The organism is Microbacterium sp. LB12 (genome assembly GCF_037150835.1).
Classification (GTDB): domain Bacteria; phylum Actinomycetota; class Actinomycetes; order Actinomycetales; family Microbacteriaceae; genus Microbacterium.
This window is the reverse complement of the sequence record NZ_JBBCPF010000003.1, coordinates 111401-168232: the sequence shown is the minus strand read 5'-3', so window position 1 is coordinate 168232 and position 56832 is coordinate 111401. Positions and strand designations below refer to the sequence as shown.

Annotated in this window: 49 protein-coding genes, 2 tRNA genes and 1 pseudogene (2 of these 52 only partly in view); 35 read left to right on the top strand and 17 right to left on the bottom strand. The window is 69.1% G+C overall.

The window, feature by feature from the left end; all coding sequences use genetic code 11:
- From WFM69_RS07805 to WFM69_RS07790, 4 genes and pseudogenes are all read left to right on the top strand, one after another.
- On the top strand, nt 1-1657 hold the 3' portion of the coding sequence (locus tag WFM69_RS07805; protein WP_337003338.1) for an acetolactate synthase large subunit. Its footprint begins 146 nt before the window's first position; only the last 1657 of its 1803 coding nucleotides appear in the window; its start codon lies beyond the left edge, outside the window; the stop codon is at nt 1655-1657.
- Nucleotides 1658-1660: 3 nt separating this feature from the next.
- Complete coding sequence (gene ilvN / locus WFM69_RS07800; protein ID WP_017830816.1) at nt 1661-2170, top strand: acetolactate synthase small subunit; 510 nt, start codon at nt 1661-1663, stop codon at nt 2168-2170.
- Nucleotides 2171-2205: 35 nt separating this feature from the next.
- Nucleotides 2206-3276, top strand: a pseudogene (gene ilvC / locus WFM69_RS07795) (ketol-acid reductoisomerase); the annotation flags it as partial.
- A gap of 94 nt (nt 3277-3370) precedes the next feature.
- The gene (locus tag WFM69_RS07790; protein ID WP_442928368.1) at nt 3371-4645 is read left to right on the top strand and encodes an alpha-L-fucosidase; all 1275 of its coding nucleotides are present in this window, start codon (nt 3371-3373) and stop codon (nt 4643-4645) included.
- A gap of 19 nt (nt 4646-4664) precedes the next feature.
- Here the strand turns inward: WFM69_RS07790 and WFM69_RS07785 are convergent, their stop codons facing one another.
- Nucleotides 4665-5816, bottom strand: a complete 1152-nt coding sequence (locus WFM69_RS07785) for an ROK family transcriptional regulator (RefSeq protein ID WP_337003333.1) — start codon at nt 5814-5816, stop codon at nt 4665-4667.
- Nucleotides 5817-6021: 205 nt separating this feature from the next.
- On the opposite strand from WFM69_RS07785, the gene WFM69_RS07780 reads away from it, so the two are divergent.
- From WFM69_RS07780 to WFM69_RS07755, 6 genes are all read left to right on the top strand, one after another.
- Complete coding sequence (locus WFM69_RS07780) at nt 6022-7281, top strand: ABC transporter substrate-binding protein (RefSeq protein WP_337003332.1); 1260 nt, start codon at nt 6022-6024, stop codon at nt 7279-7281.
- A gap of 42 nt (nt 7282-7323) precedes the next feature.
- Entirely contained in the window at nt 7324-8229 is a 906-nt protein-coding gene (locus tag WFM69_RS07775; protein WP_337003330.1) for a carbohydrate ABC transporter permease, read from the top strand.
- Nucleotides 8219-9127 (top strand): carbohydrate ABC transporter permease, encoded by a 909-nt coding sequence (locus tag WFM69_RS07770; RefSeq protein WP_337003328.1) that lies wholly within the window; start codon nt 8219-8221, stop codon nt 9125-9127. The genes WFM69_RS07775 and WFM69_RS07770 overlap by 11 nt, the downstream gene beginning before the upstream one ends.
- A 29-nt stretch (nt 9128-9156) precedes the next feature.
- The gene (locus tag WFM69_RS07765) at nt 9157-10104 is read left to right on the top strand and encodes an ROK family protein (protein WP_337003326.1); all 948 of its coding nucleotides are present in this window, start codon (nt 9157-9159) and stop codon (nt 10102-10104) included.
- 61 nt (nt 10105-10165) lie between these two features.
- Complete coding sequence (locus WFM69_RS07760) at nt 10166-11710, top strand: M81 family metallopeptidase (protein ID WP_337003649.1); 1545 nt, start codon at nt 10166-10168, stop codon at nt 11708-11710.
- Complete coding sequence (locus tag WFM69_RS07755; protein ID WP_337003324.1) at nt 11707-13047, top strand: alpha-L-fucosidase; 1341 nt, start codon at nt 11707-11709, stop codon at nt 13045-13047. Before WFM69_RS07760 ends, WFM69_RS07755 begins: the two co-directional genes overlap by 4 nt.
- Nucleotides 13048-13118: 71 nt before the next feature.
- On the opposite strand, the gene WFM69_RS07750 is transcribed toward WFM69_RS07755, so the two are convergent.
- Nucleotides 13119-15953: an FAD-binding and (Fe-S)-binding domain-containing protein gene (locus WFM69_RS07750; RefSeq protein WP_337003322.1), complete on the bottom strand. Its 2835-nt coding sequence runs from the start codon at nt 15951-15953 to the stop codon at nt 13119-13121.
- Nucleotides 15954-16026: 73 nt separating this feature from the next.
- Between WFM69_RS07750 and WFM69_RS07745 the strand changes: the two genes are divergently transcribed.
- On the top strand, nt 16027-16689 hold the full coding sequence (locus tag WFM69_RS07745) for a GntR family transcriptional regulator (protein WP_337003320.1): 663 nt from the start codon (nt 16027-16029) through the stop codon (nt 16687-16689).
- A 13-nt stretch (nt 16690-16702) separates the two neighbouring features.
- Here WFM69_RS07745 and WFM69_RS07740 read toward each other — a convergent pair whose 3' ends face one another.
- Entirely contained in the window at nt 16703-17644 is a 942-nt protein-coding gene (locus WFM69_RS07740) for a hypothetical protein (RefSeq protein ID WP_337003318.1), read from the bottom strand.
- An 84-nt stretch (nt 17645-17728) separates the two neighbouring features.
- On the opposite strand from WFM69_RS07740, the gene WFM69_RS07735 reads away from it, so the two are divergent.
- The 3 genes from WFM69_RS07735 to serA all read left to right on the top strand — a co-directional run bounded on the left by WFM69_RS07735 (nt 17729) and on the right by serA (nt 20253).
- Complete coding sequence (locus WFM69_RS07735; RefSeq protein WP_337003316.1) at nt 17729-18193, top strand: hypothetical protein; 465 nt, start codon at nt 17729-17731, stop codon at nt 18191-18193.
- The gene (locus WFM69_RS07730; protein WP_337003314.1) at nt 18190-18525 is read left to right on the top strand and encodes a hypothetical protein; all 336 of its coding nucleotides are present in this window, start codon (nt 18190-18192) and stop codon (nt 18523-18525) included. The genes WFM69_RS07735 and WFM69_RS07730 overlap by 4 nt, the downstream gene beginning before the upstream one ends.
- 123 nt (nt 18526-18648) lie before the next feature.
- Nucleotides 18649-20253: a phosphoglycerate dehydrogenase gene (serA, locus tag WFM69_RS07725; RefSeq protein ID WP_337003312.1), complete on the top strand. Its 1605-nt coding sequence runs from the start codon at nt 18649-18651 to the stop codon at nt 20251-20253.
- Between the two features lie 63 nt (nt 20254-20316).
- On the opposite strand, the gene WFM69_RS07720 is transcribed toward serA, so the two are convergent.
- Nucleotides 20317-20859 carry a TetR/AcrR family transcriptional regulator gene (locus WFM69_RS07720; RefSeq protein ID WP_337003310.1) on the bottom strand — a complete coding sequence of 181 codons (543 nt, stop codon included), beginning with the start codon at nt 20857-20859 and terminating at the stop codon, nt 20317-20319.
- A 96-nt stretch (nt 20860-20955) separates the two neighbouring features.
- Here WFM69_RS07720 and WFM69_RS07715 point away from each other — a divergent pair, with 96 nt between their 5' ends.
- The 8 genes from WFM69_RS07715 to WFM69_RS07680 all read left to right on the top strand — a co-directional run bounded on the left by WFM69_RS07715 (nt 20956) and on the right by WFM69_RS07680 (nt 29410).
- Nucleotides 20956-22491: an MFS transporter gene (locus WFM69_RS07715; protein ID WP_337003308.1), complete on the top strand. Its 1536-nt coding sequence runs from the start codon at nt 20956-20958 to the stop codon at nt 22489-22491.
- 81 nt (nt 22492-22572) lie between these two features.
- On the top strand, nt 22573-23616 hold the full coding sequence (locus tag WFM69_RS07710) for a 3-isopropylmalate dehydrogenase (RefSeq protein WP_337003306.1): 1044 nt from the start codon (nt 22573-22575) through the stop codon (nt 23614-23616).
- A 60-nt stretch (nt 23617-23676) separates the two neighbouring features.
- Nucleotides 23677-24777: a branched-chain amino acid aminotransferase gene (locus WFM69_RS07705; RefSeq protein ID WP_337003304.1), complete on the top strand. Its 1101-nt coding sequence runs from the start codon at nt 23677-23679 to the stop codon at nt 24775-24777.
- 109 nt (nt 24778-24886) lie between these two features.
- Complete coding sequence (locus WFM69_RS07700) at nt 24887-25663, top strand: fumarylacetoacetate hydrolase family protein (protein WP_337003303.1); 777 nt, start codon at nt 24887-24889, stop codon at nt 25661-25663.
- On the top strand, nt 25660-26919 hold the full coding sequence (locus WFM69_RS07695) for an MFS transporter (RefSeq protein WP_337003301.1): 1260 nt from the start codon (nt 25660-25662) through the stop codon (nt 26917-26919). Before WFM69_RS07700 ends, WFM69_RS07695 begins: the two co-directional genes overlap by 4 nt.
- Entirely contained in the window at nt 26916-27680 is a 765-nt protein-coding gene (locus tag WFM69_RS07690) for a class I SAM-dependent methyltransferase (protein ID WP_337003299.1), read from the top strand. Before WFM69_RS07695 ends, WFM69_RS07690 begins: the two co-directional genes overlap by 4 nt.
- 53 nt (nt 27681-27733) lie before the next feature.
- Nucleotides 27734-29239 (top strand): glutamate--tRNA ligase, encoded by a 1506-nt coding sequence (gene gltX, locus WFM69_RS07685; RefSeq protein WP_337003297.1) that lies wholly within the window; start codon nt 27734-27736, stop codon nt 29237-29239.
- A gap of 99 nt (nt 29240-29338) precedes the next feature.
- Nucleotides 29339-29410 (top strand) — tRNA-Gln (locus WFM69_RS07680).
- A 69-nt stretch (nt 29411-29479) separates the two neighbouring features.
- Here the strand turns inward: WFM69_RS07680 and WFM69_RS07675 are convergent.
- The 3 genes from WFM69_RS07675 to pdhA are packed head-to-tail and all read right to left on the bottom strand — an operon-like array spanning nt 29480 to nt 32830.
- Complete coding sequence (locus WFM69_RS07675; protein WP_337003295.1) at nt 29480-30709, bottom strand: dihydrolipoamide acetyltransferase family protein; 1230 nt, start codon at nt 30707-30709, stop codon at nt 29480-29482.
- Nucleotides 30710-30725: 16 nt separating this feature from the next.
- Complete coding sequence (locus WFM69_RS07670; protein ID WP_337003293.1) at nt 30726-31718, bottom strand: alpha-ketoacid dehydrogenase subunit beta; 993 nt, start codon at nt 31716-31718, stop codon at nt 30726-30728.
- Entirely contained in the window at nt 31715-32830 is a 1116-nt protein-coding gene (gene pdhA / locus WFM69_RS07665; protein WP_337003291.1) for a pyruvate dehydrogenase (acetyl-transferring) E1 component subunit alpha, read from the bottom strand. Before pdhA ends, WFM69_RS07670 begins: the two co-directional genes overlap by 4 nt.
- Nucleotides 32831-32945: 115 nt before the next feature.
- On the opposite strand from pdhA, the gene WFM69_RS07660 reads away from it, so the two are divergent.
- Both WFM69_RS07660 and WFM69_RS07655 read left to right on the top strand, forming a co-directional pair.
- Nucleotides 32946-33557, top strand: coding sequence for a TetR/AcrR family transcriptional regulator (locus WFM69_RS07660; protein ID WP_337003289.1), 612 nt, complete (start codon nt 32946-32948; stop codon nt 33555-33557).
- A complete protein-coding gene (locus WFM69_RS07655) occupies nt 33554-34483 on the top strand; it encodes an NAD(P)-dependent oxidoreductase (protein ID WP_337003287.1) in 930 nt (309 codons plus the stop codon). The genes WFM69_RS07660 and WFM69_RS07655 overlap by 4 nt, the downstream gene beginning before the upstream one ends.
- Here WFM69_RS07655 and WFM69_RS07650 read toward each other — a convergent pair.
- Entirely contained in the window at nt 34434-35267 is an 834-nt protein-coding gene (locus WFM69_RS07650; protein ID WP_337003285.1) for a hypothetical protein, read from the bottom strand. The genes WFM69_RS07655 and WFM69_RS07650 overlap by 50 nt on opposite strands.
- 125 nt (nt 35268-35392) lie before the next feature.
- On the opposite strand from WFM69_RS07650, the gene WFM69_RS07645 reads away from it, so the two are divergent.
- Together WFM69_RS07645 and WFM69_RS07640 are read left to right on the top strand one after the other, a co-directional pair.
- Nucleotides 35393-35887 (top strand): hypothetical protein, encoded by a 495-nt coding sequence (locus WFM69_RS07645; protein WP_337003283.1) that lies wholly within the window; start codon nt 35393-35395, stop codon nt 35885-35887.
- 87 nt (nt 35888-35974) lie between these two features.
- Nucleotides 35975-36988 (top strand): DNA topoisomerase IB, encoded by a 1014-nt coding sequence (locus WFM69_RS07640; RefSeq protein ID WP_337003281.1) that lies wholly within the window; start codon nt 35975-35977, stop codon nt 36986-36988.
- Here WFM69_RS07640 and WFM69_RS07635 read toward each other — a convergent pair.
- Together WFM69_RS07635 and WFM69_RS07630 are read right to left on the bottom strand one after the other, a co-directional pair.
- Entirely contained in the window at nt 36954-37961 is a 1008-nt protein-coding gene (locus tag WFM69_RS07635) for a hypothetical protein (protein WP_337003279.1), read from the bottom strand. The two genes, WFM69_RS07640 and WFM69_RS07635, sit on opposite strands and share 35 nt — an antisense overlap.
- A 2-nt stretch (nt 37962-37963) precedes the next feature.
- The gene (locus WFM69_RS07630) at nt 37964-38461 is read right to left on the bottom strand and encodes a hypothetical protein (RefSeq protein WP_337003277.1); all 498 of its coding nucleotides are present in this window, start codon (nt 38459-38461) and stop codon (nt 37964-37966) included.
- A gap of 134 nt (nt 38462-38595) precedes the next feature.
- On the opposite strand from WFM69_RS07630, the gene WFM69_RS07625 reads away from it, so the two are divergent.
- Both WFM69_RS07625 and pepN read left to right on the top strand, forming a co-directional pair.
- Nucleotides 38596-41046 carry a hypothetical protein gene (locus tag WFM69_RS07625; protein ID WP_337003275.1) on the top strand — a complete coding sequence of 817 codons (2451 nt, stop codon included), beginning with the start codon at nt 38596-38598 and terminating at the stop codon, nt 41044-41046.
- 48 nt (nt 41047-41094) lie between these two features.
- Nucleotides 41095-43578, top strand: coding sequence for an aminopeptidase N (gene pepN / locus WFM69_RS07620; RefSeq protein ID WP_337003274.1), 2484 nt, complete (start codon nt 41095-41097; stop codon nt 43576-43578).
- Here pepN and WFM69_RS07615 read toward each other — a convergent pair.
- Nucleotides 43575-44105: a GNAT family N-acetyltransferase gene (locus WFM69_RS07615; RefSeq protein ID WP_337003273.1), complete on the bottom strand. Its 531-nt coding sequence runs from the start codon at nt 44103-44105 to the stop codon at nt 43575-43577. The two genes, pepN and WFM69_RS07615, sit on opposite strands and share 4 nt — an antisense overlap.
- The gene (locus WFM69_RS07610) at nt 44102-44740 is read right to left on the bottom strand and encodes an MBL fold metallo-hydrolase (RefSeq protein ID WP_337003272.1); all 639 of its coding nucleotides are present in this window, start codon (nt 44738-44740) and stop codon (nt 44102-44104) included. The genes WFM69_RS07615 and WFM69_RS07610 overlap by 4 nt, the downstream gene beginning before the upstream one ends.
- Before the next feature lie 151 nt (nt 44741-44891).
- On the opposite strand from WFM69_RS07610, the gene WFM69_RS07605 reads away from it, so the two are divergent.
- Nucleotides 44892-44964: transfer RNA gene (locus tag WFM69_RS07605), tRNA-Glu, on the top strand.
- 54 nt (nt 44965-45018) lie between these two features.
- On the opposite strand, the gene WFM69_RS07600 is transcribed toward WFM69_RS07605, so the two are convergent.
- The 3 genes from WFM69_RS07600 to WFM69_RS07590 all read right to left on the bottom strand — a co-directional run bounded on the left by WFM69_RS07600 (nt 45019) and on the right by WFM69_RS07590 (nt 48103).
- Nucleotides 45019-46332 carry an acyltransferase family protein gene (locus tag WFM69_RS07600; protein ID WP_337003271.1) on the bottom strand — a complete coding sequence of 438 codons (1314 nt, stop codon included), beginning with the start codon at nt 46330-46332 and terminating at the stop codon, nt 45019-45021.
- An 80-nt stretch (nt 46333-46412) separates the two neighbouring features.
- A complete protein-coding gene (locus tag WFM69_RS07595; protein WP_337003269.1) occupies nt 46413-47549 on the bottom strand; it encodes a DUF4349 domain-containing protein in 1137 nt (378 codons plus the stop codon).
- Complete coding sequence (locus WFM69_RS07590) at nt 47546-48103, bottom strand: RNA polymerase sigma factor (RefSeq protein ID WP_337003267.1); 558 nt, start codon at nt 48101-48103, stop codon at nt 47546-47548. Before WFM69_RS07590 ends, WFM69_RS07595 begins: the two co-directional genes overlap by 4 nt.
- Nucleotides 48104-48367: 264 nt before the next feature.
- On the opposite strand from WFM69_RS07590, the gene WFM69_RS07585 reads away from it, so the two are divergent.
- Nucleotides 48368-49372: a TerC/Alx family metal homeostasis membrane protein gene (locus WFM69_RS07585; protein WP_337003265.1), complete on the top strand. Its 1005-nt coding sequence runs from the start codon at nt 48368-48370 to the stop codon at nt 49370-49372.
- A 24-nt stretch (nt 49373-49396) separates the two neighbouring features.
- Here the strand turns inward: WFM69_RS07585 and WFM69_RS07580 are convergent, their stop codons facing one another.
- Both WFM69_RS07580 and WFM69_RS07575 read right to left on the bottom strand, forming a co-directional pair.
- Entirely contained in the window at nt 49397-50710 is a 1314-nt protein-coding gene (locus tag WFM69_RS07580) for an LLM class flavin-dependent oxidoreductase (protein ID WP_337003264.1), read from the bottom strand.
- Nucleotides 50707-52002 carry an O-acetylhomoserine aminocarboxypropyltransferase/cysteine synthase family protein gene (locus WFM69_RS07575; protein ID WP_337003263.1) on the bottom strand — a complete coding sequence of 432 codons (1296 nt, stop codon included), beginning with the start codon at nt 52000-52002 and terminating at the stop codon, nt 50707-50709. Before WFM69_RS07575 ends, WFM69_RS07580 begins: the two co-directional genes overlap by 4 nt.
- A gap of 191 nt (nt 52003-52193) precedes the next feature.
- On the opposite strand from WFM69_RS07575, the gene leuC reads away from it, so the two are divergent.
- The 5 genes from leuC to WFM69_RS07550 all read left to right on the top strand — a co-directional run.
- Entirely contained in the window at nt 52194-53639 is a 1446-nt protein-coding gene (leuC, locus tag WFM69_RS07570) for a 3-isopropylmalate dehydratase large subunit (RefSeq protein WP_337003261.1), read from the top strand.
- A 2-nt stretch (nt 53640-53641) separates the two neighbouring features.
- Entirely contained in the window at nt 53642-54238 is a 597-nt protein-coding gene (gene leuD, locus WFM69_RS07565) for a 3-isopropylmalate dehydratase small subunit (RefSeq protein WP_337003259.1), read from the top strand.
- 65 nt (nt 54239-54303) lie between these two features.
- Entirely contained in the window at nt 54304-55671 is a 1368-nt protein-coding gene (murA, locus tag WFM69_RS07560; protein WP_337003257.1) for a UDP-N-acetylglucosamine 1-carboxyvinyltransferase, read from the top strand.
- Nucleotides 55668-56432: a lysophospholipid acyltransferase family protein gene (locus WFM69_RS07555; RefSeq protein WP_337003255.1), complete on the top strand. Its 765-nt coding sequence runs from the start codon at nt 55668-55670 to the stop codon at nt 56430-56432. The genes murA and WFM69_RS07555 overlap by 4 nt, the downstream gene beginning before the upstream one ends.
- Nucleotides 56422-56832, top strand: partial view of an NAD(P)H-dependent glycerol-3-phosphate dehydrogenase gene (locus WFM69_RS07550; RefSeq protein ID WP_337003253.1) — the beginning only. 723 nt of this gene lie beyond the right edge of the window; only the first 411 of its 1134 coding nucleotides appear in the window; it begins with the start codon at nt 56422-56424; its stop codon lies off the right edge, out of view. The genes WFM69_RS07555 and WFM69_RS07550 overlap by 11 nt, the downstream gene beginning before the upstream one ends.

Sequence of the window (56832 nt, the reverse complement as noted above, 5' to 3'; positions counted from 1 at the left end):
CCCGGTCTACGACCCGCTGATGGACGCGTCCGAGCTGCGCCACATCCTCGTGCGTCACGAGCAGGGGGCAGGACACGCGGCCGAGGGGTACGCGTCGGCGTCCGGAAAGGTGGGCGTGTGCATCGCGACCTCCGGTCCCGGTGCGACCAACCTCGTCACAGCGATTGCCGACGCCTACATGGACTCCGTCCCGCTGCTGGCGATCACCGGTCAGGTGTTCTCGACGCTGATGGGAACGGATGCGTTCCAGGAGGCGGACATCGTGGGCATCACGATGCCGATCACCAAGCACTCGTTCCTCGTGAAGGATGCCGCCGACATCCCGGGCGCGATCGCCGCCGCCTACGAGATCGCGGGGACCGGCCGCCCCGGACCCGTGCTGGTGGACATCACGAAGGACGCGCAGCAGGCGACGGCACCCTTCGTGTGGCCGCCCAAGATCGATCTGCCCGGATACCGTCCGGTGACCAAGGCGCACGGCAAGCAGATCCAGGCTGCGGCGACGCTGCTGGCGGAGGCCAAGAAGCCCGTGCTGTACGTGGGCGGCGGAGTGATCCGCGGCAAGGCGTCGGCCGAGCTCCTGGAGCTCGCGGAGTCGACCGGTGCGCCGGTCGTCACCACGCTGATGGCGCGGGGCGCGTTCCCCGACTCGCACCCGCAGCACCTGGGTATGCCCGGCATGCACGGCACGGTTCCTGCTGTACTGGCGCTGCAGGAGGCCGACCTCCTGGTGTCGCTGGGCGCGCGGTTCGACGACCGGGTGACCGGCAAGGCGGCGCTGTTCGCCCCGAACGCGAAGGTCGTGCACGTCGACATCGACCCGGCCGAGATCTCGAAGATCCGCACGGCGGACGTGCCGATCGTCGGCGATGTGCGCGACGTGCTCACCGACCTCGACGCCGCCTTCCGCGGTGCGACGGCCGAGAGCAAGCCGGACATCGAGGAGTGGTGGTCGTACCTCGACGGGCTGCGCACCGAGTTCCCGCTCGGCTACGCACCGACGACCGATGGTCTTCTCGCCCCCCAGTACGTGATCCAGCGCATCGGTGAGCTCACCGGCCCCGAGGGCATCTTCGCCTCCGGCGTCGGCCAGCACCAGATGTGGGCCGCGCAGTTCATCAAGTACGAGCGCCCCAACGCCTGGCTGAACTCGGGCGGCGCGGGAACGATGGGCTATTCCGTGCCCGCGGCGATGGGCGCGAAGGTCGCCGAGCCCGAGCGTCCCGTGTGGGCGATCGACGGCGACGGCTGCTTCCAGATGACCAATCAGGAGCTCGCTACCTGCACCATCAACAACATCCCGATCAAGGTCGCGATCATCAACAACTCCTCGTTGGGCATGGTCCGCCAGTGGCAGACGCTGTTCTACGACGGACGCCACTCGAACACCGACCTCAACACCGGGCATGGCACGATCCGCATCCCCGACTTCGTGAAGCTCGCCGAGGCCTACGGCTGCCTCGCGATCCGCGTGGAGAAGGAGGACGAGGTGGATGCCGCCATCCAGCTCGCGCTCGAGACCAACGACCGCCCGGTGGTCATCGACTTCGTCGTGAGCGCCGACTCCATGGTGTGGCCGATGGTCCCGCAGGGAGTCAGCAACAGCTATGTCCAGTACGCGCGCGATCACGCGCCCGCGTTCGACGAGGAGGACTGATCCATGTCGACCCACGTGCTGAGCCTCCTGGTGGAGAACACCCCCGGCCTCCTCACCCGTGTCGCGGGCCTGTTCGCCCGTCGCGGCTTCAACATCGACTCCCTCGCCGTCGGCGTGACGGAGGTGCCGGGGATCTCCCGCATCACCGTCGTCGTCGATGTCGACGAGCTCCCGCTCGAGCAGGTCACGAAGCAGCTCAACAAGCTGATCAACGTGATCAAGATCGTCGAGCTCGACTTCGCCACGTCGGTGCAGCGCGAGCACATGCTCGTGAAGGTGCGCACCGACAATGCCACGCGCTCGAACGTGATCGAGGTGGTGAACCTCTTCCGCGCCTCCGTGGTCGACTACGCCTCCGATGCGCTCGTGATCGAGGTCACCGGCGACAAGGGCAAGGTCGACGCGATGCTGCGTGCGCTCGAACCGTTCGGCATCAAGGAGATCGCGCAGTCGGGTCTCCTCGCCATCGGGCGCGGCGGCAAGAGCATCACCGAGCGCGTCCTGCGCGGCTGACCAGCAACTGACCACTTCTCGCCGCTCGCCGAGCGCGCGAAACCAGACGAAACGCAAAGAACAAGGAGAAACACACCGTGAGCACCGAGATCTTCTACGACGCCGACGCAGACCTGTCCCTGATCCAGGGCAAGAAGGTCGCGATCGTCGGCTACGGCTCGCAGGGTCACGCCCACGCGCAGAACCTGCGCGATTCGGGCGTCGAGGTCGCGATCGCCCTCAAGGAGGGCTCCAAGTCGGCCGCCAAGGCCGAGGAGGCCGGCTTCCCGGTCAAGACCGTCGCCGAGGCCACCGAGTGGGCCGACGTCATCATGATCCTCGCGCCGGACCAGCACCAGCGCATCATCTACAGCGAGTCCATCGCGCCGAACCTGACGGCGGGCAAGACCCTCGCCTTCGCGCACGGCTTCAACATCCGCTTCGGCTACATCGACGCCCCCGAGGGCGTCGACGTCATCCTCGTCGCTCCGAAGGCTCCGGGCCACACGGTCCGTCGCGAGTTCGTCGCCGGCCGTGGTATCCCGGACATCATCGCCGTCGAGCGCGACGCCTCGGGACACGCCTGGGATCTCGCCCTCTCGTACGCGAAGGCCATCGGCGGCACGCGCGCCGGCGTCATCAAGACGACCTTCACAGAAGAGACCGAGACCGACCTGTTCGGCGAGCAGGCTGTCCTCTGCGGTGGCGTGAGCCACCTCGTGCAGGCCGGCTTCGAGACGCTCACCGAGGCGGGCTACCAGCCGCAGATCGCGTACTTCGAGGTGCTGCACGAGCTCAAGCTCATCGTCGACCTGATGTGGGAGGGCGGCATCGCCAAGCAGCGCTGGTCGATCTCCGACACCGCGGAGTTCGGTGACTACGTCTCGGGCCCGCGCGTCATCGACGAGCGCGTCAAGGAGAGCATGAAGGGCGTGCTCGCAGACATCCAGTCGGGTGCATTCGCCAAGCGCTTCATCGACGACCAGGACAACGGTGCGGAGGAATTCCTCGCGCTGCGCGCCAAGGAAGAGCAGCACCCGATCGAGGTGACCGGCAAGGAGCTGCGTTCGCTCTTCGCCTGGAAGCAGCAGGACGAGGACTACATCGACGGCAGCGCCGCGCGCTGATTCGACTGTCGAAAGAACGGGCGTCCCCTTGGGGGCGCCCGTTCTTCGTATCCGTCTCCAAAATCCGCAACAGACATCCGATGTCTATGCCAGGATGGGACGCATGCGACAGGAATGGTTTGATCACGCCCGCTTCGGCATGTTCGTCCACTTCGGCCTCTACAGCGGGGCCGCACGACACGAGTGGGTGCAGAACTACGAGCGCCTCACCGACGAGGACTACCGGCAGTACTTCGAGCACTTCGACCCCGACCTCTTCGACGCCACCGCCCTCGCGCGCACCGCGAAGGAGACCGGTATGGGCTACGTGGTGCTCACGACGAAGCACCACGACGGCTTCTGCCTGTGGGACTCCAAGCTCACCGACTTCACCTCGGTGGCGAACGTCGGGCGCGACCTCGTGCGCGAGTACGTCGAGGCGCTGCGGGCCGAGGGGATCAAGGTCGGCCTCTACCACTCGGTGATCGACTGGCATCACCCCGACTTCACGGTCGACTGGAATCACCCGCGTCGTGACGACGAGAACGCCCACGCGCTCAACGTCGGCCGTGACATGGCCGTGTATCGCGAGTACCTCCACGGGCAGGTGCGCGAGCTGCTCACCGAGTACGGCGAGATCGACTACCTCTTCTTCGACTTCACGTATCCCGAGGAGAAGGAGGGGTGGGCAGGCAAGGGACCGGACGACTGGGATGCGGAAGCGCTCCTGGCGCTGTGCCGCGAGCTGCAGCCGAACATGCTGGTGAACGACCGCCTCGGGATCCCGGCGGACTTCGTGACCCCGGAGCAGTATCAGCCCACCGCGCCGATCATGCGTGACGGCGTGCCGCTGACGTGGGAGGCCTGCCAGACGTTGAACGGCTCGTGGGGCTATCACCGCGACAACACCGACCAGAAGTCGGCCACTCTCCTCGTGCAGATGCTCGTCGACTCGGTGTCGATGGGCGGCAACATGCTGCTCAACATCGGCCCGGACGGACGAGGAGCGATCGCCCCGCGCGATGCGCGCACGCTGGCGGAGATCGGCGAGTGGATGCGGCTGCACCGCGGTGCCGTCATCGGCGCAGGGCACACGGCGTTCACGCCGCCGCGGGAGGGCGTGTACACGCGGCGCGGGAACAAGCTGTACCTGAGCCTGTTCAGTTGGCCGATGGGCTTCGTGCACCTCCCGGAGCTCGCCGGCAAGGTCTCCTACGCCCGTCTGCTGAACGACGGCTCGTGGCTGCAGACGAGCGTGTCGGATCCCGAGCGTCAGGCGGACCTGATGACGCCCGCGGGCGAGGCCGAGGGAACCCTCACCGTCCATCTGCCGGTGCGGCGTCCCGAGGTGCTGGTCCCGGTCGTCGAACTGACCCTGATCGAGGACTGATTCCGGCCGTGGCGGCGGCTCAGGCCGTCGCCACGGGGATGTCCATGCCCTCGAGGGCGAGGCGCGCCGCGCCGTGGAGGATCGCGTCCGCACCGGTCGTCGCGGCCTCGATGCGCAGGCGCTGCGTCGCGAGGGGGTGGCACGCCTCGTAGACGCGGCTGCGGACGGCGGCGATGAACGGCTCCGATGCGCTCATGCTGCCGGTCAGGAACACGGCGTGCGGATTGAAGAAGTTCACCACGCCGGACAGTGCCTGGCCGAGGTGGGTTCCTGCGGTGCGCACCAGGGTGGTCGCGAGCGGGTCGGCGTCACGCGCCAGGCTGAGCACATCGGTCGTGGTGCGCACCGTCTCGTTGCCGCGCTCGCGCATCTGCCGCACGAGACTGGCGCCGCTGGCCACGGTCTCGAGGCAGCCGGTGTTGCCGCACGAGCAGGGGATGTCGCCGCTGCCGTCGATGCGGGTATGGGTGATGTCGCCGGCGGCGGCCGTCGCACCGCGGTGCACGTGTCCGTCGACGATGATCCCGCTGCCGATGGCGGTGCCGGCCTTCACCGTGATGCTGTGGCCGGTGTGTCCGAACCGCTCACGATGCTCGCCGAGGGCGGCGAGATTGGCGTCGTTGTCGACCGCGACCGGCACGCCGTAGCGCGCGGCGAGATGATCGCCCACGCGGAACCCCGGCCATCCGGGCATGCGCGACGGCTGGTCGACCGACCCGGTGGCGATGTCGACGGGGCCGGGCAGGCTGATGCCGATCGCGTGCACGCGGGCATCGGCGGCGAAGCGGTCGAACACCACGCCGATGCGATCGAGAGTGGCTTCCGGGCCTTCCGTCACGTCGGCCGTGATCGACTGACTGTCCAGGAGCGCGCCACTGAGGGAATGCCGGCCGATGCGGGCATGACCGCCGCCGAGGTCGGCGGTGAGCACGATGCCGTCGGCCGCGATCTGGAGCACCCGGGGACGACGTCCGCCGCGGGATGTGCCGTCGCCGGCCTCGCGGAGCACCCCGGCGTCGAGGAGCGACTGCACGCGGAGGCCGACCGTGGACGCGGCGACACCGAGCGACGCGGCGAGTTCGGAGCGGGAACGCGCTTCGCCGCGGGCGACGAGGTCGAGGATCCGCCGGGTGTGCGGGTCGTCGACGGTGGTGTCAGCGGTGTTCGTCATGGGAGAGCACTTTCCTGGTCGGAGCTGTCGTCAGCGTAGCGGGGGATGGGCATGTTTCCCGGGAGTTACGAATTATCAAGCTCCGATAAACATCGGATGTTCAGCTTGCGGCCACTTGCGAAGTATGAAACGGTAACTTCATACGAAATCCTACTAGGTTGTTTCGACCCGCGAAGTAACCTGTTCCCTTCCCAGGAGGCATTCAATGAAGAAGTTGCGTGTAGGGGCTGTGGTCGCCGTCGCCGGCGTCGCAGTCGCGATGACCGGCTGCGCCAGCAGCAGCGGTAACGGTGGTTCGGCCGATGGCGACACGATCGTCGTCGACATGTGGGCGGGCAGCGAGTCCGACGTGGACGCCCTCGAGGCGCAGGTCGCCTTCGCTCAGGAGCAGAACCCCGACATCAAGATCAAGCTGCAGACGTCGCCGTGGAGCGACTTCTTCACGAAGCTGACCACCAACATGGCCAGCGGCAACATGGCCTGCGTCACCGGCATGAGCGGTGCGCAGCTGGGCGGGTACACGGGCGGCTTCCGCGAGCTGAGCGACGCCGACCTCAAGACGGCCGGCATCGACTGGGCCGACTTCAACCCGAGCGCCGACGGCATCCTCAGCTTCGAGGGCAAGGTCTACGGCGTGCCGTTCGACGTGGCCACGATGCTCGTCTACTACAACCAGGACATGCTCACCGCGGCGGGCGCCGCCACGCCGGAGATCGGCTGGACGTTCGACGACTTCGACACCATCGCCGCCGACGCGACGAAGGACGGCAAGTACGGCTTCGGCATGGGCATGGGCGGCTACCAGTGGATGTCGATGCCGATCGCGTACGCCGCGACGCAGCCGGCCACCGAAGACGGCACCCTGCACATCGACGACAAGGCGTTCGTCGATGCTGCCTCCTGGTACGCAGGGCTCGTGACCGAGAAGAAGGTCGCCGCTCCGGTGGCCTCCGCGTCCGACACCGGCTGGGGCGAGAACCAGTACACCGGCGCCAACGCCGCCATGGCGGTCGACGGCACCTGGAACGCGGTCAGCTACCTGAACAACGAGTCCGGCTTCGCGGCCGGCATGGTCCCGCTGCCCGCAGGCGTCGACGGCAACCCCGGCCCGATCCTCGGCTCCGGCTACGGCATCTCGGCCAACTGCAAGAACCCCGAGGCCGCGCTCAAGGTCATGGGCTCGCTGCTCGGCGAGGACGCGCAGGACTACATCGCGTCGTCCGGCCGCTCCTACCCGGCGCGCACCTCGTCGCAGCCGCTGTACTTCGAGTCCATCGACGAGCAGTACCGCGACCAGGTGCAGTCCGTGTTCGAGGCCGCCTTCGGCGACACCGTGCCGCTGTACATGACCAAGAACTGGCAGAAGCTCGACAGCTACATCCAGCCCAACCTCGTCAGCGTCTACAACGGCCAGATGACGATGGAAGAGCTGCTGTCGAACGCCCAGGCGCAGTTCGGCGAGTGATCCGGCTTCGGCCACAAGCGGTAACAGAGAAAGAAAACTGAGATGACGATCACGACGAGACGTCGACGATCGCTCGCCAAGGTGGAGGCCGGTCAGGCGCTGGGGTTCGCAAGCCCCGCCCTGATCGGGCTCGCCCTGTTCACGATCGTGCCCGTGGGCCTTTCGATCGTGATGAGCGTCTTCGACTGGCCGACCTTCGGCGAGCGGACCTTCAACGGGGTGGACAACTACGTCAAGCTGTTCACCAGCAGCCCGGACTTCTGGCCCGCGCTGCGCAACTCGGCGGTGTACACGCTGCTGTACGTGCCGTTGAGTGTCGCTCTCTCGCTCGTGCTCGCTCTCGGCCTCGGCTCGCGCATCCGCGGACGAGGCGCCCTGCGCGTGCTCTTCTTCATCCCCGTCGTGACCCCGATGGTCGCGAACGTGCTGGTGTGGAAGATGATGCTGCAGCCGCAGGGGCTGTTCAACGGCCTCTCGCAGAGCTGGTTCGGCATCGAGCTGCCGAACTTCCTCGCCGACCCGTCCTGGGCCATGATCATGGTCGTCGTGATGAGCGTTTGGCAGGGCCTCGGCTACAACATGCTCATCTTCTCGGCCGCTCTCGAGCAGCTGCCGGAGAGCGTGCTGGAAGCCGCGAGCATCGACGGCGCACGGGGCTTCCGACGCGTGTGGAGCATCATCATCCCGATGATCTCGCCGTCGATCTTCTTCGCCACCATCATGACGATGATCACCTCGCTGCAGGTGTTCGTGCAGCCGCAGATGCTCACCGGCGGCGGCCCCGGCAACGCCACGAAGCCGCTCGTCATGTACATCTGGGAGCAGGGATTCACCTTCGGCGACCTCGGCCTCGCCGCCGCAGCCGCCTGGATCCTGTTCGCGATCATCATCGCGATCACCGGGCTCCAGTTCGCCGCGCAGAAGAAGTGGGTGCACTATGAGCACTGAGACCCTCGTCCGGCCCGCCGGCCGCACCACCCGCTCCGAGCGCGAGCGCGCACGCGGCGCCGCCACCACCCCCGGCGCTCGCGTCAGGCTGGTCCTCGCACACGTCGCGATCTACCTCGCCGCGCTGATCTTCATCTCGCCCCTCGTCTACGCGTTCTTCTCGGCACTCAAGCCGAACTCGGAGATGTTCTCGATGCCGCCGACCCTCGTCGGTTCGGAGGTGCGGTGGAGCAACTTCGTCGACGTCTTCGCCTACGGGCCGTTCCTGACGTACATCATGAACTCGTTCATCGTCGCGATCCTCGGCACGCTCGTCGTGCTGATCGTGTCGACCACCGCAGGCTACGCGTTCGGGCGCCTGCGCTGGAAGGGACGCGACGCCGTGTTCGTGTTGTTCCTCGCGACGCTCATGGTGCCCGCCGAGGTGCTCGTGATCCCGATGTTCCAGGTCATGCAGTGGTTCAACTGGGTCGACACGTACCAGGCGCTGGTGCTCCCGTTCGCGTTCGGCGCGTTCGGTACGTTCCTGATGCGGCAGTTCTTCCGCGGCATCCCGTACGAGCTGGAAGAGGCCGCCCGCGTCGACGGCGCAGGTCCCGTGCGCTCGTTCCTGCAGATCATCCTGCCGCTGTCGAAGTCGGCGGTCGCCGTGCTCGCGGTGTTCACGTTCCTGTCGTTCTGGAACAGCTACCTGTGGCCGCTCATCGTCACGGTCGACTACAACGCGCACGGCACGCTCCCGGTCGGACTCGCCAGCTTCGCCGGCCTCACCGGCACCCGCTGGGACCTGCAGATGGCTGCGGCGATCATCTCGATGGTGCCGACGACGATCCTGGTGATCGTGCTGCAGAAGCACCTCGTCAAGGGCATCGCGATGGCAGGACTGGGCGGCCGTTGAGCATGATCGGTCAGGAACAGGGGACGACCATGCCCATCGACGCCCCGATGCCGTACGGCACGGGAGTCGTGGGGATCGACATCGGCGGCACCAAGATCGCCGCCCTCCTGGTGAGCGGTGACGGGGCGGTGCTGGCGCGGGGGAGCGTCGCCGCCCCGGCGGCGCTCGGGGGCGCGGCGATGGCTGACGCGGCCGCCGGTCTCGCCACCGCTCTCGCTGCCGAGGCAAATGTCTCGCTCGCCGCGGCCGGTGTCGGCGCGGCCGGAGTCATCGACCATGAGACCGGGACGATCCGGGCGGCCTCCGCGACCTTCGTCGGCTGGGCGGGGTTCCCGCTCGCGGAGGAACTGGAGTCGCGACTCGGTGTGCCCGTGCGGGTGGAGAACGACGTGAACGCGTTCCTCCTCGGGGAGGCCGCCGCTGCCGGGCGGGGTGACCGTGACGTGCTGGGCGTGATGCTCGGCACCGGCGTCGGCGGGGCGCTCCTCATCGACGGTGAACTTCACCACGGCCCCCACGGTGCTGCGGGTGAGATCGGGCACACCCCCGGCTACAGCGACCTCGTATGCACCTGCGGTCAAGTCGGACACCTCGAGACGCTGGCATCGGGCACCTCGATCGCGCTGCGCTACGCGGAGCGCACAGGTGACGCCGTGCCCGACGCGAGGGTCGTCGCCGATCGTGCGCGTGCCGGCGACGAGGATGCGGTGGCGGTGTTCGACGCCGCCGGCCGGGCCCTCGCCCTCGCCTGCGCGAGTGCCGCGACCATCCTCGACCTTCCCTGTGCGATCGTCGGCGGCGGAGTGACGGCGGCGTGGGATCTCCTCGAACCCGCGATCACCCGCACACTGGTCACGGACTCGCCCGTCTCGGGCATCCCGCTGCGCATCGTCCCCGCCGTTCTCGGGTCCGACGCCGTCGCGCTCGGGGTCATCGAGACCGCCCGCCGCGCCCTCGTGCCGGCAACAGCACACTGAGACACACCCTCCCACCGACAAGGAGAACCCTGTGACACGTCCCGACGCCCACGAGATCTGGATGGGGCCGCTGCCGCCCCTCGCAGACGGCGGCCTGCCGAGGCCGCGGATCGGCATCGCCGGGATCTCGATCGAGTCGAGCACGTTCTCGCCGCACATCTCCGGCGACGAGGCCTTCACGGTGCGCACCGGCGAGACCCTGCGGGCGTACTACCCGTTCCTCGACGACGGGCGCGAGCTCGCCGCCGCGGCCGAATGGGTGCCGCTCACGCACGGTCGGTCGCTCCCCGGCGGCGCAGTGGCGACGGACACCTACCTCCGGATGAAGGACGCGATCGTGGCCGGCATCCGCGAGCAGGGGCCGTTCGACGGGTTCTTCTTCGACATCCACGGCGCCATGAGCGTGGTCGGCATGGACGATGCCGAGGGCGATCTCGCCCTGGCGGTGCGGGCCGCGCTCGGGCCGGACACGCTCGTGTCGACCTCGATGGATCTGCACGGCAACGTGTCGGAGGTCCTTCGTGACGCGGTCGACCTGCTCACGTGCTACCGGATGGCACCGCACGAGGACTGGATGAACACGAAGGAGCGCGCGGTGTGGAACCTGCTCGCGCGTCTTCGAGGACCGCACGGTGCCGAGCCTCTGGCGCGGCGACCGTACACGGCGTGGGTGCCGGTTCCCGTGCTGCTGCCGGGGGAGAAGACCAGCACCCGGCTGGAGCCCGCACGCAGCATCTATGCCGAGCTCCCCGAGATCGAGGCGCTCCCCGGCGTGGTCGACGCCTCCGTGTGGATCGGATACGCCTGGGCCGACGAGGAGCGCTGCCAGGCGTACGTCGTCGTGACCGGCGACGACCGCGACCTCATCGCGCGTGAGGCCGAGCGGGTCGCCCGCATGTTCTGGGACGCGCGCGAGGACTTCGTGTTCGTCGCCGAGACCGGGTCGCTCGACGAAGCGCTCAGGAAGGCGCTCGCACCGGGGGCGCCGCATCCGTACCTCATCTCGGATTCCGGCGACAACCCGACTGCGGGCGGCGCCGGTGACGTCACCTGGACGCTCGCGCACCTGCTGGAGCGACCGGAGCTCACCGACGGCACTCGGACGACCCTGGTGGCCTCGATCTTCGACCGGGACGCCGTCGCCGACGCGGTCGCCGCGGGGGTCGGCGCTGCCGTCACCCTCACGGCGGGAGCACGCGTCGACGCGGGCCCGCACGGACCGGCGACCATCGACGGCACCGTGTTCTCGATCACCGACGGTGACCCCGATGCCGGCACGCAGGTGGTGATCGCGGTCGGCGGTCTGCACGCCATCATCACCGAACGCCGCAAGCCGTTCCACCACCTCTCCGACTTCCGGATGCTGGGACTCGAGCCCACGACGGCCGACATCGTCGTCGTGAAGATCGGGTACCTCGAACCGGAGCTCTACGAGCTCGCCGAAGGCTGGACGCTCGCCCTGACTCCCGGCGGCGTCGACCAGGACCTCCTGCGTCTCGGCCACCACCGCCTCCGCCCCGGCGTCTACCCGTTCGACACGTCGGGCGATCCCGACCTCACCGCCGTGGTCGTCCGCCGCGGCACCTCCGAGGAGCAGACCGCATGATGAACTTCGAGAAGCGCACCGGTCCCGACTTCGGGTTGAACGCGCCCGTCTACCCCGCGGCCGGCGTGCCGGACTGGTACCGCGACGCCAAGCTCGGCTTCTTCGTGCACTGGGGCCTCTACTCCGTGCCCGCCTGGGCCGTGCAGCACGGCGAGGGCGTGAACATCCCCACCGAAGACGCCTACGCCTGGCACCAGTACGCCGAGTGGTACGGCAACACGGTCCGTATCGCTGGTAGCCCCACGTGGGAGCGGCACCAGCAGCTGTTCGGACCGGGCACCTCGTACGAGGACCTCGCCGACCGCTGGGACGCCTCGGCGTTCGACGCGGACGCCTTCGTCGGAGAGCTCGTCGGCGCGGGCGCCAAGTACATCGTGCCGACGACCAAGCACCACGAGGGATTCTGCCTCTGGGACACCGCGACGACCGGATTCAACGCCGCCCGACGGGGTCCGCGCCGTGACCTGATCTCCGAGTTCCACGATGCGACCCGTCGCGCCGGGGCGAAGTTCGGCGTGTACTACTCGGGGGCCCTGGACTGGCACGTGAGCGACTTCCCGCCGATCGAGTCCGACACCGATCTGTTCCGGTTCCGCCGCAACGACGAGCACTTCGCCCGGTACTCGGCGGCGCAGCTCGACGAGCTCGTGTCGCGGTTCTCGCCCGACGTGCTGTGGAATGACATCGAGTGGCCGGACGGCGGCAAGGGGCACGACGAGTTCGGGGTCGCTGCCCTGCTGGAGCGCTACTTCGACGCGGTGCCCGACGGCGTGGTCAACGACCGCTGGGGTGTGCCGTACCACGGCTTCCTCACGCGCGAGTACACGCACATCCCGGAGATCATCCCGGAGCCGTGGGAGTCGACGCGCGGCCTCGGCTACTCGTTCGGGTTCAACCAGGCCGAGGACGAGCGGCACTCGCTCTCGGGCGCGGCGCTCATCCGCCTCCTCGTCGATGTCGTCGCCAAGAACGGCAACCTGCTGATCAACGTCGGCCCCGCGGCCGACGGCTCCATCCCGGAGCTGCAGCGTCGCGCGATGCGCGAACTGGGAGCATGGCTCGACGTGAACGGCGACGCGATCTACGGCACGCGCCCCTGGATTCGGATGGGGGAGCGCACCGGTGCTCCCCGTCGCTACACGACCGCGGGGTCGACCGTGCACGTGCACGCGCTCGACCCGAGCGTCGGCGCGCTCGAACTGCCCGACGAGCTGTCCGGGTCGGAGCTGCGCTGGGCCGACGGTTCCGCGCCCGAGAGGGCCGACTCCGACCGCGGGACCGTGGTCATCCCGGCGGGGCTCCGGTCGGAGGCGGTCGCGGTCCTGTCCGCAGGCTGAGACGGGCCGGGTCGCGAGGAGGGCCCTCCCGGAGTCGTTCCGGGAGGGCCCTCATCCGTGCGTGCGCCGGTTCAGGAGCGCGTGAGCTCCTCGAGCACCTCGATCACGTGCCGGTACGGCTGGCCGGTGGCCCGTGTCATCCCGATCTCGCAGGTGCGGTTCGCCGACACGAACGCGTCGAACCCGCCGCGTTCGGCGTCGGCAGCGGCGATCTCCGCGGATTCCTGCGCGGTCGCGCTGGCGGTGAGCTCCGGATGCAGCATGCCGCGGTCGCCCGCGAATGCGCAGCAGCCCCACCCCTCGGGGACGAAGACCTCGTCCGCCACCGCCGCAGCGATCGCGGTCAGCGCTCCGGTGGCGCCGAGGGCAGTCGTGGAGCAGGTCGGGTGCACGGCCACAGTCGGGAGCTTGGCCGACACTCTCAGCGTCGGCAGCACCTCGCGTGCGACATAGGTCGTCGCGTCCTCGATCCGGAGTCCTTCGTACTTCGGGTTCTTCGCCACGGCCTGCGCCAGCATCACGTCGAGGCCCTCGGTGCACGAAGCCGCGTCGCACACGACGGGCAGCTCCCCGTGGCGACTCGCCTCCCACAGTGAGTCCAGGACCCGATCCGACATCAGCCGATAGCCGTCGAGGTGCCCCTTCGACTTCCACGGCGTGCCACAGCAGAGTCCGCCGTTCTCCTCGGGGATCACGACCGGGATGCCGGCGCGATCCAACAGCTCGCGCAGCGCATCGCGCGACCCCTGTCCCTCGCGCTCCGCGCCGAACATCGTGCCGATGCAGGCGCCGAAGAACACCACGCGGGCATCGTCGGGCGCGGAAGGACGCGGAGGCTTCGAGCCGCCGCGGGGAAGCCCACCGTCGTAGAGCGGGAGCGTGTCGGCGCCGAGCACCGCACGGCCGACCTGCGTCACCCCGCGGACCAACGGCGCGGGGAGCGCGTCCGCGACCGTGAGCGCGACACCCCCGGCGCGGGTGACCGTACCCCAGTGCTTGGCAGCGGTTCCCCACACCGCACCCTCGACCGCATTCGCCTGCTCGGCGCGCAGCCGGCGCACCAGGTCGCCGGTGTTGATGTCGACGGGGCACGCCACGCCGCACATGCCGTCGACCGCGCAGGTCTGCACGCCGTCGTAGTCGTAGTCCTTCTGCAGGTCGCGCAGCAGCGCGGTGTCGCCCTGCTCCTCGGCCCAGGCCATGTCGCGGCGGATCACGATGCGTTGACGCGGCGTCAGCGTGATGCTCTTGCTCGGGCACGTCGGCTCGCAGTAGCCGCACTCCACGCAGCGGTCGACCTCGTGCTCCACGGTCGGCACCCGCTTGAGGTCGTGCAGGTAGGAGTCGGGGTCGTCGGACAGCACCACTCCGGGGTTGAGGATGCGGTCGGGGTCGAACAGCCCCTTGATCTCCCACATCATGTCGGTCAATTCGTCACCGTACTGGCGGCGGACGAACGGCGCCATGATCCGTCCGGTGCCGTGCTCCGCCTTGAGCGACCCCTGCTGCGAGAGCACCAGCTCGACGAGGTCGTCGGTGAAGCGGCGGTAGCGGGCCACGCTGTCGGCATCGTCGAAGCGCTCGTTCAGCAGGAAGTGCACATTGCCGTCCTTGGCATGCCCGAAGATGACGGAGCCTTCGTAGCCGTGCGTGGCGAACAGCTCGATCAGGCGCTCGCACGTGTGGAGCAGACGGGGGACGGGGACGACGATGTCTTCCAGCAGGGCGGTCGTGCCGGAGGGGCGGGCACCGGCCACCGCCGTGTAGAGGCCCTTGCGCACGTGCCACAGTGCGGCGCGCTCGGCGGCGTCGGTGGTGAGGCGCGGTGTCACGGCGAGAGGCAGCGTCTCGAAGTGGTGCTGGGCAGACGAACTCGCCGCGGTCAGGGCGTCGGTGTCGGCGGCGTGCACCTCGACCAGGAGCGCCGCGTGTTCCCGCACCTCGATCTCGGCGATGGCAGCAGGCACGTCGCTCAAGCCCTGCGCCACTCGGAGCGAGGCGGCATCCATGAGCTCGATCGTGGCGAGGCCGAGTCGGGTCAGGTCGGGGAGGGCGGCCATGGCCGCCGAGAGCGTCTCGAACACGAGGAGTCCGGTCGCGATCGCCGGGCGCACCTCGATGGTGCGGAAGCGTGCTTCGGCGACGAATGCAAGGGTGCCTTCCGATCCGATGATGAGGTGCTCCAGGATGCGCACCGGATCTTCGAAGTCGAGCAGCGCGTTGAGTCCGTAGCCCATGGTGTTCTTCATCGAGAACTGCTGGCGCAGGAAGGCGACGTGCGCGGGGGAGGCGAGCAGACGCGCGCGCAGGGCGAGGAGCCCTTCGGCGAGCTCCGGCTCCGCGGCGCGCAGCTGTTCTTCCGCGTCGGGGTGCGAGGTGTCGAGGATCGTGCCGCTCGGCAGCACGACGGTCATCGATTCGATGGTCTGGTACGAGTTCTCGGTGATTCCGCACGCCATGCCGCTGGAGTTGTTGGCGACGACGCCCCCGATCGTGCAGGCGATCTCACTGGCGGGGTCGGGGCCGAGCTTGCGGCGGTATCGGGAGAGCCGGGTGTTGACCTGGCGCACAGTCGCGCCGGGGCCGACGCGCACGGTCGCGCCTTCGTCCTCCACGCGGATGTCGCGGAAGCTGCTGCGCGTGTCGACGAGGATGTCTCCGCTGACGCTCTGGCCGGACAGGCTGGTGCCGCCGGAGCGGAAGGTGAGCGTGCGGCCGGCGGCGCGGACGGCGCCGAACGCGCGGGCGACCCCTTCGGCGTCTGCGGGGGAGAGCACGGCGTCCGGGATCAGCAGGTAGTGAGAGGCGTCGTGAGCGCGGGCGAAGCGGTCGATGGAGCGGGAGTGCACCTGCGTCGTCGCACCCAGCAGTGCGGGATCCAGCGGTTGGGCGAGTGTGGTCGGCACGGTGCTCCTCTGCTCCGTCGAGAGATTGTCAGACAAGTGTACCGACTGTGTGCGGTGTCGATAGGCTGAGCGGATGACCACCACCTCGGAGGCGTCGCTCGGGATCGTCGGCGTCGTGGACGCTGTCACCGCTCAGCTGCGCGGGCGCATCCTGTCCGGCGACATCCGCTCCGGCGTCCCGCTCACGGAGGCTGCCGTCTCGCAGCTGTTCGGCGTGGCGCGACCGAGTGCGAAGGCCGCGATCGAGCAGCTCGTCGCATCGGGTCTCCTGGTGCGGACCGCGCATCGGAGCGCCCGCGTGGTGGGAATCGACTCGGCGACCGTACGCGACGTCTATCGCACGAGGACGCGCCTGGAGAGTGCGGCGCTTCGCGAGCTCGCGGTCACCCGGACGGTGCCGCCGGCCGCGCTCGACGCCAACGCCGAGATCCTCGCGATGCCGCCGGGACCCGACCCGGCCACGGTCGACCCCGACCTGCGGTTCCACACCGCCCTGATCGACGCGCTCGACAGCGAGCGCACCGGACGGATGTACCGCAGCGTGCTCGACGAAGTGCGGCTGTGCATGGCGCAGGTGCAGGGGAGGCGTCTGCTCGACGCCGCGGTGATCTCGGCGCAGCATGCCGACATCCTCGACGCGGTCGCGTCCGGTGACGGGCAGCGCGCGGCGGAGCTGCTGGAGGCGCACCTGTCCTCCGCAGAGGAGCGGCTCGTGGAGGCGCTCGACGCGGACTAGGGTCGAACGATGCTCACTCGGCGGGTGCGTCCTCGACGACGATCGGTGCCTCGGCGGTGTCGGCCCAGACCGGTGCCGGCAGCACGGTGTCGACCTGACCGGCCTGGATCGCCCGCAGCGCCTCGGTGATCTCCGCGTCGTTCTCGGGCACGGGCAGGTCGCAGGCGCGCAGCTCGGACGCGAACTGCAGCGTCAGCCGGATCTTGCCTGCCTCAACGGCCTGCGCGGTCGTTCCGGTGCGGATCTCACTGCCGGTCTGGATCGCCGGCACGACGTCGCACACGTGGTAGACCTTGCCGCCGTCGACCCATACGACCTCGTCCTTGCCGAGGAGCTGGATGACAGCGGACTGGTCGGCCGTGTACTGCTCGACCGAGGGTGGCGCGAAGTCGACGCCGATGAACACGGCCAGCGCGGCGAGGGCGACGCCCACGATTCCCGCGGTGGTCTTCTGTCCCTTGTCCATGTCCTTGTTCAGGAAGATGAGGATGACGAGCGGGAGGAAGGCGATGACCGCGATGATCGCGCCGAGCTGGTTCTGCACGAAGAAGCGCGTCTTGTCGGACTTGCGCGCGGGATCGAGCCGATTCGCCTTCTTCCACAGCACCGATCCGGTGATGGAGAGTGCGGCGATCACGACGAGCAGCACGAGGAGGGCGATGAAGGCCCACTGCGGGAACTGCGCCGTGACGCCCTGCTCCTGGAGGAGTCCGGTGTCGGGGTCGCGGACGAACGTGCCGTCCTCGCCGACGAAGACCCGCTGACGCAGGAGCCAGAAGATGCCGACGGCCTCTCCGATGATCGCGAGGGCCCAGAGGATCGCGGCGGTCCAGCGGAAGCGCGTGGCCTTCGCCTTGGCCTCCGGCGTCGGGACCCACCCTGCCGGGGGCTCGGAGATCGCGCCGCTGCCTGCGGTCGGTTCGACGCCGGCGTTCGTCTTGTCGCTGTCGGCCACGGTGCTCCCTTTCCCCTCCGATGCCCGCCGAATCGGCGCAAGGCAACCCCGAGCCTAGTGGACCGGGTGTCCTACGCTGGAGGCATGACCTCCGATTCCGACGACGCCCTGCGCTGGGACGGCGACGACGAGCCGACGCGGAAGGACCCGGCGCTTCCGCGGGGCTGGAACGCGGTCGGCAAAGGCAGCGACGATGTCGCCACGATCGAGGACGACGGCACGATCACGCCCGCGCACGAAGACGAGCCGGTCGGGCTGAGCACGCCCATGCTGCTGCTCGTCGGAGTGATCGGCGGCGTCTGCCTCCTGTACACGATCGGCTGGATCGTGGGCGGACTCCGCCTCCAGCCGTTGGCATCGTTCCTGGTGTCCGACGTGATGTTCCTGCCGTGGTTCTTCCTGGCGATCGCGGCGCCCGCGCTGTGGTTCCTCGCGAGCTGGGTGCTGACTCGCGGCAAGGCCGCCTGGATCCGTGCGGCCGTCCTGCTCGGCGGCGTCGTGCTGCTAGTTCCCTGGCCCTTCGTCACCGTGGGGGTGATCGGATCATGACCTCGGCTCCGACGACACCGGAGGTGTCCCAGGGCTCGCCCCGCTGGCTCGTGGGACTCGTGATCGGCCTGGCCGGGCTCTTCTACGCCTATGCGGTCTGGAACGCGGTCGCGCACCTCATCACCATGGCGCAGACCGGGCTCACCGGGGGCGGGTGGGCGACGCTTCTGTTCGGGGTGGCGTTCCCCGCGATCGTCTTCGCCTTCGCCTTCGTCATCGGGCGGCGGCGTGGGGTCGGCGAGCTGGCGCTCGTCTTCCTCGCCGGTCTCGGCATCGTCGCGGTGTTCTGGATGAGCCTGATCGCGCTGAGCCTCACGCTTCCCAGCGCCTGAGGCGCCGGTCGCCCGACGTCACACGGCACGGAGCGTCACGGCCGCTCCGGTAGAGTTGACGCGATCGCGCCCCCATGGTGTGCGGCGCATCGGCCCCTCCCGCGCTGCCCCGAAGGATCCACTGTGCCGAAGCCCGTCGTGCTCATCGCCGAAGTTCTCTCTCCCGCCACCATCGAGGCCCTCGGTCCCGATTTCGACGTCCGCGACGTCGACGGCACCGATCGCGAGGCGCTGTTCGCTGCGCTGGCCGATGCCGATGCGGTCCTGGTCCGCTCGGCGACCCGCATCGACGAGGAGGCGCTCTCGCACGCGCCGAAGCTGAAGGTCGTCGCCCGCGCCGGTGTCGGCCTCGACAACGTCGACATCAAGGCGGCGACGGCTGCGGGCGTCATGGTCGTCAACGCGCCGACGTCGAACATCGTCTCGGCCGCCGAGCTCACGGTCGGCCACATCCTGAGCCTTGCCCGCCGCATCCCCGCCGCGCACGCCTCGCTCTCCGCGGGCGCCTGGAAGCGCAGCTCCTTCACCGGTGCCGAGCTCTTCGAGAAGACGGTCGGCATCGTGGGTCTCGGCCGCATCGGCGCCCTCGTGGCCGCGCGCCTCGCTGCGTTCGACATGCGAGTCGTCGCGTACGACCCCTACGTGACCTCGGCGCGTGCGCAGCAGCTCGGCGTGCAGCTGCTGTCACTCGACGAGCTCGTCGCCGAGTCGGACTTCCTGACCATCCACATGCCGAAGACGCCCGAGACGACCGGAATGATCGGGGCAGCGCAGTTCAAGGCGATGAAGCCGACCGCCTTCGTGGTGAACGTCGCCCGCGGCGGCCTCATCGACGAGGAGGCGCTGCACGCGGCTCTCGTCGCGGGCGAGATCGCGGGCGCGGGCCTCGACGTCTTCACCTCCGAGCCTCCCGCGGAGGGCGGCACCGCTCGTCCGCTCCTCGAGCTGCCGAACGTGGTCGTCACCCCGCACCTGGGTGCGAGCACCGAGGAGGCCCAGGAGAAGGCAGGCGTCTCGGTCGCCCGTTCCGTGCGTCTCGCCCTCGGCGGCGACCTGGTCCCCGACGCCGTGAACGTCGCGGGTGGCGTCATCGACCCCTACGTGCGCCCCGGCATCTCGCTCGTCGAGAAGCTCGGCCAGATCTTCGCGGCGCTGGCGACCTCCCCGCTGACCAGCCTCGACGTCGAGGTGCACGGCGAGCTGAACGACTACGACGTGAGCGTGCTCAAGCTCGCCGCGCTCAAGGGTGTCTTCACGAACATCGTGAGCGAGACCGTCTCCTACGTGAACGCGCCGCTGCTGGCGGACCAGCGCGGTATCGCGGTGCGTCTGCTCAAGGACGACGTGAGCGACGAGTACCGCAACGTGATCACCCTCACGGGTGCGCTGTCCGACGGTTCGCAGCTCTCGGTCTCCGGCACGCTCACCGGCCCGAAGCAGGCCGAGAAGCTCGTCGGCATCAACGACCACGCGCTGGAGCTCCCGATCGAGAAGCACCACGTCGTCATGCTGTACACCGACCGCCCGGGCATCGTCGCGGTCTACGGGCAGAAGTTCGGCGAGGCGGGCATCAACATCGCCGGCATGCAGATCGCCCGTCAGGCCGCGGGCGCGCAGGCACTCAGCGTGCTGACGCTCGACTCGCCCGTCTCCGACGAGCTGCTCGACGACGTCCGCGACGCGATCGACGCCGACCTGTTCCGTCAGATCGAGATCACCGAGGTCTGATCGACGGGTTGATACGAGAGGGCGGGAGCGTGATGCTCCCGCCCTCTCGTCTTGCTGCAGTGATCAGGCGGTCGCCTTGAGCACGAGGGCGATCAGGTCGGCGAGTTCGTCGCTGCGCGGGACGAGCCGTTCGGGGCCGTGCACGTCGAGCGAGTTGTTGAAGTAGAGACCGTCGCTGACGAGCATGACGAGGTCGAGGCTCGCGGTGTCGCGCACATGCGGGCGGATCGTCTCGGCCCAGCGGCGTCGCGTGTCGCGCAGCATCTCGGCAGCGGGGAGCGACCCTCCCTGGGCGAGCCGGGTGGCGGCGATGAGAGCACGGTCGAGGGCATCGTCCTCCATGACGGACGTGCGCACGTAGTAGGCCACAGGCCCCTCGTCTGCCGCCGCCATCCGCGCGAGGTCCAGCGTCGTGAGCTCGTCCAGTCGCGCCAGCAGACCGGCCTCGAGCTCGTCCTTCGAGCCGAAGTGGTAGAGCAGTCCGCCCTTCGAGACGCCGGCGGCCTTGGCGGTGGCGTCGAGCGTGGCCGCGCGTTCGCCGTCGTCGATGAGGATCGCTTCGAAGGCGTCGAGCACCTTCTCGCGGGCGAGGGGAGGGCGGGGCATCGTTCATCCTCTGTTCGGGAACCGGAGGGCGGATTCTGTTACTATACCATCCGGACGGTTCACTAACCGTGCGATCACGATCCTGAGAGGTGTTCCATGACCCGTACTGCGTCGATCCCGACGACAGAGACGGATGCTCCCCGCGTCGGAGCCCGGGGCTGGGCGGCGCTCGTCGTCCTCATGCTCCCGGTGCTGCTGGTCTCGGTGGACAACACGGTGCTGAGCTTCGCGCTCCCCGAGATCTCCATCGCGCTCGCGCCCACCGGGGCCGAGCAGCTGTGGATCATCGACGTGTACCCCCTGGTGCTCGCCGGTCTCCTCGTCACCATGGGAACACTGGGCGACCGTTTCGGTCGTCGGAAGATGCTGCTGATCGGTGCGACCGGCTTCGCCGCCGTGTCCGCCCTCGCGGCCTTCGCACCTACCGCCGGACTGCTCATCGCGGCGCGGGCACTCCTCGGCTTCTTCGGCGCCATGCTGATGCCGTCGACCCTGTCGCTCCTGCGCTCGATCTTCCAGAACCGCGACCAGCGCCGTATGGCCATCGCGGTGTGGGCGTCGGCGTTCTCCGCCGGTTCCGCCCTCGGACCCATCGTCGGCGGGTTCCTGCTCGAGCACTTCGCGTGGGGCTCCGTGTTCCTCATCGCGGTGCCGGTGCTCATCCCGCTCCTCATCGCCGCGCCGCTGCTCGTCCCGGAGAGCCGCGACCCGAACCCGGGCCGTATCGACCTGATCAGCATCGCGCTGTCGATGGCGACGATGATCCCCGTGGTCTACGCGATCAAGTCGCTGGCCGTCGACGGTCCGAACCTCAAGGCCGGGGCGTGGGCGCTCCTCGGATTCGCCATGGGCTACCTGTTCGTGCGTCGGCAGCTGCGGGCGAAGACCCCGATGCTCGACATGGCGCTGTTCCGCCGCGGTTCCTTCTCGGGGGCGATCCTGGTGAACCTGCTCAGCGTCGTCGCCCTGGTCGGCTTCCTCTACTTCGTCTCCCAGCACCTGCAGCTCGTTCTCGGGTTGTCGCCGATGACGGCAGGGCTCGCGCTCGTGCCGGGAATGCTCGCGATGATCGTGGCCGGTCTCTCGGTCGTGCCGATCTCGCGTCGCATCCCGCCGCACATCGTGATCCCCGCCGGACTCGCGTTCTCGGTGGCCGGTTACCTGATCGTGGCGTTCACGACGCACGAGCACGGTGTCCTGCCGCTGGTCATCGCGTTCATCGTGCTCGGCATCGGCATCGGCGCGGCGGAGACCATCTCGAACGAGCTGATCCTCTCGAGCGCCCCCGCGGCGAAGGCCGGCGCGGCCAGCGCCGTGTCCGAGACCGCGTACGAGCTCGGTGCGGTGCTCGGCACCGCGGTGCTCGGCGGCATCATCACCGCGTTCTACCGGGGCGCGCTCGTGCTGCCGGAAGGTCTGCCGGCCGATGTCGCGCATGCGGCAGGGGAGACCCTCGCCGGCGCCTACACGGCCGCACAAGCACTGCCGGGCCAGCTCGGCACCGCCCTCTGGGATGCGGCGGCCGCGGCGTTCGGCTCCGGTGTCATGGTGACCTCGCTGATCGGGGCGGGGCTCGTGGTGGTCGCCGGCGTCATCGCCCTCGTCACACTGCGCAAGGCCCCCGCGCACTGACCAGTACGCTGGGAGGACCGGCTCGTCCGACCGCGGTCGAGTCTGGGCCGGTCCATCCCCGTGCAGTGCGCAAGGAGTCTCATGTCGCGTGTCGTGAAGCTGGCCGTCATCCCCGGTGACGGCATCGGTCCCGAGGTCATCGCCGAGGCGGAGAAGGTGCTCGACGCCGTCACCGCAGGCAGTGACGTGGTCTTCGACAAGACCCGCTTCTCGCTCGGCGCCGCCCGCTTCCTCGAGACGGGCGACACCCTCACCGACGAAGACCTCGCGGCGATCTCCGCGCACGACGCGATCCTGCTCGGCGCGGTCGGCGGCACCCCGGGCGACGTGCGTCTGAAGGACGCCAACATCGAACGGGGGCTGCTGCTCAAGCTGCGCTTCACCCTCGACCACTACGTGAACCTGCGCCCGTCGAAGCTGTTCGTCGGGGCACCCGGCCCGCTGGCCGACCCGGGTGAGATCGACTTCGTCGTGGTGCGCGAGGGTACCGAGGGACCGTACGTCGGCAACGGCGGCGCGATCCGCAAGGGTACCCCGCACGAGGTCGCCAACGAGACCTCGGTGAACACGGCGTTCGGGGTCGAGCGTGTCGTGCGCTACGCCTTCGACCTCGCGGAACGTCGCCGCAAGAAGGTCACGCTCGTGCACAAGACCAACGTGCTCGTGCACGCGGGCGCCATCTGGCAGCGCATCGTGAACGAGGTCGCGGCCGAGCACCCCGACGTCGCGGTGGACTACCTGCACATCGACGCGGCCACGATCTTCCTGGTGTCCGACCCCTCGCGCTTCGACGTGATCGTCACCGACAACCTGTTCGGCGACATCCTCACCGACCTCGCCGGGGCGGTCACGGGCGGTATCGGACTCGCGGCATCCGGGAACATCAACCCCGACGGGGCGTTCCCCTCGATGTTCGAGCCCGTGCACGGCTCGGCGCCCGACATCGCGGGTCAGCAGAAGGCCGACCCGACCGCCGCGATCCTGTCGATCGCACTGTTGCTCGATCACCTCGGCCTCACCGCCGAGTCCGCGCGCGTGAGTGCGGCGGTCGAGGCCGACATCGCCGCCCGCACCGCGGCGCGCACGACCGCGGAGATCGGCTCCGCGATCACCGCACGCCTCTGACCGCAGGCGTAGTCTGAACGGGCGCGATGATGCGCCCACCCACGAGGAATGGATGATGAGATGACGACCATCGATGCCGAGGCGACTGTGGCTCCGCTGGAGTTCGCCGTGACGAAAAACCTGACCGCCGCCTCGCCCGCGCGCGTCGCCGAGGTCCTGGAGAATCCGGGATTCGGTGTGGTCTTCACCGACCACATGGTCGACATCTGCTGGTCGGCGAAGGGTGGCTGGCACCGTCCGCGCGTGCAGCCGTACGGCCCGATCCCGCTCGACCCGGCGGCATCCGTGCTGCACTACGCGCAGGAGATCTTCGAGGGGATCAAGGCCTACCGTCACGCCGACGGCTCGATCCACACGTTCCGGCCCGACCGCAACGCTGCGCGCCTGCAGGCCAGCGCCCGTCGCCTCGCGCTTCCCGAGCTGCCCACCGAGTACTTCATCCAGTCGCTGCGCGAGCTCATCGCGGTCGACGGCCGCTGGGTCCCCTCCGGCGCCGACCAGAGTCTCTACCTGCGGCCGTTCATGTTCGCCAAGGAGGCCTTCCTCGGCGTCCGTGCGGCGCAGAAGGTCGCCTATTACGTGATCGCGAGCCCGGCCGGCGCCTACTTCTCCGGCGGCGTGAAGCCCGTGCGCATCTGGCTTTCCGAGGAGTACGCGCGTGCAGGCAAGGGCGGCACCGGAAAGGCCAAGACCGGCGGCAACTACGCGTCGAGCCTGTTGGCTCAGAGTGAGGCCAGCGCGAAGGGATGCGACCAGGTTGTGTTCCTCAACGAGAAGCGCAACGTCGAAGAGCTCGGCGGCATGAACGTCGTCTTCGTGTTCAAGGACGGACGCGTGGTCACGCCCGAGTCCGACAGCATCCTCGAGGGCATCACGCGCGACTCGCTGCTGCAGTTGGCGGCAGACCGCGGCTACACGGTCGAGAAGCGTCCCATCTCGATCGACGAGTGGCGCGAGGGCGTGGCGTCCGGCGACATCGTCGAGGTGTTCGCGTGCGGGACGGCCGCGGTCGTCACGCCGATCGGCGCGCTGGTGGGCGAGGGCTTCGACGAGCCGCAGCCCCTCGGTGACCTCGCCCTGTCCCTGCGCGAGGAGCTGACCGACATCCAGTACGGCCGCCGCGAGGACCGGCACGGCTGGCTCCTGCGTCTCGACGCCTGACGCCTCCCGCCGAGACCCCGCCTTCCTGACGTAGCGAAGGCGGGGTCTCGGCGTGTGGAGGGGATGCCGGGGTCTCGGCGTCGCTGCGGTCGCTCGGTAGGCTGGATCCATGAAGATCGCCCGGTTCAGCCACGACGAAGCCATCATGTACGGGATCATCGACGAGCGCGAGCTCGTGGTGCTCGCGGGGGATCCGATGTTCACCGGGTACGAGACGACCGGTGCGCGGGTGCCGCTCGCGGACGCCGCGCTGCTCGCCCCCGTGATCCCGCGATCCAAGGTCGTCTGCGTGGGGAAGAACTATCACGATCACGCCGCCGAGATGGGGGGAGTGGCTCCGGAGGAGCCGCTGCTGTTCCTGAAGCCCAACACCGCCGTGATCGGCCCCGGCGACACGATCGTGCGCCCCACGCTCTCGGAGCGCACGGAGTACGAGGGCGAGCTCGTCGTGGTGATCGGAAAGATCGCCAAGAACGTCAAGGCCGAGAACGCGCTCGACTACGTGCTCGGCTACACGATCGGAAACGACGTGACCGCACGTGACCTGCAGCGCAAGGACGGCCAGTGGTCGCGCGCGAAGGGCTTCGACACGTTCTGCCCGCTCGGCCCGGTGATCGAGACCGACTTCGATCCGGCGACGGCGACGATCGAGACCCGTGTGAACGGCGAGGTGCGCCAGCACGCGCCGCTGACCGACATGATCCACTCGGTGCCGGCGATCATCGAGTACGCCTCCGCGGTGTTCACGCTGCTGCCCGGCGACGTGATCATGACCGGGACCCCGGCCGGAGTCGGCACGTTCGACGCCGGCGACGTCGTCGAGGTCGAGATCACCGGACTGGGCATCCTGCGCAACACTGTGCGCGACGCCGTTCCCGCGCCATGACTGCGGTCGCCCTGACGGCGGCGCAGCAGACGGCGGTCCAGCGGCGCACCGTGCTGGTGCTGTCGCTGGGGCAGGTGCTGGGCGGCATCGCCTTCGGGGCGACGGTCTCTCTCGGGGCGCTGCTGGCAGCGGACATCTCGGGGAGCGATGCGCTCTCGGGACTCGCGACCGCATCCGTCACGCTCGGCGCTGCCCTGTGCGCCATCCCGCTCGCGCGCCTGGCCGCGCGGGTAGGACGCCGCCGCGCGCTCACCCTCGGCAACCTGTTCGCACTGGTCGGCATCGCCGTGGTCATCCTCGCCGCGTCGCTGCGGGTGTTCCCGCTGCTCCTCGCCGGCATCCTGATGATCGGTGCGGGCAACGCCGGTAATCTGCAGTCGCGGTTCGCCGCTACCGATCTCGCCGCGCCGCAGCACCGGGGCCGTGACCTCTCGATCGTCGTCTGGTCGACCACCATCGGTGGTGTCGCCGGCCCGCTGCTCCTCGGCCCCGGTGAGATCGTCGGGCAGGCGGTCGGGATGCCGCCGCAGACGGGTTCCTACCTGTTCTCGTTCGTCGCGCAATGCGCGGCGCTCGCGCTCTACCTCGTCGCGCTGCGACCCGATCCCCTCCTGGCGGCGCAGAAGCTCGCCAAGGCCGCCGCCGCAGCGACCGGGATCGTCGTGGAGGACCGGCCGCGCGTCGCCCGCTACGCGATCTTCGCGATCGCCGGATCCCACGTGGTGATGGCGTCGGTGATGGCGATGACCCCCGTGCATCTCTCGCACATGGCCCATGGCGCCAACGGCATGGCGGCGACCCCCGCGGATGTCTCGGCGCTGGTGGGGATCACGATCGCGCTGCACGTGGGCGGCATGTACGCGCTGTCGCCTGTGTTCGGTGTGCTCGCCGACCGATGGGGACGGCTGCGCGTCGTCCTGCTCGGACAGGTGCTTCTGGCGGGAGCATTGGCGTTCGCGGTCTTCACGGGCACGGAGGCGTGGGGCGTCATGGTCGCCCTGATCCTGCTCGGCCTCGGCTGGAGCGCGGCGACCGTGGCGGGTGCGGCGCTGCTCACCGAGGCGTCCGCGCCCGAGCTGCGCACGCGACGACAGGGTCGCAGCGACTCGCTCATGAGTCTGTGCGCCGCGGCCGGGTCCGTGCTGGCGGGTGTGGTCCTCGCGAACTTCCAGTACGCGGGGCTCGGTGTCGCGGCGTTCGTGCTCGTGATCGCGATCGTGGCGCTATCGCCGCTCGCGCGCTCCGGGGCGCGATGAAGGACTGGGTGGGGGTGGGGGAGGCCTACTCCGCATCGTATGCGGCGCTGTGCGCCGGAACGTTCCCGCTCCTGCAGGCCGCTCTGGGCGCCGCTCACGGGCGGACCCTTCTCGATGTCGGGTCGGGAGACGGTACTCTGGCCGACGCCTGGGCGACCGCGGGATGGATGGTCACGGCGTGCGAGCCGGAGCCGAGCATGCGCGCCGTGTCGTCAGCGCGACACCCGCGGGTCCGCGTGCTGGACGGCGCACTTCCCGGCCTTCCGTTCGCAGACGGATCCTTCGACGTCGTCATCGCGAACTTCGTGCTGAATCACGTCGCCACTCCGCGCACCGCGGCGGCCGAGCTGCGACGGGTCGCGAGGTCGGCCGTGGCCGCGACGACCTGGACGCTCTCGCCGTCCTGGCTGTGGGCCGAGGTGACGCGCCGTGCCGTCCTCGCACCCCTCGCGGGGCAGCGGCTTCCGGAGAGCGAGGACTTCGAGCGGACGGCGGAGGGGTTCGAGGGCATGCTCCGGGACGCGGGGTGGCGCGGCGTCGGCGTCGTCGAGCACACCTGGACCTGGACGGTGGCACCGGACGTGCTGTGGGCGTCGGTCGAAGGCGGCGTGGCGGGCGCTGGAGCGCTCTACGCCGCACTCGACACCGAGGAGCGACAGCGCTTCCGGCGGGCGTTCGACGAGGTCGTGGACGAGCGCCTCGTCGACGGGGTGCTGCCGCTGGAGCACCGGGCGGCGATCGCCTCCTGCTCGCTGCTCTGACCCGCTCGCGGTCTCTGCGGTCGCCACGGTCCGCCCCGTAGAATCAGAGGGCTATGGCTACTCCTCACCCCCTCACCACGACTGTCAGTGGTGCCGACGTCCGCGTCCGCTTCTGTCCCTCGCCGACCGGCCTGCCACACGTCGGCATGGTCCGCACCGCGCTCTACAACTGGGCATATGCCCGCCACAACGGCGGCAAGATGGTGTTCCGCATCGAAGACACCGATGCCGCCCGCGACAGCGAGGAGAGCTTCCGCCAGCTGGTCGACGCGCTCACCTGGCTCAAGATCGACTGGGATGAGGGCGTCGAGGTCGGCGGCCCGCACGCTCCCTACCGGCAGTCCGAACGTCATGACATCTACCGCGGTGTAATCGACAAGCTCGTCGCGACGGGTGCGCTCTACGAGAGCTACTCGACCGCGGAGGAGATCGACGCCCGCAATGAGGCCAACGGCCGCGCGAAGCAGCTCGGCTACGACAACCACGACCGTGGTCTCACCGAGGAGCAGAAGGCGGCCTTCCGTGCGGAGGGCCGTCAGCCAGCGCTGCGTCTACGCGTCCCGGACGAGGACGTCACGTACGTCGACCTCATCCGCGGCGAGGTGACCTTCCCCGCGGGTTCGTTCCCCGATTTCGTGGTGGTGCGACCGAACGGCGTGCCGCTGTACACGTTCGTGAACCCGGTGGACGACGCCCTCATGGGCATCACCCACGTGCTGCGCGGAGAGGACCTCATGCCGTCGACGGCTCGGCAGCTCTCGCTGTACGCCGCGCTGATCGACGCGGGGGTCACGACCTTCGTGCCGCGTTTCGCGCACATGCCGCTCGTGCTGGGTGAGACCGGCAACAAGAAGCTCTCCAAGCGCGACCCCCAGGCCGACCTGTTCCTGCACCGCGACCGTGGCTTCATCCCCGAGGGGCTGCTGAACTACCTCGCGCTGCTGGGATGGTCGATCGGTCCCGACCGCGACGTGTTCTCGCTGGACGAGTTCACGGCCGCGTTCGACATCGTGAACGTGAACCCGAACCCGGCACGCTTCGACCAGAAGAAGGCCGAGTCGATCAACGGTGACCACATCCGCATGCTGGGGGAGAAGGACTTCGCTGAGCGGACGATCCCGTACCTGGCAGCCGCCGGCCTGTTCGACGAGCCGACGCACGAGCAGTTGGTGACGGCGTTCCGCGTCGCGCCGCTCGTGCAGGAGCGCGTGCAGCTGCTAGGCGAGGTTCCCGGGATGGTCGGCTTCCTGTTCACCGATGAGGTGTCGTACGCCGAGGATGCGCTCAAGGGATTGCCGGCGAACGCCGCCGAGGTGCTCGACGCCTGTGTGGCCGCGCTCGAGCCGGTGACCGACTTCACGCCGGAGAAGATCCAGGAAGCTCTCGCTGCGGAGCTCGTCGAGAAGCTCGAGCTGAAGCCGCGCGTCGCCTACGGTCCGCCGCGCGTCGCGATCACGGGGCGCCGGATCTCGCCGCCGCTGTTCGAGTCGATGGAGCTGTTGGGCAAGGACGAGTCTCTGCGCCGACTCCGTGCTCTGTCGGCCTTCCTCGTGCACTGAGACGCGACGCGCCCGGGCGGCGGTGCGGGGCGCTGGTTTTGGCGTTCGGTCGCCGCTCGGGTAAGCTTGACTCTCGGTGCGAGGCTCCGGTTTCGCCCTTGGGGTATGGTGTAATTGGCAACACGACGGTTTCTGGTTCCGTTATTCTTGGTTCGAGTCCAGGTACCCCAGCACAACGAAAACCCCCGCTCAGGCGGGGGTTTCGTTGTTTCCGGAACAGGTCGTGGATCGACGAGCGTGTCAGGTGAGCAACCGCAACGGCTCCTCGAGCAACTGGGTCAGCGTTCCGAGGAATCGAGCGCCCAGTGCCCCGTCGATGATGCGGTGGTCCGCAGTCAGCGTGTAGCTCATGCGTCGATGGGCCACGACGGCCCCGTCGACGAGGGTGAGCTCTTCGCGGGTGCGTCCGACGGCGAGGATCGCTCCCTGCGGCGGGTTGATGATGGCCGTGAAGCTGTCGACTCCGTGCATGCCCAGGTTGCTCACGGTGAAGGTGCCGTCTGCCATGTCGGCGACACCAAGACGGCGTTCGGCCGCACGTTCCGCGAGGACTCGCGTGCCCGCTGCGATGCCCGTGATCGTCATCGTGTCGGGCGCGCGCACCACGGGAACAACCAGGCCTGCCGCCGCGGCGACCGCGATGCCGATGTTCACCGCGGGATGGATGACGACGGCTCCACCCTCGTCGGGGGAGTAGGACGCGTTGAGCTCCGGATGCGCGCGGAGGGCGAGGGCCGCGGCCTTGACAACGAGGTCGTTGACGCTCACGCGTGGTGTGCTCGGCTCCGTGCTGTCGTTGATCCGTGCGCGGAGAGTCAGGAGTTCGTCGACGACAGCGGACGATGTCGCCGTGAAGGTCGGGATGGCCGCGGCTTCGGTCATCCGTGCGGCGATCGTTCGGCGGGTGGCGTCGAAGCGGATCCGTTCTCCCTCGGCGCTGTCACGGGCGACGGTGGCGTCGGACGGTACCACGGGTGCAGGGAATTCTTCTGCGGCAGCGGTGATGTCTTCCAGATCCGCGCGCACGATGCGTCCGCCCGGTCCGGTCCCGGAGATGCCCGTGAGTGCGATGCCGCGTTCCTTCGCGATCCGGCGCACGAGAGGAGTCGCGGGCACTCGTTGCCCAGCCGGTGCCGCCGGGGGCGCTCCGGCGTCGGCGGAGGCGTGAGGCGGCATGGCCACCGCGACCGCATCCATGATGGGGGTGGCTCTCGCGGGCGGAGCGTCGTGGGTGACGCCGTCGTCGAGTCGGGCGATCGGCGTGCCGACGGCGACGCTCTCGCCCTCGGGTACCAGGATCTCCCGGAGCACTCCGGCGTCGTACGCCTCCTGCTCCATCAGGGCCTTGTCGGTCTCGACTTCGAGCAGGAGGTCGCCCGGGGTGACCGCGTCGCCCGGGTGCTTGTGCCAGGCGGCGACGGCGCCTTCCGTCATGGTGTCGGAGAGGCGGGGCATGAGGATGTCGATCATGGTGTCTTCTTCGGTCTCAGCGGCGACGCGCGACGGCGTCGATGGTCTCGCGGATGGCGGTGACGGCGTCGTCCACGGTGGGGAGCGCCGCCTGTTCCAGGGTCTTCGCGTACGGCATGGGCACCTCGGCCATCGCGACGCGGCGCACGGGGGCGTCGAGCCAGTCGAAGGCTCCGTCGCTGATGCTGGCAGCGATCTCCGCCCCGATGCCGTAGGTCAGCCAGTCGTCTTCCAGGGTCACGGCACAGGTGGTCTTGCGGACCGACGCGATGACGGTGTCGCGATCGAGCGGGCGCAGGCTGCGCAGGTCGATGACCTCGACGTCGATGCCCTCGCCGGCGAGGCGCTCGGCTGCCTCGAGGGCGATCGTCGCCATGCGCGAATACGCGACGACGGTGATGTCGCGGCCCTCGCGCGTGACAGCGGCTCGGCCGATCTGCGCGGGCTCGATGTCGTCCGGCACCTCGCCGGTCGTGTTGTACAGCGCCAGGTTCTCGAGGACGAGCACGGGGTCGTCGTCGCGGATCGCGGCGAGCATCAGCGCCTTCGCGTCGGCCGGTGTGGACGGTGCGACCACTTTCATGCCCGGGACGAACGCGTAGTAGAGCTCGACGTTCTGGGAGTGCGTGGCGCCGAGCTGTTGCCCGCCGCCGCCGGGCGTGCGGATCACGAGAGGGACGCGTGCCTGGCCCCCGAACATGCCGTAGATCTTCGCCGCGTGGTTGACGATCTGATCGAGTGCGAGGAGGGAGAAGTTGATGGTCATGATCTCCACGACCGGGCGCAGCCCCACCATCGCCGCGCCGACGGCGGCGCCGGTGAACCCCTCTTCGGCGATCGGGGTGTCTCGCACCCGTTTCGGCCCGAACTCCTGGAGCAGTCCGGCCGTGATCTTGTACGAGCCCTCGAAGACTCCGATCTCCTCGCCGATCAGGAACACCTCGTCGTCGCGCAGCATCTCGCTGCGGAGAGCGTCGTGCAGGGCTTGGCGATAGCTGATGACGCTCATCGCACCACCTCCGACGCTCGGCTCGGTGTTCGGGGCGGCGCGGGGAAGAGCGCTTCGCCGGGAAGGCGACGGGAGTCGTTCGGGACCGGCGTCGCGTAGGTGTAGTCGAAGAGCGTCGATGCGTCCGGATGAGGGCTGGCGTCGGCGAATGCTGCGGCAGCCGCGATCTCGGCGGTGACCTCTGCGTCGATCGCGACGCTCTCGTCCTCGTCGAGGATGCCGCGCTCCTGGAGTCGTGCGGTGAAGGCGGCGACGGGGTCGGCGGAACGTGCTGCGGCGACCTCATCGGCGGAGCGGTACCGTGCAGGGTCGACCACCGAGTGGCCCTTCATCCGTCCTGTCATCGTCTCCAGCAGATAGGGGCGCCCGGCGCGGGCGCTGGCCACGGCGATGCGGGCCGCTTCCAGTACGGCGACGGGGTCGCCGCCGTCCACCCGCGCGGCGGGCATGCGGTACGCGGCGGCGCGTCGGTGGAGTTCCGGTTCGGCTGAGGACTGCTCGACCGAGGTGCCCATGCCGAGTCCGTTGTTGTTCACCACGTAGACGACGGGCAGCCCCCAGAGCGCGGCGATGTTGAGCGACTCATGGAAAGCACCGATGTTGGTGGTGCCGTCTCCCATCAGGCACATGACGACCTCGGGGCCGCCGCGGTAGTCGATCGCGAGCGCGGTTCCGGTCGCCAGGGGGATCTGGCCGCCGACGATCCCGTAGCCGCCCATGAAACGCGCGTCGAGGTCGAACATGTGCATGGAGCCGCCCCAGCCTCGGGAGACGCCGTCGGTGCGTCCGTAGAGCTCGGACATCGCGCGCTCGGGCGTGATTCCTCGGGCGAGCGCGTAGCCGTGCTCACGGTAGTTGGCGTAGACGTAGTCGGTCGGTTGCAGGGCGGCCATGAGCCCGACGACAGCAGCCTCCTCGCCGAGGTTGAGGTGGCAGTAGCCGCCGATCTTGGCTTCAGCGTAGCCGCGGGCGGCGCGCTCCTCGAAGCGTCGGATGGTCAGCATCTGCCGGTGGAACGCGCGCAGTCGCACCTCCGTCAGGTGCTGATCGTTCGCCTGCCGCGGGGTGCGTCTGCCTGGGCGTGTCTTCGGGGTCGTGCGTGCTGTGGGCATGCGGGTTCTCCTTCTCGCCCTCGTCGGCCGGGCTGAGACACCGGCCGCACTAATGAAACTAAACCAGGATCATTCTATGATCGAGCATAGTTGTGTTGTGGACGAGGAGGCTCGGATGCCAGAAGTCGAGATCGATCAGACGCCGCGCAAACGCGGGCGCCCGACAGCGCACGAGCGCACGCAGCGGCGCGACGACATCCTCGACGCCGCCGTCCGGCTCTTCGTGCGGGACGGCTTCGAGAGGGTCACCCTCGATGACATCGTGGTGGAAGCCCACGTGACGAAGCGCACGATCTACTCGTACATCGGCGACCGCAACGAGATCTTCCTCGCCGCGATCGCGCGCCTCAGAGAACGCACCCTGCTCGTGTCCGCCTCGGAGGAGGGGGTGGCATCCGTAGCGGAGAGCATCGTGATGACCCTCCAGTCGGACGATGCGATCGGGCTGCACCGCCTGATGATCGCGGAGGCGCACCGGATCCCCGAACTCGCTCGACAGTTCTACGAAGAGGGTCCGCGCAGTTACATCGCCGTACTGGGGCGGACACTGCCCGATCGAGACCCCGCGGTCGCCGAGCACCTCTTCGCGCTCCTTCTGGGCGAGCCGCATCGGCAGCGGCTGCTCGGTCTCCGCGCCGCGCCGGATCGTGCCGAGGCCGCTGCCCAGGCCTCGGCCGCGCTCTCGGCGCTCGGCCTCTCGGCGGAACGCCTCGGGAGCATGGCGTGAGCGCGACGACGGTGGGCTTCATCGGGCTCGGGATCATGGGCACTCCGATGGCGAGCAACCTCGTCCGGGCCGGGTTCGACGTGATCGTCTGGGCGCGCAGCTCGCCGCCGGTGCAGGAGCTGCGACGGCTCGGTGCCCGAGCGGCGGTCGACGTCGGGGAGGTGTTCGCGACGGCCGGCACCGTGATCCTGATGCTGCGGGACGAGGAGGCGGTCGACTCGGTCCTCGGTCGGGGCACCCCGGACTTCTCCCGGTACGTGAACGGCTCGACCATCGTGCAGATGGGAACCTTCACGACCGACTTCTCCCGCGCTCTCGCCGTCGAGGTCGATCACGTGGGCGGACGCTATGTCGAAGCACCGGTGTCCGGTTCCCGCATCCCGGCCGAGCAGGGAACGCTGGTGGCGATGCTCGCGGGAGAGGCCGACGTCGTCTCCGAGGTCGAGCCGATCGTCGCTGCGATGTGCTCCCACACGTTCCATTGCGGGCAGATCCCCGCCGCCCTGTCGACGAAGCTGGCCGTGAACACGTTCCTCATCACGATGGTGAGCGGTCTCGCGGAGACGTTCCACTTCGCCCAGCACAGCGGTGTGGATCCCGAGGTGCTCCGCCTCGTGCTCGCCGCCGGTCCGATGGCGTCGGCGGTGTCGCAGGGCAAGGCCTCGAAACTCGTCGAGGGTGACCTCACCGCCCAGGCGGCGATCGCCGATGTGCTGAAGAACGCGAGGCTCGCCGAGGACGCGGCGCAGTCGTCGGGCGCGGCGCACCCGCTCATCACGGCGAGTCGGGAGCTCTACGAGGAAGCCGCGGCGGCGGGGCTCGGTACGTCGGACATGATCGGCGTGATCGCCGCGCTCGATGCCAGGGCCGCGGCGACTACTCGCACTCCCCGAGGAAGCCGAGGTAGCAGACCGCCTCGTGCGTGACGGCCGGCTCGAAGTCCTCGTTCGACACCTGACGCGTCTCCGTCTCCGGGGTCAGGGAGAGGTGTCCGAAGTCTCCGAGCGACGCCACGACCGATCCTTCGCTGTCCTCGGCCGTCATGCGGTCGATCTCCGCGCGGTGCTGGGTGCAGACGACCACCGTCGTGGGGACGAGGTCCGTGCCGACGCACGCCCCGGCGTACTGGGCCTCCATCGCGGCGATGCAGTCGGTCCAGTCCTGATCCACGGCACAGGGGCTCACGCCGTCGTCGACCACGAAGTAGCGTCCGGTCTCGAACTCCTCGCTGTGGAATGTCTCAGGCTTCTCCGGCACGTCGACCTTGGTCCAGTGGCGCGCGGTGGTGAACGCGATCACCACGACGGCGATCGCGATCAGCAGGAGTGCGCCGACGATCGACAGGGCGACCCACAGCCCGATGCGGCTCTTCTTCCCGCTCTCCGGTGCTGCCGCCGCCACGAAGCCCGGGGTGGCGGCGATGCCGGGCGCGGCCCCGAAAGTCGGCGCGCCGCCGGGGACGGGGGAACTGGATGAGAATGCGCTGGCGTGCGCGAAGTCGTGTCCGCCCAGCGGTGCCGCCGTGGCGGGCGGGGCCTCGGGCTCCGGTGCCTGGCGGCTGATCGCCAGCCAGTACTCGTACCAGCTCTGGCTGGCCTGCGGATCGGCGGCGACCTGCTGCGCCTCGACGTCCGTGAGCTGGATACCCAGCCCCTGTCGGGCGGCGGCGTTCACCAGCGAGGAACGGAACTCTTCGAATGACAGGGCCATGCTCGCGATGATGGCAGAAACCCGCGCTCTCGGACAATCCGGGAACGCCGCACGTCGCCGCACGCGCGCGCGGCATCCATCGAAGGGAGGAGGACGGCGCGCGGCTGACGCAATAGGCTCCGAGCATGGCTCTGGAGTCCCTCTTCCTCCGACTCGACCGGATCGCGGGCGGGCGGCAGGCCGGTGTCGCGATCAGCGAGGCCGACCGCACCCATCCGAAGACCGTGCGCGCGTTCACCTGGATCCTCTGGCTCCTCGTCGTCGAGCTGGTGATCGGGGTGGGCGCCGTCGTCGTCGCCCTGGCGCTGGCCGCCGACGGTGAGGCGGTCGGCTTCGCGGTGTGGATGCGGACGCTGGTCGTGCTCGCGATGACCGCCACGCTGTTCTACTTCGCCTGGCGAGCGCAGCGTGGCTGGCGCTGGGCGTATCAGCGGCTGCGTCTGTTCGCACAGATCTTCCCCGTGATCACACTCGTGATGGCCGCGATCCCCGGTCTCTATCCGCTGTGGATGGTGTCGGAGCAGATCGTCTTCAGCCTGATCATGATCGGGATCGCCGACTTCCTCACCAGCGACCACATGCGCAGCGCCTTCGCCGCGCCTCGCGCGGAGGCCGGATAGCACGACGACGCCCCGTCGCGCCACGCCCTACCGTTGGCTGGCCCGCCACGACATCCTCGACTCCGAGACGAGTCGAAGGGAGCTGGGATGGCCAGATTGCATCGTGTCGTGCCGGGGGAGGACCCGGGGTTTCGCCGCGTGCGCGCGGGATCGGGATTCCGCTACCTCGACCTGGAGGGCGAGCCCGCACCGGAGGCCGATCGGGAACGCATCCACGATCTGGTGATCCCGCCGGCCTGGCAGCATGTGTGGATCGCGGCCGATCCGCTGGCGCACATCCAGGCGGTCGGCATCGACGGTGCGGGGCGGAAACAGTATCTGTACCACCCGCTGTGGCGGGTCGGCCGCGACCGTCGCAAGTTCGTGCGCGCGCTCGAGCTCGCCGCCGCCCTTCCGGTTGCCAGGGCCCAGGTGACCCGAGCTCTCGACGAGGAAGGGCAGACGAAGGAGAGGGCTCTCGCCGTCGCGTTCCGACTGCTCGACGATGCGGCCCTGCGGATCGGATCGGAACGGTATCTGGTGCGGCACGGCAGCCGAGGACTCACGACCCTGCGCCGGAGGGATGTGAAGGTGGCCGGTGGTGACGTCGCATTGTCGTTCCCCGCCAAGAGTGGACGCACCGCCTCGATAGAGATCACCGACGAGTCCCTCGCCGACGCGCTCACCGACTTCGCCGCGGGGAGGTCGGGGGCGTTCCTGCTGGCCTACCGGCGAGGTCGCAGCCGCGTGCACATCACCCCGGCGGAGGTCAACGCCTACCTGCGGAAGGTGACCGGGGCGACGTTCTCGGCGAAGGACTTCCGCACCCTCCACGGGACCATCATCGCGGCCGACGCGCTGTCGCGGATCGGCGAGCTCGATCGCCGGAGCGACCGCAACCGGGCCGAGCGCCTGGCGGTGCAGGCCACGGCCACCGCGCTCGGCAACACGACGGCCGTCGCCCGCGGAAGCTACATCGATCCGCGCGTGTTCCGCCAGTACGCGCGCGGACGCACACTCGACCTCTCCGTGACGCCGGAGACGGCCATCCGTCGGCTGCTCGGCGGACCGGAGGTCTCGCGGAAGGTCACCCGGCGAGGGACAGCCAGACGACGGCGATGAGCATCGGCACGAGCGGTGTGAGCACCGCCGCCACCACCGGCAGCCAACGCACGCGGGTGTCGACGGAACGAGCACGTGCGGCGAGGGTTTCCCCGGCTCGACGGGCGGACCCGGGGACGAGAGGTGTCGCGGCCTCGTCGCGGTACAGCAGCGTCCGACGCCCGAAACGGTCGTGCAGCGCCGAGATCACCGTGAGGAATCGCCGGAGTTCGTCCTCGTGCGTCAGGTCGACGGCCGGGAAGTACACGTGCAGCGTGCTGTCCACGATCTCCAGATCGAGGTCGGGAGCCTCATCCAGGATGATGGCCATCAGGTCGGGAGTGAGCACGTACAGCGCATCGGTCTCGTACCCGCGCGGGACCGACACCTGGAACACGTCGCTGAAGTCGCCCTCGAGACGCAGCTCCGAGGAGCCTGCGGGTCGTCGGGGAAGCACACTGAGCGGGCCTGCGCCCCGGCGGGAGCGGAGCATGATGCGCGGAGCTTCGGCCGGCAGCGGGATGCGGACGGCGCGCATGGTGTGCATCGTGGCTCCTTCGCGGTCGCCGACCACGAACGTGCGCTCGACGCTGTCGAAGGGAAGCCCGGTGCGCCGTGCGTCCAGGTGGTCCTGCGAGGTGCGCTGTCCGCGGTCGATCTGCTCGTCGACCGCGCCGCCCCACAGACGGTCGCCGATATCTGCCCGATACACCCATCCCAGCGATTCGGCGAGTTCGACCAGCAGCTCGCGTGTGCGACGGTGACGGCGGATCGCGAGCAGCGCAGACGCGAGGAGCGCGGCCCCCAGCAGTACCGCAGCGACCTGGGCGACGACGAGAGTCGGGCCGGTCAACCCGAATCCCACCGGGATCATGTAGAAGGCGATGCTCGCTGCGATCGCCAGATAGGCCGCTGAGGCGCAGGCGAGGAGAACGCTGTCCCGCACACGCGGCGCGGCGTGCGGGACAGTGTGCTGATCGGGTGGGATCGACACCGTCAGGGCTTGTAGACGATGGCGATGTTCAGCTGCCCGCCCTCACGGGCCCAGGCCAGCCACCGCGGCTCGTCGAGACCGCTGAGTCGCTGGATCGGGATGACGTGGACGCCCTGGTCGAGACGGCTCAACGCCCGGAACTCCGGCTTCTTCGAGATCCAGATGGAACTGCCACCGTCCCACGGCTCGAGGCAGGTGTAGACGTAGCCGTGCTCACGGAGGTTGATGCGATCCGCCAGGGCGTCGGCCTGCTCGCGCAGCTCCGCGACGACATCGGCCGGAACCGTGCCATCGAGGGTGAACGCGGCGACGTCGTACACGTTGCCCTCGCCGAAGTCCCTCGACGTGAGGATGGTCAGTTCCGTGACCCCCTTGTCGGCCGTGCGCGTCCACAGCGCGTGCGAGTTCTTCGCGCGCTTGTTCATCAGGAAGCCGCCGAAGTTGACCTTCTGGAACGCGAAGTCGTCGAGCTTCGCGGCGATCTCGGCACGTGTCGTCATGGGGTTCTCTCCTTGTCCGGGAGGTCGGGCGGCCTCTCCGTCGAGCGAGCCTAGGCGCGTAGGCCGCGACGGCAACGGCGTCCGAACGAGCCCGAACGCGGCACCCGTGCGGTGGCCTGCCATAGGCTCGGAGCATGCCGGCCCCGCGCACCCTCGACGAACTGTGTCTCGGGCTGGGGAGGATGCGCATCGAGGCGGGGTCGCCGTCCTACGCGGAGATCGCCCGACGCATCGGGCAGCTCCGTACGGGCGCGGAGCCGGCGAAGGTGACGGTGTACGACTGCTTCCGCCCCGGACGCCGGCGGGTGGACGATGCCCTCGTCGGGGACATCGTCCGTGTGCTCGGCAGCGACCCCGCGGACGCCGCTCTCTGGCGGGACGCGGCCCGCATGCTCAACGGCGAGCGGTCGGGCGTGCACATCGAGGTCTCACTCGCTCCGCGCGACGCCCCCGGCGCTGAGATCGGGAGGGAGGAGCTTCTCGCTACCATCCCTCCCGCAGATGTGGTCGTGCTCACCGGCCTCCCCGGGGCGGGCAAGACCACCCTGGCCACCGCTCTCGCCGGTCCCGGCACAGTGCTGACCGTGCAGCTGCGGGAATCCGACACCGATCGTCCGCACCCGGATCCGATCGATGTCCTGCGTCGGATGCTCGGCGCCCTCGGCGTGCGGTCGCTGCCGTACGAGCTGTCTCGATTGCGCGAGCGTCTCCGGAGCGCCGCGCGCGGCACGACCGTGGTCCTCGAGGATGCCGGTGACGCCCGTCGCCTGGCGGCGCTGCTCGTCCCCGGGGTGCGCTACATCGTGACCGCCCGGGACGACCTCGCGAACCTGGGGGAGCGGCTGCGTCCGGACGGACTTCGGCTCGCCAGGGTCGTCGTGCCCCCGCTGGCGGACGACGAAGCCGAGCGGCTGCTTGCGGGTCTGCTGGTCGAAGAGCGCGACGGCGGTGCGGCGGGAGCGGAGGTCGCCCTTCGCGCCGATGCGCTTCGCCGGATCGTCGCGGTCGGCGGAGGATTGCCCCTCGATCTCGTGATGCTCGCCGGAATCGTCCGCGAGCACGAGGGCTGGTCCTTCCAGGACCTCGCCTCCCGATTCGAACGCGAGCCACGTGACGCGCGTATCCGTCCCGTGCTGGAAGCAGCGACACGTTCCCTGAGCGCAGGCGAGGCCGACCTGCTGGCGGATGCCGCGCTGCTCGACCGAGATCTCGATCAGGACCTGCTGCTTGCGGCGAGCGGCCCCTCTGCTCCAGCCGACCTGCGTCGTCTCCATGCCCGACACCTCGTCGAGGTGCGCGACGGTCGTGTGCGCATGCACGCCACGGTGTTCGCGTTCGCCGCCGAACGTTCCCGCTCGCTGCGACCGTCTTCGGCGCGCCGGAGGTTCGTTCGGCGGGCGGCTGAGGCCGTGCGTGCGCGGATCCACGACGACCCCGACTACGCCGCCCGGGAGATCACCTCGGTGCTGGCGGTCGCCGCAGCAGCGCGTGAGCACGGTCAGGACGCGGCCGTCGAACAGCTCGCACTGGAGGCGCACCCGGCGTTGTCCCGGTGGTCGCTGTGGAGCGAGTCGCTGCGCCTGCACGACCTGGCTGCGCGTGGGGAAGGACTGGAACTCGTGCCCGAGATCGCGCTGGGCATCGCGCACTGCGCGGAGAAGCTGGGACGTCTCGACGAGGCTCTCATCACACTGCACCGGGTGCGACGCATCGCCACGGGATCCGCGCTCGCCCGCACCTGGAATCAGATCGGGAACGTGCAACGCTGGATGAGCCACCTCGAAGACGCGCTCGTGTCGTATCAGCGTGCGATCGCACAGGCCCGCGCGGCGGGCGACCTCATCGTCGAGGGACGCGCGACCGGCAACCATGCCGACACCCTGCGGATCCTCGCGCGCTACCCGGAGGCGATGGAGGGATACACCGTCGCGCTGTCGATGGCGCGCGCCGAGGCGGACGAGCTCAACGTGGCGGTCGTCCGGGGGAACCGCCCGCTGCTGCTGCTCGCGATCGGGCGGCTGGATGAGGCCGAGGGCGAGCTCCTTGCTCTCCTCGAAGAGTCCCGCGTCGACTCGCTGCCGTTCGTCCGCAGGACCCTGGCGCTGGTGGCGGAAGCGCGTGGCGACGATGCGCGTGCGCGTGAGCTCTGCGCCGCGGCGAGGCAGACCCTGCAGGTCGCGGGGGAGTACGGCACCTCTGCCGACCTCGACCTGCTCGAGGCGCGCATCGCGGGGCGTGCGGGTGACTTCCCGCGGGCGATCGCCGCTGCCGAGGGCGCGCTGCGGGAGGCGGAGCGGGCCGGCTCTCCGCTGATCGCGACCGAGGCGGCGAATTCGCTGGCCGAGATCCTCGTGCTCGCTGCCGCCGGAGCGGGACCCCGCGGCCGGCTCGTCGATGCCGAGCGACACGCGCGGGAAGCGCGGAGCATCGCGGAAGCGACCGGCGACCGAGCGGAGGTGGCCCGTAGCGACGGCATCCTCGCGGGGATCGCCGAGGCGCAGGCGGATACCGAGACGGCGGCGGCCTTCGCGCGTGCATCCGCTGAGGTCTATGCCGAGATCGGGCACCGCCTGCAGACGGTGTGACCGGGCGACCGCGACATCCACGATGCCCCGGAATGCCAGGATGGAGGCATGGACACCGCCAACCTCAGCCGCGAGGAGACCGCCGCGCGATCCGCTGCCGTCACCGTGCACCGCATCCGAGTCGAGCTCGATCTGACGGGAGCACCCGAGCGTGCCCGCACCGGATTCTCGACCGCGACGACGCTCGAGTTCGATGCGACGACGTCCGCGACGTGGATCGACTTCATCGGTGAAGAGGTGCGTCGGGTCGTGGTGAACGACGTCGAGCAGGAGGTCGTGTACGACGGGGCCCGCATCGCGATCACGGGACTCGCGGCCTCGAACGTGGTGCGCATCGAGGCGGTCGGCACGTACAGCCGCTCCGGCGAAGGCCTCCACCGGTTCCACGATCCGGTCGACGACGAGACCTACCTGTATACGCAGTACGAGCCGGCGGATGCGCGGCGGGTGATGGCGTGCTTCGAGCAGCCGGACATGAAGGCCTCGTACACGTTCGTGGTCGATGCGCCGTCGGGATGGGAGGTGCTGTCGAACCAGTCGCCCGTGCACACCGATCACGGCGTCGGCGTGCAGCGGGTGGAGTTCGCCCCGACGCTCCCGATCTCCAGCTACATCACCGTGGTCGCGGCCGGACCCTACGCCCGTGTCGACGGCGAGTGGCGGCGCGACGAGCAGCAGATCGCGCTCGGCGTGTTCGTGCGCAGGTCGCTCGCGCCGCACCTGGAGGGGGACGAGATCCTCGAGGTCACGAGGCAGGGGCTCGACTTCTTCACCGACGCGTTCGCGTATCCGTACCCGTGGGGCAAGTACGACCAGATCTTCGTCCCGGAGTACAACCTCGGTGCGATGGAGAACCCGGGCCTGGTCACCTTCACCGAGTCGTACCTGTCGCGGGGCGCGGCGACCGATGCGCAGCGGGCGGCACGGGCGAACACGATTCTGCACGAGATGGCGCACATGTGGTTCGGCGACCTGGTCACGATGACCTGGTGGGACGACCTCTGGCTCAAGGAATCCTTCGCCGACTACATGGGCGCGCATGCCTCGGCGGCCGCGACGCGGTTCCACGACGCCTGGGTGAAGTTCGCCGCGACGCGCAAGGCGTGGGCGTATCAGCAGGACCAGCTGCCGACCACGCACCCGATCGTGGCGGACATCACCGATCTCGAGGCCGCGAAGCTCAACTTCGACGGCATCACCTACGCCAAGGGGGCGGCGGTGCTCAAGCAGCTCGTCGCGTTCGTCGGCGATGACGCGTTCTTCGAGGGCGCGCGGCGCTACTTCGCCGCGAACGCCTTCGGGAACACCACGCTCGCGGACTTCCTCGTGCAACTGAGTGCCGTTTCCGGACGGGACATGAGCGACTGGTCGGCGGCGTGGTTGCAGACGTCGGGCGTCTCGACCCTGTGGATCGAGACCGAGGACGGCGGGTCCTTCCTGCGTCAGACCGATCCGCGACCGCACCGCCTCCGCATCGGACTGTACGACCGCGCGGAAGACGGACGCATCGTGCGCCGCGAGCAGCGCGAGCTCGACCTGATCGACGAGCGGGCCGCGGTGGATCTCCCCGCGGCCGACCTCGTGCTTCTCAACGACGACGACCTCACCTACGCCAAGGCGCGCCTCGACGAGCGCTCGCTGCGCACGGTGGAGGAGTCGCTGTCCGCGATCGAGGATCCGCTCGCCCGGGCCCTCGTGTGGTCGTCGCTGTGGAACGCGACGCGCGACGGCGAGCTCGATGCGGTGCGGTACCTCGACATCGTGCGTGCCCACGCCCCGAGGGAGGAGAACGGTGGTCTGCTCGCGGGCGTGCTGCTCAATGCCGCCTTCGCGCTGCGCCACTTCGTCTCCGACGCGCGGCGTGCGGATCAGCAGCGCTCGTGGGTCGAGGCCGCCTGGCACGCGCTGCAGGCCGCGGATGCCGGCAGCGATGCGCAGCTCTCGTGGGCGCGGGCCCTCGCCGCGGCATCCGCGTTCGACGATGTGCGGCACAGCGAGATCCGTGGCCTCCTCGACGGTGCGGTGCCCGAGGGGCTCGTGGTCGATCCCGACCTGCGCTGGCAGTTCCTCGGCGCGCTCGTCACGACGGGGCATGCAGACCTCGCCGATGTGGATGCCGAGCAGCAGCATGACGACACGGGCGACGGACGCACGGCGGCACGGCGGGCACGGGCCTCACGACCGACCCCCGAGACGCGCGCCGCTGCCTGGGCGTCGGCGTGGGAGGACCTCGAGCTGAGCAACGATCATCTGGATGCCGAGATCGCCGGGTTCCGCGCCGGCGGACGCCGCGACCTGATCGCCGGGTTCGACGACGAGTACTTCGCGCGGATCGCTCCGGCCTGGAACGATCGCAGCATCGAGATCGCCCGCCGCCTCGTGCTCGGTCTGTTCCCCGCGGCGGAGTCGCTGGAGCCGACGGATGCGTGGCTCGACTCACACCTGGATGCCCCGGCAGCACTGCGCCGGCTCGTGATCGAGCAGCGGGACCACCTCGCGCGCGACCTGCGCGTGCGCGCGGCGCAGGATTAGGCCGGCGACACCGGCATCCCCATGACCGTGCGCACGATCCACGGGTGCGCACGGTCATCGTCGATGTGGGTCATCCCGAGGTTCTCCGCGACGCCACGGGAGGCATCGTTGGCCGGGTGGATGATCGCGGTGAGCTGCGTGGGTGCGAGTTCGCGGGCGACGAGCTCGACGCAGGCGCGGACCGCCTCGGTCGCGTAGCCCTGCCGCTGCATCACGCGGCGCACGTGGTAGCCGACCTCCAGCACCGGGAGGTCGTTGACGGACTGCCAGGTCAGCCCGCAGTCGCCGACGAACTCACCGTCATGGGTCTCGATGATCCACAGGCCGTGGCCGTGCTCTTCGTAGCGCTGCTGCATGCGTGCGATCCACTCCGCGCTCTCTGCTCGGGTCTTCGGCGCGGGATAGAACGCCATGACCTCGGGGTCGCCGAGCATGTCGGCGATCGCGTCCAGATCGTCCGCGGTCATCTCCCGGAACCTCAGGCGTGCGGTGGGTCGGGGGAGCAGGCGCGGTGTCGGCGCGCTCACAGGTCGAGCGTGTCGCCGGGCTCCAGCACGAAGAACTCGCCGCCGTCCTGTTCGGTCGCCCACTGGAGGCGCTGACGGTGCATGTTCTTCCCGATGACCGAGAGCGTCATGTCGTGGGTGCCGAAGGCACGGCGGGGGGCGACGGCGAGGACGAAGTCGATCGCCTCGCCGATCTTCAGCCAGGGGGCGCCGAGCGGGGCGGCGAGGGTGCCGACCGTGACTCCCTCGGGGACGGCGTACGAGTCGCCCGGGTAGTAGAGCTCGTCGTTCACGAGCACGCCGACGTTCTCGACGACCGGCAGCGAGGAGTGGATGACCTCGTGGGTGCCGCCGAAGAATCGCAGCGTGAAGCCGCCGACCTCGGTGGTGTCGCCGGGGGACACCACCGTGGTGTCGTAGCCCTCCGCGGCGCGTGCAACGCCGGACGGCGCGTAGATCGGCGTACCCGGTGCCCCGCGCAGCAGGCGGTCGAAGTGCTCCGCGGTCCAATGATCGGGGTGCTCGTGGGTGATGACGATCCCGACGAGACCGTTGAGGTCGTCGAGCGGTGCGGTGAACGAACCGGGATCGATCAGCAGGGTCTCATCGTTGGCATCGAGGCGGAGGGCGGCATGTTCGAACTTGGTGACGCGCATGAGACGAGTCAACTCCTTCGCCCGGCTCACGGCAAACGGATTTCCGCGCGCCACGCCCGGGCGTCACGGGGAGGTGGCGTCGATTTGGCGCAGCGAGAATCGCCATGGCATACTTGAACGGTTGTCGCGCGACGGAAACGTTTCGCCAGACGGCCCCATCGTATAGCGGCCTAGTACGCCGCCCTCTCACGGCGGTAACGCGGGTTCGAATCCCGCTGGGGTCACACAACACAGAAAAGCCTCCGGTTCGCCGGGGGCTTTTCTCGTATCCGGGTGACTCAGGTTGCGATCGAACGCGTGAGCCGGAGCGCAGCGCCCGTGCCGAGCACGGCGAGCACGGAGAGTGCGAGGTCGAGACCGTACGCGGTGATGGCCACGACCGGGGCGACGAAGAGCAGCACCGCGGTCACGGTCGTCGCAGATCCGGGGTGGCGAGGCCGGCCGAGCGGTGGAGTGCTTTCGAACGGGCCGAGAACCCGTGAGAGCAGCCAGACCGCGGCCAGCACGATGACGAAGAACACCGGTCGCGTCCACCACCAGGCCGGGCTCCCGGGTGCGGGCATCGGCAGGGGTAGCAGGAGTTCGATGCCGACGAGCACCATGATCACGGGCAGGTGCCAGAGGTAGATCGTCATCAGCCGCGACCCGATCAGGAACACCGTGCCCTGTGCGGCGCGTGTGCGCATGAGCGCCGTGAGCGGGCCGTGCAGGAGCGTCAGCGCTGCTGCCTGGATGACGGCGAGCACGGCCATCGTCGCCGTCGGCGGCCACTGATTTCCGAGCATGCTCTGCGTGTAGCCGCCGAGGGAGACGAGTCCCCACAGCGCTGCGTATCCGCCGGCGATCATGAGGACGAGTTGCCACCAGGATCTCCTCGTGAACCATCCGTCGTAGAGGAAGAACCCCACCTGCTGAGCGAACAGCCAGACGAACAGGATGTTCGGGATGCCGAAGAGCTCCTGCCCGAGCCCGTACCCGGTCGGAGGGACCGGCGCGATCCCCAGGACTCCGCCGATGACCAGGAATCGGAACGCATCGACGGCCAGGGCCGCCACGAGCAGCAGGACCGCGACCCATGCGCCGTGCTTCTCGTGCAGTCGCATCATGGTCGGCGCGAGCGCCTGGGCGACCATGTAGGCAGCGAGGAACCACAGCGGCGACCCGACGCCGATCGCGATGGTGTCGACGAGCCCGGGATCGATTCCCAGCAACCGCGTCGCTCCGAGGGCGATCGCGAAGAAAAGGAAGAGGGGGAGCGCCGGACGCGCGAGGCGGGCGAGCCGCACGCGCACGAAGGCATCGGCCGTCTCGCCGCGTGCCTGCGCGGATCGCCACCCCGCTCGTGCGGCATACCCGCCGACGACGAAGAACAGCGGCATGATGTTCGCGATCCAGGAGGCCGGGGCGAACCAGGACTGGGCCTCCACGGTCTTCTCGATCAGAAGCGATCCGTCCGCGGCACGACCGACTCCGGTGAACAGGACGTGCACGAAGACCACGAGCAGCACGCACGCGACGCGCACGAGGTCGAGAGTGAGATCGCGTCCGGCCGGGATCGTGCGGGTCGTCGAATCGGTGGCGGCGCTGCTCATGGCGTCGACTCTAACGACAGAGCACACTCGTGCCCCTCAGGGCGAGCGGTCGTGGCGATATGAAGCAGACTGCCCGGCGCTCAGGAGATCGCGTCGTCGGTCGTCGGCTCGGATGTCGCTCGCGCGGCGCGACGGTTCCGGCGCGTCCGACGGATCAGCCAGATGACCAGCACCACGACACCGGCGACCGCGAGCCACGGGAGGATGAATCCCAGCGCGATCACGAGAGCGTTGAGGGACACGACGAGGCCGTTCCAGCCCGCCAGCAGGCCGTCTCCGAAGCCCGCGGGATCCGCAGAGGTCGGCGCGGGCGCGGTGGTCAACTGCACCTGCAGGGAGGACATCGCGACCTGATCGTCGAGGGCAGCCAGCTGCTGCTCGTACGACTCGAGCTGTGCCTGACGGTCGGTCAGAGCGACCTCCGCCTCGATCAGCTCCGAGACCGAGCCCGACTGGGCCATCAGCTCCGTGAGCCGCTCGACCGACGCCTTCGTCGAGTCGACGCGTGCCTGCAGATCGATCGCCACCGAGGTGACGTCCTGCTTCGAGGTCGACGACGACAGGACGTCGCCCGACTCGGCGAGGGCCGAGATCACATCGGCCAGGTCGGCGGACGGCACGCGAATGCTGATCCACCCGTAGGCGGAATCTGCAGGGGCGGTGGGGGCGGACATGCCGTCGACGGCCACGGCCTTGCCGATCTCGGTGCTCTCGACGTAGCCGCCGTGCTCCTCGGCGAGGGCGGTGATCGCCGATGCCGCGTCGGGAATGCTCTTCACCTGCACCGTCGCCTGTGCGGTCGCGATGATCTCGCGACCGCTGTCCGAGACCGCGGTGCCCGGAAGCGCCGCGCCGTTCACGTCGGAGCTCAGTGCGCCGTCCGGCAGCGACTCCGGTGTCACGCCGGTGATGCGCTCGGGGGAGGCGGGTGCGGAGTCGGCGACCGAGCCGCCGGACATGCTCACTCCGTCGGCGGTCATCGAGGATGCACCGCCGACGGCGGCCAGGATCGGAGGGGTGACGAGCACGCCGACGACGAAGGCGGCCGCGATCCCTCCCGCGGTGAGCCACCCGCGCCGGCGGGCACGGGTCTTGGCCACGGCAGGCTGCGCGGGGGTGCGCTCGGCGGCGATCTCTGCGAACACCGATTCCTCGATCCGCGCGATGGTCTCGTCAGAAAGGGCGGGGAGCTCGTCGTGGGGGTTCTGGTCGTTCATGCGTCTCTCACTTCCGTCACGGCGCCTCGCAACTGCGTGCGCACTCGCGAGAGACGGTTCCGGACGACGGCGTGCGTCACACCGAGCTCTTCGGCCGCCGCCTGATAGGCGTAGCCCTCGGACGCGCACAGGCGGAAGATCTCACGATCGAGATCGCTCAGGGTGCCCAGTTCGGCGGTGATCCGGGCGGCGAGGTCGGCCGTGATGACCTGGTCCTCGACGCTGACGGTGTCCGCGAGGGTCTCGTCGAGCGCATCAGCCGTGTGCGCCTGGTCGCGTCGCCGCTGGCGGAGCCGGTTCGCCGCCTGGAACCGGCATATCGTCGCGAGCCAGGGCAAGATCGACTCGCCCTGCAGTTCCAGGTCGGGGAGCTTGCGCCAGGCGACGACGAACGTCTCCTGCGTCACGTCTTCCGCGTCGGCGGGGGACGCGAGAATGCCCTGGGCGATCCAGTAGACCGGTCGCACATGGGTTCGGTACAGCTCGCGGAAGGCGCTCTCGTCACCTGCCGCGGCCTGCGCCGCCCACTTCTGATCACTCGTCTGCACGGGCATCCTGATTCCGTTCGGTGTCTCTCATCGGGAAAGTGTCGGCGGATGCCTCATCGTCTCAGATCCGCTGCAAGGAGTTTTTCTGACTTCACGGGGTTCGTGGCCTCGCCGCTCCGGTAGCATTGCGCAGGCGAGAGGGAGTATCCCGGATCCGCGCGTAACGTCATCACGAGCACCGTCATCGTTGCTCCGGGCGCGCGCCGCACGATCGTGCGGGGGAGAGACTTTCGGCTCATTCCCGACCCTCGCGAAAGGTGCCGTGCGCCCTTGGAAATCCCACTCTGGTTCGAGATCACCTCGATGGTGGTCCTGTCGATCATCCTGATCGGCGACCTGCTGCTGATCCGGCTGCGGCCGCACATCCCGTCGACCAGGGAATCGACCCTCTGGGTCGTGTTCTACGTGGGACTCGCGCTGCTGTTCGCGGCGCTGCTGGGCACCGTCGCCGGCTGGCAGAATGCGGGTGACTTCGTAACCGGATGGGCACTGGAGTACAGCCTGTCGATCGACAACCTGTTCGTGTTCGTGCTGATCATGGCGCAGTTCGCGGTCCCGCGTCGCCTCCAGCAGCAGGTGCTCATGGTCGGCATCATCATCGCGCTCGTCCTGCGCGGCCTCTTCATCCTCGCGGGCGTCGCGATCGTCGAGAACTTCTCGCCGATCTTCTACATCTTCGGCGGGTTCCTCATCTACACGGCGATCCGTCAGGCGATGCCGGAGGGTGAGCATGAGGACGACATGAAGCGCGAGAACTTCATCGTCCGCCTGCTCCGCCGACGCATCGACATCAGCGAGACGTACGACGGCTCCAAGATCCGCACCACGGTCGACGGCAAGCGCATGTGGACGCCGATGGTGATCGTCTTCATTACGATCGGTGTCACCGACCTGATCTTCGCGATCGACTCGATCCCCGCGATCTTCGAGATCACCACGAACGGCTTCCTCGTGTTCGCGGCCAACATCTTCGCGTTGATGGGTCTGCGCCAGCTCTACTTCCTGCTGGGCGACCTGCTGGATCGTCTGCGCTACCTGCACTACGGCATCGCGGTGATCCTGGGCTTCATCGGCGTCAAGCTGATCCTGCACGCTCTGCACGTGAACGAGCTGCCGTTCATCAACGGCGGTCAGCACGTGGAATGGGTGCCCGATATCGACAACATGGTCTCGCTCGGTGTGATCCTGGTGTCCATGACGGTCGCCACGATCGCGAGCCTGGTGGCTTCCTCGCGGGAGAAGCGCGCCGAGAAGAAGGCCACGCTCGTCGAGTAGTCGAGACGGGCGGACCGGCGCGGTTCAGAACGCGCGCAGGTTCGCCTGCAGGCCGCCGTCCACGTACTCGCGACGGAGGAGTCCGCGACGGCGCAGGATCGGGACGAGCTCATCGAGCGTGCGGTGCAGCGTGACCGGGTGGAAGTCGCCCCACAGCAGCACACCGTCGTTGCCCCAGTCGCCGAGCTCCTCGATCAGGTCGGCGAACTCGTCCGCTGTGCCGACGAAACCGGTGCGGTCGGTGATCCGGCCTGCGCGTGCGAGCGCGGTGAGGTGCGCCCGCAGCGGAGCGTCCTCGCCGCGGTCGCCGACCAGCCGCTGGATGCTTCCGCGCGAGACGTGGGCGCCGAAGAGGGACAGGTCGAGCGGTCGATCGAGGTCCAGCGACGTCAGGTCGGTCTCGAGATCGCTGGACTGCTTGCGCGCGACCTGCACCAGCGCCGCGTCATCGGGGTGCGCGGAAGCGGCGACGATACGGTCGGCCTCGTCGCTGGATGAGGTGATGACGGGCTGGATGGCGAACAGGATCTTGATGTCTTCCGGCCGTCGTCCCTTCGCGATCGCCGCGTCGTGCACCTTCGCACGGTAGGCGCGCACCGACGCCTCGTGCAACGGAGCGAGGGCCAACTGCACGTCGGAATTCGCCCCGGCGAAGCCGAGGCCTCTGCCCGAGCCTCCGGGCGACACGATGGCCGGCTCGCCGTCGGTGAACGGGAGCGCGTTGAGGGGGCCGTCGAAGGCGAAGTACTCGCCACGGTGACGGATCGGACGCAACTTCGACCCGTCCGCGTACACATCGGTCGCACGATCGGCGAGCAGCGCACCGTCGTCCCAGCTGTGCCACAGGGCGCGGATGCTGTCGAGCCATTCCTCGGCTCGGTCGTAGGCCTCGTCGTGACCGAGCTGTGGTGCATCGGAGAAATGGCGCGCGCTCCCGGTGTCGGTCACGACGTTCAGCCCGAGCCGGTGCCCGCTCAGGTGCTGCAGCGCCGCGAACTGTCTCGCGGAGGTGAACGGCAGGGATGCCGCCGGATTCACCGTGGGCACGACTCCGAGGTGCCTCGTGGCCTGGAACAGGTACGGCGCGAGCAGCAGCGGGTCGTGCTTGGGTCCGCCGAACGCGTGCCGCACGCGGATGTCGATCGTGTCGGGTGACCCGAGCGACGGGCTGTCCTCGATGATCACGAGATCGAACCCGGCCTGTTCGAGTGTGCGCGCCGCTTCCTGGTAGATCTCCGGCCGGGTCCAGTCGTAGTCCCAGTCGAGCGAGGGGTATCCCCATCCCTGCGGACCGAAGCCGCGGGCGAGGAACCAGCCGAAGTGCTGGGGACGCGTCATGCGACGGTCTCCCTCACGCCGGCGAGCACCTGGGACAGGTCTGCGATCAGGTCTTCCACGTCTTCGATGCCGACCGAGAGACGGAGCGTTCCCGGCCGCACGCCGAGCGCCTCGCGTTCCTCCTCCGTGCGCTGCGCATGGCTCGTCGTGCCCGGATGCAGCACCAGTGAGCGCACATCGCCGATGTGCGTCATGTGGATGAACACCTGCACCTGCTCGACGAAACGGCGCGCCGCGGGCAGCCCACCGCGCAGCGTGAACGTGAAGATGGAGCCGAAGCCGCCCTGCAGGTACCGAGCGCCGGTCTCGTGGTCGGGGTGGGAGGGCAGACCGACGTAGTCGACGCTCTCGACCTCGTCGTGCGCCTCCAGCCAGCGCGCGATCTCGAGCGCATTTCGCGACTGCCGTTCGACCCGGAGCCCCAGCGTCTCCGCGCCCTGGCCGATCAGGAACGCATTGAGCGGCGAGGGTGAGGCGCCGAAGCGCGGAGCGACCGATTCCCGGGCGTACGCGATGCGGGCCCCGCCGCCGTGGCGTGCGGCCACGCTGGGGGTACCGCCTCTGCCAGGGAGCACGAGATGGGGGGCGTTGTGGCCGGCGTGCTCGGCGTCGAAGCGGCCGTCGTCGACGATCACACCGCCCAGCACGGACCCGTGCCCGGCGAGGAACTTCGAGGCGGAGTGGACGACGATCGCCGCCCCATGTTCGATCGGACGCAGCAGAGCCGGCGTCGCGAGCGTGTTGTCGACGATCAACGGGATCGCGGACTCGTCGGCGATCGCGCTGATCGCCGCGATGTCCAGCACGTCGTTGCGGGCGTTCGCGAGGGATTCGGCGAACAGGGCGCGCGTGTTCGGACGGATCGCCGAGCGCCAGGCATCCGGATCGGCGATGTCGTCCACGAACGTCGTCTCGATGTCGAGCCGGGCGAGGTTGTCGAGCAGGAGACCCCGGGTGCCCTCATAGATGTGGGTGGAGGAGACGATGTGGTCGCCGGCGCCCGCGACCGTGAGCAGCGCCGTGGCGACCGCCGCCTGTCCGCTGGCGACCAGCACCGCATCGGCCCCGCCTTCGAGCGCGGCGAGCTGGCGTTCGACGGCGTGCACCGTCGGGTTGCCCGTGCGGGTGTAACCGAAGCCGGTGCCGGTGGTGAAATGATCCGCGGCGTGGTCGAAGTCGTCGAACTCGAACCCGGCGGTCAGGTAGATCGGCGTCGCGCGGGACGCCGCCGTCTCGCGGCTTCTCGCCGCGTGGACCGCACGGGTGGCGAAGCGGGCGGTGTCGACGGTCATGCTGGTGCCTCTCGGTCGTTCGGTGCTCAACAGAGTGTCACGGCGGGTCGGAGCATGTCCGAGCGGTGGTAATCTGACGTCATGCGGACCGTGCTCCTTCTTCTTAGGCGCCGCGACGAGACCTCGCTCTAGAGCCCCTCCTCGTCGCGGAGTCCATCGTGGGCCGAACCGCCAGCCACAGGAGAGACGCAATGACCACCCCCGCAACCGGTGCCGATTCCGCACGCCGCAGGACCCTCGCAGAGAAGGTCTGGGACGACCACCTCGTCGTCAAGGGCGAGAACGGCGAGCCGGACCTCATCTACATCGACCTGCACCTCGTGCACGAGGTCACCAGCCCGCAGGCGTTCGACGGTCTGCGCAGCGAGGGCCGACCGCTGCGCCGGCTCGATCTGACCATCGCCACGGAAGACCACAACACCCCGACGTGGGACATCGACAAGCCCATCGCCGACCTCACGAGCCGCACGCAGATCGAGACGCTGCGTCGCAACGCCGCCGAGTTCGGCGTACGTCTGCACTCGCTGGGTGACGCCGAGCAGGGCATCGTCCACGTCGTCGGTCCGCAGCTCGGCCTCACGATGCCCGGCATCACGGTGGTCTGCGGAGACTCGCACACCTCGACCCACGGCGCGTTCGGTGCCATGGCGTTCGGCATCGGCACGAGCGAGGTCGAGCACGTCATGGCCACGCAGACGCTGCCGCTGAAGCCGTTCAAGACCATGGCGATCAACGTCGAAGGCACCCTGCGCCCCGGCGTCACGGCGAAGGACATCATCCTCGCCGTGATCGCCAAGATCGGCACGGGAGGCGGGCAGGGCTATGTGCTCGAGTACCGCGGCAGTGCGATCCGCGCGCTCTCCATGGAAGGGCGCATGACGATCTGCAACATGTCGATCGAGGCGGGCGCTCGCGCCGGCATGGTCGCTCCCGACGAGACGACGTTCGCGTACCTCGAGGGCCGGCCGCACGCCCCGAAGGGGCAGGACTGGGACGACGCAGTCGCCTACTGGCGCACGTTGCCCTCCGACGACGGTGCGACCTTCGACGCCGAGGTGTTCATCGACGCGGACGAGCTCGAACCGTTCGTGACCTGGGGCACCAACCCCGGCCAGGGCAGCTCGCTGTCGTCCGCGGTCCCCGATCCGGCCGAGATCGACGACCCCAACGAGCGTGCTGCGGCGGAGCGCGCGCTCGAGTACATGGACTTGGCGCCGGGCACCCCGCTCAAGGAGGTCCCGGTGGACGCGGTCTTCATGGGCTCGTGCACCAACAGCCGCATCGAGGACCTGCGCGCCTTCGCATCGATCATCCAGGGCAAGAAGAAGGCCGACGGCGTCCGTGTCATGGTCGTCCCCGGCTCCGCACGCGTGCGGCTGGAGGCCGAGGCCGAGGGCCTGGATCAGGTGATCAAGGACTTCGGAGCCGAATGGCGCTTCGCCGGCTGTTCCATGTGCCTGGGCATGAATCCCGACCAGCTCGCACCGGGGGAGCGCTGCGCCTCCACCTCCAACCGCAACTTCGAGGGCCGTCAGGGCAAGGGAGGGCGCACGCACCTGGTGTCGCCCCTCGTCGCTGCCGCGACCGCGATCCGCGGCACGCTGTCCAGCCCGAGCGACCTGACGGAAGGGTTCTGACCATGGAGAAGTTCACCACCCACACCGGTATCGCCGCTCCGCTGAAGCGCTCGAACGTCGACACCGACCAGATCATCCCCGCCGTCTTCCTCAAGCGCGTCACCAAGACCGGCTTCGACGACGCCCTGTTCCACGGCTGGCGGCAGGACCCCGAGTTCGTGTTGAACCAGGAGGCGTTCCAGGGCGCATCCGTGCTCGTCGCCGGCCCCGACTTCGGCACCGGATCCAGCCGTGAGCACGCCGTGTGGGCGTTGCGTGACTTCGGCTTCAAGGTCGTCCTCAGCCCGCGTTTCGCCGACATCTTCCGCGGCAACTCGGGCAAGCAGGGACTCCTCGCCGCAACCATCTCGGAAGCGGATCTCGAGCGGATCTGGGCCGAGATCGACCGGAATCCCGGGGCGCAGATGACCGTGGACCTCGAGGCACGGACGGCGTCCATCGGCGACGTCCAGGCCGACATCGAGATCGACGATTACACTAGATGGCGGCTCCTCGAAGGGCTCGATGACATCGGGCTCACGCTGCGCAACGAAGACAAGATCGCGCAGTTCGAGGCCCGTCGCGAGTCGTGGCGGCCCCGAACCCTTCCCGTTCAGTAGGCGGTGGGGGCGGGGGAGCCAGGGGCAACCCGCCCCCGAAATCCGTGAACGAAGTGAGGCTCCGAATGACGACACCTGTGCGCGACGCTCTTCCGGACGGAGTCCCTGCACTCACCGGAGACGTCCTCGCCATTCGAGGAGGACGTCCGCTTCGAGGTCGCGTCGATGTCAAGGGCGCGAAGAACCTGGCCACCAAGGCAATGGTCGCGTCCCTCCTCGGCGAGACCGTGAGCACCCTGCGCGATGTGCCGGCGATCAGCGACGTCGCCGTGGTGCGCTCGCTGCTCGAGGTCCATGGCGTCCGCGTCTCGGAGGGCGACGAGCCCGGCTCGCTCGTGTTCGACCCGAGCGACGTCGAGTCCGCCCACTTCGAGGAGATCGACGCGCACGCCGGGGCGTCGCGCATCCCGATCCTGTTCTGCGGTCCGCTGCTGCACCGGCTCGGTCAGGCGTTCATCCCCGACCTCGGCGGCTGCCGCATCGGCGACCGCCCCATCGACTTCCACCTGGACGCGCTCCGCAAGTTCGGCGCCATCGTGGAGAAGCTGCCCAGCGGCATCCGCCTCTCGACCGGCGGCACCCGTCTGCACGGCGCCAACATCCACCTCCCGTACCCGAGTGTGGGGGCGACCGAGCAGGTGCTGCTCACCGCGGTCCGTGCCGAGGGCGTGACGGAGCTGCGCAACGCCGCCATCGAACCCGAGATCATGGACCTGATCGCCGTGCTGCAGAAGATGGGCGCGATCATCTCCTACGAGCCGAACCGCGTCATCGTGATCGAGGGCGTCGAGAAGCTGCGCGGCTACGACCACCGTTCGATCTTCGACCGCAACGAGGCCGCGTCCTGGGCGTCCGCCGCGCTGGCCACCGACGGTGAGATCTTCGTCGGAGGCGCCAAGCAGCAGGAGATGCTGACGTTCCTCAACGTCTTCCGCAAGGCCGGCGGCTGGTTCGACATCCAGGAAGACGGCATCCTGTTCCGTCGCGACGGCGAGATCAAGCCCGTCGTGATCGAGACCGACGTGCACCCCGGCTTCATGACCGACTGGCAGCAGCCGCTCGTCGTAGCGCTGACGCAGGCGCACGGACGCTCCGTCGTGCACGAGACCGTGTACGAGAACCGGATGGGCTTCACGGAGGCCCTGGTGAAGATGGGTGCCGACATCGTGGTGCACCCGCGTGGCCTGCAGGACGGTCCTCGACGCGTTCCCCGCCGTGACCTCGAGCAGGCGGCCGTCATCACCGGCCCGACGCCTCTGCACGGCGCCGATATCGTGGTGCCGGACCTGCGCGGCGGATACAGCCACGTGATCGCGGCACTGACGGCCACCGGCGAGTCGAAGGTGTCGGGTGTCGACATCCTCAGCCGCGGCTACGAGAAGTTCCTCGCCAAGCTCGACGCGCTCGGCGCCGACTTCGACGTCATCCGGTGACCCGTATGACGTCCCGGTCGACGGAGACGACGCGGCCGAGCGTGTTCTGGCCGCTCGCGGCGCTGGTGATCCCGCCGGTCGCGCTCATCGCGAAGATCCGTGTCAGCGGCGCCGAGAGGCTGCCGCAGCAGGGGTCGTTCGTCCTCGCACCGAATCACTACTCGGAGTTCGATCCGCTCATCGTCGCCGTTGCGGTGTGGCGCACCGGTCGCGCCCCGCGGTTCATGGCCAAGGAGAGCCTGTTCAAGGTGCCGGTGCTGGGCTGGTTCCTGCGTCGCACCGGGATGATCCCCGTGGCGCGCACCTCGTCCGCGTCATCCGCGCGGCAGACGATGAAGCAGTCTGAAGAGCTGGTCGAGCACGGCCGCGGCGTGATCGTCTACCCGGAGGGAACGCTCACGCGCGACCCCGACCTGTGGCCGATGCGCGGCAAGTCGGGCGCGGTGCGACTGGCACTCGCTGACGGTATCCCGCTGATCCCGATGGCCCAGTGGGGCACTCAGGCGATCATGGGGCGCTACCAGAAGGGCCTCAGCCTGTGGCCGTTGCGCAAGCCTGTGCAGGTGCTCATCGGCGATCCCGTCGATGTCTCTGACCTGCGGGATCGGGCGGGAGAGCCCGCCGCGCTCACCGAGGCGACCAATCGACTCATGAACGCGATCACCGCGCTGCTCGAGGAGCTGCGCGACGAGAAGGCTCCCGCGGAGCGCTGGAACCCCGCGAGCCACGGCCAGAAGGAGACCGGACGCCTTGACTCCTAAGAGAACGGTTCCGGTCGGTCCTCGGGCCACGGTCATCGGCTCGGGCAGCTGGGGAACCACCTTCGGCAAGATCCTGGCCGACGGTGGTGCCCAGGTGACGATGTGGGCGCGTCGCGCCGAGCTCGCGCAGGAGATCAACGAGGCCAAGCGCAACTCGCGCTACCTGCCCGGCATCAACCTGCCCCGCACCATGACGGCCACGCATGAACTGGCCACATCGCTCGACGGCGTCGACCAGGTCTATCTGTCGGTGCCGAGCCAGTCGCTCCGTGAGAACCTCAAGGCCCTGCGACCGTTGATCGCCGACAGCGACGCCAAGGTCATCAGCCTCATGAAGGGCGTCGAGCGCGGCACCGGTCTGCGCATGAGCCAGGTGATCCAGCAGGAGCTGCGCTGCGAC

Excerpts from the sequence above, each read along its gene's own strand:
- ilvN (WP_017830816.1), top strand. The coding sequence starts at position 1,661 with ATGTCGACCCACGTGCTGAGCCTCCTGGTGGAGAACACCCCCGGCCTC.
- WFM69_RS07790 (WP_442928368.1), top strand. The coding sequence starts at position 3,371 with ATGGGACGCATGCGACAGGAATGGTTTGATCACGCCCGCTTCGGCATG.
- WFM69_RS07785 (WP_337003333.1), bottom strand. The coding sequence starts at position 5,816 with ATGACGAACACCGCTGACACCACCGTCGACGACCCGCACACCCGGCGG.
- WFM69_RS07780 (WP_337003332.1), top strand. The coding sequence starts at position 6,022 with ATGAAGAAGTTGCGTGTAGGGGCTGTGGTCGCCGTCGCCGGCGTCGCA.
- WFM69_RS07775 (WP_337003330.1), top strand. The coding sequence starts at position 7,324 with ATGACGATCACGACGAGACGTCGACGATCGCTCGCCAAGGTGGAGGCC.
- WFM69_RS07770 (WP_337003328.1), top strand. The coding sequence starts at position 8,219 with ATGAGCACTGAGACCCTCGTCCGGCCCGCCGGCCGCACCACCCGCTCC.
- WFM69_RS07765 (WP_337003326.1), top strand. The coding sequence starts at position 9,157 with ATGCCCATCGACGCCCCGATGCCGTACGGCACGGGAGTCGTGGGGATC.
- WFM69_RS07760 (WP_337003649.1), top strand. The coding sequence starts at position 10,166 with ATGGGGCCGCTGCCGCCCCTCGCAGACGGCGGCCTGCCGAGGCCGCGG.
- WFM69_RS07755 (WP_337003324.1), top strand. The coding sequence starts at position 11,707 with ATGATGAACTTCGAGAAGCGCACCGGTCCCGACTTCGGGTTGAACGCG.
- WFM69_RS07745 (WP_337003320.1), top strand. The coding sequence starts at position 16,027 with ATGACCACCACCTCGGAGGCGTCGCTCGGGATCGTCGGCGTCGTGGAC.
- WFM69_RS07735 (WP_337003316.1), top strand. The coding sequence starts at position 17,729 with ATGACCTCCGATTCCGACGACGCCCTGCGCTGGGACGGCGACGACGAG.
- WFM69_RS07730 (WP_337003314.1), top strand. The coding sequence starts at position 18,190 with ATGACCTCGGCTCCGACGACACCGGAGGTGTCCCAGGGCTCGCCCCGC.
- WFM69_RS07720 (WP_337003310.1), bottom strand. The coding sequence starts at position 20,859 with ATGCCCCGCCCTCCCCTCGCCCGCGAGAAGGTGCTCGACGCCTTCGAA.
- WFM69_RS07715 (WP_337003308.1), top strand. The coding sequence starts at position 20,956 with ATGACCCGTACTGCGTCGATCCCGACGACAGAGACGGATGCTCCCCGC.
- WFM69_RS07710 (WP_337003306.1), top strand. The coding sequence starts at position 22,573 with ATGTCGCGTGTCGTGAAGCTGGCCGTCATCCCCGGTGACGGCATCGGT.
- WFM69_RS07705 (WP_337003304.1), top strand. The coding sequence starts at position 23,677 with ATGACGACCATCGATGCCGAGGCGACTGTGGCTCCGCTGGAGTTCGCC.
- WFM69_RS07700 (WP_337003303.1), top strand. The coding sequence starts at position 24,887 with ATGAAGATCGCCCGGTTCAGCCACGACGAAGCCATCATGTACGGGATC.
- WFM69_RS07695 (WP_337003301.1), top strand. The coding sequence starts at position 25,660 with ATGACTGCGGTCGCCCTGACGGCGGCGCAGCAGACGGCGGTCCAGCGG.
- WFM69_RS07690 (WP_337003299.1), top strand. The coding sequence starts at position 26,916 with ATGAAGGACTGGGTGGGGGTGGGGGAGGCCTACTCCGCATCGTATGCG.
- gltX (WP_337003297.1), top strand. The coding sequence starts at position 27,734 with ATGGCTACTCCTCACCCCCTCACCACGACTGTCAGTGGTGCCGACGTC.
- WFM69_RS07675 (WP_337003295.1), bottom strand. The coding sequence starts at position 30,709 with ATGATCGACATCCTCATGCCCCGCCTCTCCGACACCATGACGGAAGGC.
- WFM69_RS07670 (WP_337003293.1), bottom strand. The coding sequence starts at position 31,718 with ATGAGCGTCATCAGCTATCGCCAAGCCCTGCACGACGCTCTCCGCAGC.
- pdhA (WP_337003291.1), bottom strand. The coding sequence starts at position 32,830 with ATGCCCACAGCACGCACGACCCCGAAGACACGCCCAGGCAGACGCACC.
- WFM69_RS07660 (WP_337003289.1), top strand. The coding sequence starts at position 32,946 with ATGCCAGAAGTCGAGATCGATCAGACGCCGCGCAAACGCGGGCGCCCG.
- WFM69_RS07650 (WP_337003285.1), bottom strand. The coding sequence starts at position 35,267 with ATGGCCCTGTCATTCGAAGAGTTCCGTTCCTCGCTGGTGAACGCCGCC.
- WFM69_RS07645 (WP_337003283.1), top strand. The coding sequence starts at position 35,393 with ATGGCTCTGGAGTCCCTCTTCCTCCGACTCGACCGGATCGCGGGCGGG.
- WFM69_RS07640 (WP_337003281.1), top strand. The coding sequence starts at position 35,975 with ATGGCCAGATTGCATCGTGTCGTGCCGGGGGAGGACCCGGGGTTTCGC.
- WFM69_RS07630 (WP_337003277.1), bottom strand. The coding sequence starts at position 38,461 with ATGACGACACGTGCCGAGATCGCCGCGAAGCTCGACGACTTCGCGTTC.
- WFM69_RS07625 (WP_337003275.1), top strand. The coding sequence starts at position 38,596 with ATGCCGGCCCCGCGCACCCTCGACGAACTGTGTCTCGGGCTGGGGAGG.
- pepN (WP_337003274.1), top strand. The coding sequence starts at position 41,095 with ATGGACACCGCCAACCTCAGCCGCGAGGAGACCGCCGCGCGATCCGCT.
- WFM69_RS07610 (WP_337003272.1), bottom strand. The coding sequence starts at position 44,740 with ATGCGCGTCACCAAGTTCGAACATGCCGCCCTCCGCCTCGATGCCAAC.
- WFM69_RS07600 (WP_337003271.1), bottom strand. The coding sequence starts at position 46,332 with ATGAGCAGCGCCGCCACCGATTCGACGACCCGCACGATCCCGGCCGGA.
- WFM69_RS07595 (WP_337003269.1), bottom strand. The coding sequence starts at position 47,549 with ATGAACGACCAGAACCCCCACGACGAGCTCCCCGCCCTTTCTGACGAG.
- WFM69_RS07590 (WP_337003267.1), bottom strand. The coding sequence starts at position 48,103 with ATGCCCGTGCAGACGAGTGATCAGAAGTGGGCGGCGCAGGCCGCGGCA.
- WFM69_RS07580 (WP_337003264.1), bottom strand. The coding sequence starts at position 50,710 with ATGACGCGTCCCCAGCACTTCGGCTGGTTCCTCGCCCGCGGCTTCGGT.
- WFM69_RS07575 (WP_337003263.1), bottom strand. The coding sequence starts at position 52,002 with ATGACCGTCGACACCGCCCGCTTCGCCACCCGTGCGGTCCACGCGGCG.
- leuC (WP_337003261.1), top strand. The coding sequence starts at position 52,194 with ATGACCACCCCCGCAACCGGTGCCGATTCCGCACGCCGCAGGACCCTC.
- leuD (WP_337003259.1), top strand. The coding sequence starts at position 53,642 with ATGGAGAAGTTCACCACCCACACCGGTATCGCCGCTCCGCTGAAGCGC.
- murA (WP_337003257.1), top strand. The coding sequence starts at position 54,304 with ATGACGACACCTGTGCGCGACGCTCTTCCGGACGGAGTCCCTGCACTC.